Below are 57,671 nucleotides of genomic sequence, written 5' to 3'. Positions count from 1 at the left end.
TTCATACATTGGTTATGTATCAATTGATACTACTATAACACTTGCCGACAATCAAAATTTAAAACTAAACTTCGCCCTTGTTTCAAATACTTCCAGCTTAAATGGCGTAACCATATCCGCAAAGGGCAATAAAGAATCGGACAGGTATGCCAAAAGGGCTGAGCAACGGGCCGATAACCTGGTTAACATAGTTTCGGCCAATTCTATTGCCATATCACCCGATATTACTGTTGCCAACGTGCTGGCACGTGTTTCCGGTGTTTCTATCGAGCGGGGAAATACAGGTGACGGGCAGTATGCCATTATCAGGGGGATGGATAAGCGTTATAATACAACGTTGATAAACGGGGTGAAAATTCCGAGCCCGGATAACAAGAACCGGTATGTACCATTAGATATATTCCCCGCAGATTTGGTTGAACGGATTGAGATTTCAAAATCATTAACTCCCGATATGGAAGGCGATGCCTCCGGAGGTGTTATCAACATGGTGATGAAAACAGCGCCGGATGAATTCAGGTTAGAGGGAAATGTTGGCGCGGGTTATAGCCAGTTATTTTCAAAACGACCATTTGACAGTTTCAACACATCGTCAATAAATAAACAGTCGCCAGCCGAAATTTTGGGAAATGGTGTTTATGCGCCGATTTCTTCTTTTCCTTACAATAACCTGGTAACAAGTACAAAAAAGACCCCTATCAACAGCAATTTTAGCCTAACGATAGGCGATAGGTTTTTAAATAAAAAACTCGGTGTAATATTTTCAGGTACTTATCAAAATACCTATGCGGGCAACAATACATCGGTATTGGTTCAAAATGCAACATTAGGGCCGGCGGCGGGCCCCAATGCCACGATGACACAGGTTTTCCCCGATTACCAAACCCGTAAATACTCCTCGTTAACCAATAGGCTTGGCTTGATCTCGACAATCGACTATAAATTTAATGCAGATAATACGGTAAGCCTTTTTGGTACTTACCTGCAACTAAATGAAGACCGGGTACGGTTAACCAACGATATTCTTTTGGGCAACTATTCTTATAACGGTTATATAGGCGGTTTTCAAAACAACAACCAAACCCAAACCAGGCAGGATTTGCAGAGCATTTACAGCCTGATATTGTACGGTAATAATAAACTCGCTTCGTATTTTACTACAGATTGGTCTTTAGTTTATTCGCAGGCTAAACAACAATTGCCAGATTATGCAGCGTTCAATACCTCGCAGCAAATTAGCCCTAATGCTTCAGGTACAGCCACCTCACTCTCATACGGGCCTGTCTCGGTAGAAAAAGAAACACGTGAATGGACCCGCAATACAGACAGGGATATATCGGGTTATTTGAATTTGCATTATAGCACCAAAATAAACAATCATACTACACAAATTGGATTTGGTGGTATGGCAAGGCACAAAAACAGGGATAACTACGATAATCAATATAAGCTGAGCCCGGTTCCGGATGCCGATTCAACTTACCAGAAATATGTTTCTATCCCCGCTTCGCAATTTAAATTTATACCCAATACCGATGCTTTAGGTACAGCGTTTAGTAACCCCGGCGTTTATACTTTTCAGGAAAATATTCAGGCCGGATATGTACAGGCAAAGTATTTTATAAATGACCGTTTTGATGTTCTATTTGGGTTACGGGCCGAGCATACATCACAATCATATGATTCATCATTACCGGCAACTATAGCAGGTAAATCGGCATCTATAACTTATACCGATTATTTACCAAGCGTGAACGCTAAGTATGCGTTAAGTAATAACCAGGCTTTAAGGTTATCTTATTTTAAATCGGTTTTACGCCCCGCATATTCAGACCTGGTCCCATACCAGGATAATACCGGCTTTGCTACAGATAATTTCCCGATACAAGGTAACCCGCATTTGCAACACTCGGTTATCGATAATTTCGATTTCAGGTACGAGGTTTTCCCGAACGGTTTAGACCAGTTTATGGTGGGCGCATTTTATAAAACAATTACCAATCCTATTGAATACGCCCTGGTGCAAACAGACTTTTCGGCCAACCTTACGTTAAGCCCATATAATTTTGGAACAGCCCATAATTATGGCCTGGAGGCTGTTTTTCGTAAATTCTTCGGCAATGTTGGCGTGTCAGGTAACTATACTTATACCCATTCGGTTATCAATTCTACCAAGAAATTTACTTACGTAGATCCAGCTGATAACAGTTTCCATAATATAGAGGTAAACCAATCGCGTCCGTTACAGGGACAGTCGGCACATGTAGGTAATTTTTCATTACTGTATAAAGATGGTAAGCACAAATTAGATGCGCAGCTTGCCGCGGTTTACACGGGCGAAAGAATAAATACCCTGTCATTATATAAAGATCTTGACAACTGGGAAAGGCCAACTATCAACCTCGATTTTTCTGCCCAGAAGGAGTTTAGTGAGCATTACATTGTATATGTAAAAGTTAACAACCTGTTAAACACGCCTTATAAATTAATAATAAAACAATCAAACAAAGCTTATAGCGGCAATAATAAGCTGCCAATACAAGATAGCCCTAATTATGCTACTGTAGAAAACGACAAGTTTTACGCCAGGTTCCTGGTTGGTTTCCGGTTTAAATTTTAACAATAAATTACTATAACCCATTTAATCATGAAAAATTTAAGAAATGCATTGGTTTGCCTATCAGCATTGGTACTGGCAGCGTGCAGTAAAAGTAAAGATAACGCCGTTATATCGGTTCCGCTGTTGCAAGTAGGGCAAGCGGTTAGCAATACCGCGCCGCTATCCGGCTCAATCAAAGGCACAATGCTTGCCGGTAAAACGTACACCATATCTGGCGATGTTACCATTAATGCAACAGATACCCTTTTAATTCAAAAAGGGGTTACTGTAAAAGTAACTAACTCGGCTACTTTTATTGTAAAAGGCACATTGGTTAGTTTAGGCACCAAAGACGCTCCGGTTACTATAACTGATCCGCGCAGAACCAAAACTACAGGTAACTCAACGGCCGCAACAGATTCTGCCTATGCAGGCGGATGGGGCGGTATTTACGCCGATGTTACCTGCAAATTGTTAGTTATTAAATGGACACATCTTGATTTTGCAGGCGCAGGCTTAAAATCACCTCCGTTCACCGGCCCGTCAACCGGCGATCAGTATGCTATATACTGGCAAAATCCAGACGGAAATTTTATTTTAGAAGATTCATGGATTTATGGTACGCCTGATGATGCTGTCCGTTTTTATGGTGGCCATGTCAATATGATGAGGAATACTTTGGAGAAATGTGGCGGGCTTGGCGGCGATGGTTTTAATGCCAAAGGCGGTACGCAGGGCAACATGGCGTATAACCTGATTATTGGTGGTGCTACCAATGGAACAAAATCGGCAAATGATGGGGCAAAAGGATCTATCCAATGCCAGATAGCCATGTACAATAATACCTATGTTAATGGCGGTTTCAGAAACCACGGTGTATACGGCGCACGCTCCGGATCTGTTGAAGTTGAAAATAACTCAAGAGCGTTAGCTTACAATAACCTGATTGTTGATTGTAATTTTGGTGTGCGTATTGCCGGTGGTAACAATGTTACTGCTAAAGTTTATTTAGCCGATACTTTAAGCCATGCAGATGGCCCTATCACTAAAACTGCTTATGGTTATAATTTCTATTATGCCGATAACGTTGCTATTGCCAATCAGTTTGTACCAACAAATATTGCGCAAGCTGTTGTAACACATCCACAAGCTACCGATATACCTAATATGAAAGCATTTTTAGGTGCCGCTTACACCTTTGGTTTTAAATATGACGGTACAACATTGGTAGGCCAAAACAACCCAATGTTTGTAAACTATCCGCTTCCAAACCTGAATTTTGTAAACCAGGCATCTGTTGATGCATTTAACTTCCGCCTTCAGGCAGGTTCACCTGCTGTTGGCAAGGGCTACACCGGCTTTAGTGCTATTGCTAATGTTCCGGTTGACCCTAACTTTGGTTCAAGCGGCATAACCCCTCCGGGTAAAGATATCGGCTGCTACCAAACTGATGGTACCGGCAACCAGCATTAATAATAGTAGTAAGTAGTAAGTAGTAAGACTTCGGCGTCAGAGAGATAACATATCGCAAAGTCGCTAACTTTTAAGTTTAGCTGCTTTTGCGCTTATCTTAATCCTTGACTCTTGATTCTTAATTCTTAACTTCAATAATCATCAACAGCATGACAACCCCATTTAATGTAAATAAAACAACTAAATACATTAAATGTGGGTTGTTTTGTTTTTTGATAATTATTGCAACGGCCTGTAAAAAAACAGGTAGTAGTGTTGTGCCGGTAAAAGATACGGTGGCAACAACGCCACCGGTCACTCCGGTTGTATTCCCGTCTCCAACATACGATCCCGCATCGTTAGATACTACCAGGCTATTTAACGCGGTGCCGGTAACCAATCATCTTTTCCGGACAGATCTTGTAGAGATATCGGGCGTTGCCGCAAGCAGGTTAACCCCTGGATTGCTTTATATTCATAACGATAGCGGCAACCCAAACCAGGTTTACCTTACCGACGGAACCGGTGCCGATAAAGGAACGCTCACCTTAACCCGGGAAAGCAACCGCGATTGGGAAGATATAGCCGTAGGCCCCGGCCCGGTTGCAGGTAAAAGTTATGTATATGTTGCCGATATAGGCGATAACGATGCGAAATATAAAACAATAATGATCTACCGTTTCCCTGAACCCGATTTAACCGGAAAAACTTTACCGGTTACTTTGGATATAAATGATGTAGATAAAATTGAACTGCGTTATCCGGACGGCTCCCGTAACGCAGAGACACTGATGATTGACCCTAAAACAAAAGATATTTATATTGCCAGTAAAGAGAATAATCTTTCAAAAATTTATGTGGCCAGGTACCCCCAAAGTACCGTCGCGATAATAACGTTAACTCCTGTTGTTAAGTTGCTGTTTAACAAAGCAACCGGCGGAGATATATCTGCCGATGGTACCGAAATTTTACTGAGGAGCAAGGAGTCTATATGGTACTGGAAGTTGCCCGCGGGCCTTTCCATAACTGCCGGGCTGCTCACTAAACCGCAATATGCCCCTTACTTCAATAACGAGCCACAAGGCGAAGGTGTATGTTTTGCTGCAGACGGCTCCGGGTATTATACCAACACCGAAGTAAGGGACTATCCCGGTTCTTTAGCTACTATTTCTTTTTATAAAAGAAAATAATCCCCAATTACAAGCTCATCTTCATCATTGATTAAAACTGAAAAAATGAAGTTTTTTAAAATTTTATTTATGGCAACTATTGCTATAAACGCTTGTTGCTTAAATGCCTTTGGTCAAAAAAGCATTTCTAACGATTTGAAAATAGTCTTCATCCGCCATGCCGAGAAACCGCTTAAAGGCGATAACCTTACCTGCGAGGGTTTAAACCGGTCGTTAAAACTACCGGCTGTAATAACTGCAAAGTTTGGTATCCCGGCGTTTGTGTTTGTGCCCTCACTTGGTTTGGGCGAGGCTACCAAACATGCCCGCATGTTCCAAACTATTGTACCGCTTGCGGCCAAATACAATTTAACCATCAACAGCAGCCGTACCGAGAACGATTCGTTAGGCATGGCGGCAGATCTTAAAAGTCGTAACGGTGTTGTACTTGTTGCCTGGGAACACGGAGGTATTGCACCAATAGCAAGGGCGCTTGGTGTAAAAGAAAGTGGTTTAAAATGGCCGGATGACGATTACGACAGCATTTGGATAGTAACCTTTGATAATGGAGTTGCTGTTTTAAACAAAGATAAAGAAGGCATCGTTGCCTCAAAAGGATGCGATTTTTAACATGACGTTACTGAATGCAAGCCTGTTTCAAAATTAAGTATTACAGGTTAAATAGATGATAGTTTTCGATGAGTGAGAGGCGGGGGGGCAAAGGCCCAAACAGTTCGGTATCCCGTTAAAACAATGCATTGAGCTATTTATCCAGCTTAAACTTTATGATAACACTATTTCGGCCACGGTAATATTTCCCGGTAATAACCTCCGGTAATTTATCATGTGAATCCTGGATGTTGGCGAGTACAAAATATTCGATTTTTTGGATATATCTTGATTGGAACATCAGGTGGTTGCTTGCATCGGCGTGACCGCTGTTTGCATAATAGGTTACGCTGCCCATTTGTATCTGGCTTGAGCCGCTGAAGCCAATAGCCAGTTTAAGTTTAATTTGCCGGCCGTGTAAATTTGCCGTGTAAGTTGCGGTACGCGGCTGGGCAAACCCTAAAAAAGGTAATAAACTTAACGCCAGTATGAGTAAAGCTTTAGGCTGCATAAAATTGGTTTATAAACAATAGTACGGGCAAGGTTATGTGGAGGTTACAAAATAAATTCAAAAGTCAAAATTCAAAATGGACTGTCTGGTTGAATAATAAATAAAATACATCGTCGAATAATAAAGTTTTTCACCACTCACCACTTTCTACCTTTCGCCTTTAACCTTTCCCCTTTCACACCACCTAAATAAACATCCATTCAAACAAAAAACGACTCCGGTGTTTTAATTAATAAAAAGTATTATGTCATTTGATCAATACCACGAACCAGTAAATGAATTGTCGGCCGAAACTCGCACATTTGCAAGGATGATTGTTTCGCTTACCGAGGAGGCCGAGGCCATAAACTGGTACGAGCAACGGATAGCTGTAGAAACAGATAACGACGCCAAAGCCATTATGCAAAATGCCCAGCATGAGGAGTTTAAACATTTTGGTATGGATTTGGAATTTTTGCTGCGTAAAAAGCCCGTTTGGCGCACCACTTTAAAGGCCATCCTGTTTCAACAAGGTGATATTGTTGAATTGGGTAGCAAAGGCGAGGAGGCGGCTGAGGACTAAACTATTTTACCATGAGTAACCAACGAATAAAACTGGTACAGGGCGATATTACCAAAATTAAGGCCGATGCCATTGTAAATGCTGCCAACACATCGTTACTGGGCGGCGGGGGAGTTGACGGCGCCATCCACAGGGCGGGCGGCAAAGCCATACTGGAAGAGTGCATCCAGATTCGTAACCGACAGGGCGGCTGCAAAACCGGCGAGGCGGTAATTACTACAGGTGGTAATCTTCCGGCTAAATACGTGATCCACACGGTTGGACCGGTTTATAATAATGGCGGCAAAGGCGAGGATGGATTACTGGCTTCCGCCTATTTAAACAGCCTTAAACTGGCTGCTGAAAACCACGTGGAAACCATTGCTTTCCCTAATATCAGTACGGGTATTTACCATTTCCCTAAAAAGAAAGCGGCAACCATCGCCATAAAAACAGTACAGGATTTTCTGGCAGAGAACGACGGTATTAAAGAGGTAGTTTTTGTTTGCTTTGATGACGAAAACTGTGGTATTTACAAAGGTTTGTTGTAGCAATGTGGAATATTGTTTTAAGGTGATAAGGGATTACGCTTAAATATTTATTATGTTAGCTACATGCACCCGGTTTTAAAACAATACTTTTCTGGTAAGATTGATCTTTCTGCCGGGCACGAGGCATTGATTGACCGTTGCTTTAAGCTGAAACATGCTAAGCGGAACGAAATATTGGTACCAAAAGGCAGTGTAGCTAAAAATATTTACTTTGTGATCAAAGGCTGTCTCCGGGTTTTCCTGGTTGACGACAGCGGGAATGAGTCTACCAGGTTTTTGATATTTGAAAACAATATGGGCACCGCTTTCCCAAGTTTTATCAACGGCACGCCGTCCCTGGCTGCAATTCAAAGCCTGGAGGCATCAGAATTGCTGGTGCTAAGCCGGCACGACAGGGATCTCCTGCTAAAAGAGGTTCCCGGCTGGGAAACCATGTACCGCATAGGGCTTGAGCAGGATTATATCGCGTCTATCCAACGGATAGAGAGCCTGATCACCATGGATTCAAAAGCCCGATACCAGGTGCTGATGGATACCCGTCCGGATATCATCAGGCGTTTGCCCAACAAAATAGTGGCCGATTACCTGGGCATCTCGCAGGAAACGCTTAGCCGGCTGAAGGCCCACCGGCCCACTAAAGCCTAAGCTCCCGCGAGCTTCCAGCTCGTGGGTCGCATAGTTTCAGCTTTCAGCTGAACTTAAGCCAAAGGCTTAAACCAGATTACCCCACGAGTTCCACTAACGCTACCCTCACATGAGTTTGGCACACTTAACCAAACCAATGACTAATGACCACTGACCAATTTGATTTATTGACAATTGTCAATCTTTTTGACAACGATAAGCACTTGATTTGTACTATTAAACCATCAAAATTATGTACAGGCAAATTGTAATCTCCTTTATATTTTTACTATCAGGTAATATCGTTTTAGCGCAAACCAATATTGGCCAGCGCACTTTTCAGTTTAAAGATCAAAAGCGTAACCGCCCGGTAACAACCGAGGTTTGGTACCCCACTACTGATTCGGTAAAACAGGCTGATAAATACTTTTCGCCATTTACCCGTGTGCAAACCGTGCGCAACGGAAAACTGCCTGCGGTTAAGTTGCCGGTTATTATGCTGTCGCACGGCACCGGTGGCGGCAGGTTAACACTAGAATGGCTGGCAGCCGCGTTGGCGCAAAACGGCTTTATTGTGGCCGCTGTAGATCATTGGGGCAATACTTATGATAACAAGATAAAGCTGGAGTTTTTAAAGGCCTGGGAGCGCCCGCAGGACATTAGTTTTGCATTAACCTCGCTATTGAACGACCGGGATTTTAAGGCAATAATAGATCCCGACAGGATAGGGGCGGCCGGCTTTTCATTTGGAGGGTTTACGGTAATAGCCCTCGCAGGCGGCGAATTTGATTTTGATGTGCTGCGCAATTACTATAAAACCGCAGGCCGTAAAGAAATCGAAATTCCCGAATATCCCGGCCTTGTAAAATCGCTGGATGATAGCACGCTGTTAACCGAATCAAAACATTATCCTCCGCTGAAAGATAAGCGTATCAAAGCATTTTTCTCTATTTCGCCGGCCCTGGGCCCTGGTTTTGTAAAAAGGCAGCAGGTGAAAAACATCAGCAGTCCTGTTTATATCGTGGGTTCGCAAAGCGACACTATAGCGCCCGTAAAAACTAACGCCATCCATTACCACCAATTGATAAAAGGATCGCAGCTGTACATTAACCCCGGCAAAACCGGGCATTATGTAATGTTGTCAGAAGCCATCGAACCTGTAAAAAAGGAAGCACCTGTGCTATTCGCCGATGATCACACTGTTAACAGGCATGCCGTGCACCTGAAGATGGATAGTTTGGCTATAGCGTTTTTTAGGAAGACATTAAGCCCCCCGGCCCCCTGAAGGCGGAGTAAAACTTATAGGTGATTTGTGGAGCTTATATACACTCCCTCAATTGTTATTAAATGGAAGAATTATGAACCATTTAAATATCGAACCCCGAATGTCCAATAACGAATAATGAAAGAAAACTTCGGTGTTGGAGATTCAAAATTCATTATTCGATATTATCGGTACTTCTGGTTTGCTTAACTAATGCTATTGAACACTCCCCCTTCAGGGGGCCGGGGGGCATTGTAACAGCTTGGTGATATATTCCCGGCATTACTATATTCTCCTATATTTGAAATACAAACCGCAATTCATCTACATGAGAAAAAAGTATTACCTGCCGCGCATTTGCGTGGTAACGGCAATGGCTGCCGGGCTTACCTTATCAGCATCAGCACAACAAAAAAATATTTATCATAAAGGCTGGATAGACTTTAATAAAAATGGTAAAATGGATGTGTTTGAAGACCCATCTCAAACCATTGATAAGCGCGTTGCCGATTTACTAAGCCAGATGACCGTTGACGAAAAAACATGCCAGATGGCCACGCTATATGGTTATAAACGGGTACTCAAAGAGGAAATGCCTGTCGCCAACTGGAAAAACGAGATCTGGAAGGATGGCATAGCCAATATAGATGAAGAACTAAATAACCTTACATCGCATACAGATGATGCGCCTACGCAATATTCGTTCCCCTTTAGCAAACATGCTTCGGCAATTAATACCGTGCAAAAATGGTTTGTTGAAGAAACCCGAATGGGTATCCCGGTTGATTTTACCAACGAAGGGATCCATGGCCTGAATCATGACCGCGCCACGCCTTTACCGGCGCCTATCAGCATTGGCAGTACTTTTGATAAACAACTGGTACGCCAGGCAGGCCAAACCGTAGGCCGCGAAGCCAAAGCTTTGGGCTATACCAACGTATATGCCCCCATACTTGACCCCGCCCGCGACCAGCGCTGGGGCCGCGTGGTTGAGTGTTATGGTGAAGACCCCTTTCATATTGCCGAAATGGGCAAACAAATGGTTGTGGGTATACAGGAGGAAGGTGTTGCCTCAACCCTTAAACACTTCGCGGTATACAGTGTACCCAAAGGTGGCCGCGATGGTGCAGCGCGTACCGATCCGCATGTGGCACCAAGGGAAATGCACCAGGTTTATTTATACCCTTTTCGCCGGGTTATCCAGGAAGCGCACCCTATGGGGGTAATGAGTAGTTACAATGATTGGGATGGCGTGCCTGTAACCGGTAGTTACTACTTTTTAACACAATTACTGCGCCAGCAATTTGGCTTTAATGGTTATGTAGTGAGCGATAGCGAAGCGGTTGAATACCTTTATTCTAAGCACCATGTAGCGGCCGATTATAAAGAAGCTGTGAGGCAGGCGGTTGAGGCGGGCCTTAATGTGCGCACCAATTTTACCATGCCGCAAACCTTTATTTTGCCGCTGCGCGAGCTGATTAAAGAAAACAAGATTTCGATGAAGGTAATAGACTCGCGGGTGGGGGATGTGTTGCGTGTAAAATTCCGCCTTGGTTTGTTTGATAGCCCGTATGTTAAAGACCCGAAGGCTGCCGATAAAGTTGTACATACCACCGATGACGCCGCCATGTCGCTCAAAATGAACCGCGAATCGATGGTGTTGTTGAAAAATGAAGGCGGCTTGCTGCCTTTGGATAAAAAGAGATATCCCCGGATATTAGTTACCGGCCCATTGGCTAAAGAAACCAATTATGCCATCAGCCGTTACGGCCCCTCGCATAACCCGGTTACCAGTGTTTACGATGGGCTGGTCAATTATATGGGCAACGATGGTGTAATTGTATATGCCAAAGGTTGCGACATGATAGATGCCACCTGGCCCGAGAGCGAGATTATTGAAACGCCGCTTACTCATCAGGAACAAATAGAAATTGATAACGCCGTAAACCAGGCCAAAAATGTGGATGTAGTTATAGCCGTTGTAGGCGAAGATGTAGATAGGGTAGGCGAAAGCCTATCGCGCACCGGCTTAAACCTTCCCGGCAGGCAATTGAAGCTGATACAGGCCTTACAGGCTACCGGCAAGCCCGTGGTTATGGTAATGATAAATGGGCAGCCGCTTACCATCAACTGGGAAAATAAATATGTGCCGGCTATTTTAGAGGCCTGGTTCCCGAGTGTGCAAAGCGGGCAGGTAATAACCGAAACGTTGTTTGGTGATAATAACCCGGGTGGTAAGCTGCCCATCACTTTCCCAAAAACCACAGGGCAAATTGAATTCAACTTTCCGTTTAAGCCCAATGCCCAGGCAGGGCAGGGCGGTCCCAACAGCTGGGGTAAAACCAGTGTAAACGGCGCTTTGTATCCATTTGGTTATGGCTTAAGTTATACCACATTTGAATACAGCAACCTGGTAGTATCGCCTGAGCAGGAGAATTCCCAGGGCGATGTACAGGTAAGCGTGGATGTAACCAACACAGGCGCCCGCGCCGGCGACGATGTGGTACAACTATACCTGAAAGACGAAGTAAGCAGTGTAACCACCTACGAGTATGATTTGCGCGGTTTTGAACGTGTAAATCTTAAACCCGGCGAAAAAAGAACGGTACAGTTTACCCTGCACCCCGATGACCTGGCCCTGCTGGATAAAAATATGAACTGGACAGTTGAACCAGGCAAATTTATGGTGATGATAGGCAGTTCATCGGAAGATATTAAGCTGAAAAAAGAATTTGAGGTAAAGTAAACGACTTTAAATAACCAATTAGTGAAAGACTTGCGAACAATAAATTTCGATTTCGCTGATTTGACATTAGTTCTTTCCGACTCCCGGGTCTTACTAAAATCTCATTTTAGTGCAAGGTGTGGCGCGTTTAAATGCGGGCGGCTGACTGATGAGAAGGGATGGGATGAGGCAGTTTTTAGCATTAAAGTGTGTGTACCGGTACGGGGTGAAACACCCTGGTACGGGGTGTACACAACCGGTGGTTAATATTTTTAACCTAAACGGGGTTTTTAACCGAAAAAACAGTCTTATGCTCGACCGGTAATCCGCGCTTAAAAATAAAATGAAAGGTTTGCGAAGTTTAATAATCGCAAACCTTTTTTGTAATATTGATATATGATTGAAGATTTATACCTGGGCGACTCATGGATCTCACTCGAGTTTTCGACGGACGGAGGTTTGCCTGTTTTTGTAAAATTTAGGCCTTACCTGCAAAATTTTATTGATACCGGTTTTTATAACCACCGGATGGATGTGATTTGGTCATATAATTCGCCCAATGAAACTTTGCTGCCGCACGAAATAGATCTTGACCTGATGGAGCAGGTTGAGGAAGCGCTTGCAGATATTTTGGAAGAGGATAATCAAACTATCCTGGCGTTTTCATTTACCGGCGAAAATGAACGATGGTGGGCATGGTATACTACTGATGTTGATATAGCAGGCGAACGCCTGAACGTGGCATTGGCAGGCTTTGATGAATTACCAATCAGTATTACCGCCAATACCGACCCGGACTGGGACGAGTATAACGGTGTGCTGGAAGATTTTGCCGAATAGCTTTTAATAACCTCACATGAAAATACCTACTATTACCGGTATTATAGACAGGCGCATATTGATTAACTTTGCAGTCGATCCTGATATTGCCAAATTAATAGTTCCGGCCCCGTTTAGTCCTAAAATTGTTAATGGTAAAGCCATTGTGGGTATTTGCCTTATCCGGTTAAAAGATGTAAGGCCTAAAGGAATGCCCGCTTTTGTTGGGGTGGGTTCCGAAAACGGCGCGCACCGCATTGCTGTTGAATGGCAGGAAGATGGTGAAATTAAAGAAGGTGTTTACATTCCCCGGAGGGATACTTCATCCCGTTTCAACACTATTGTTGGTGGCAGGATATTTCCGGGCAGGCATTATCACGCTAAATTTGATGTTGATGAGCATAATAGTAACTATCATGTAGCTTTTGAAAGTTCGGATGGTACCACTATTAGCGTAGATGCTAAAATTGCTGATACTTTTAACAAAGATTCTGTTTTTAAGGATTTAGATGCCGCATCCGACTTTTTTAAGGCCGGGGCTATGGGCTATTCGCCAAATGGCGATAAATATGAAGGCTTGTTGCTGCATACAGAAAAGTGGAAGGTAGAAGCCCTTGAGGTAAGCAAAGTATCATCAAGCTTTTTTGAGGATGAAGCTATTTTTCCAAAAGGGACTATTGTGTTTGATAATGCGCTGTTGATGACTAATATACAGCACGATTGGTATTCAAAGCCCGATAAGGCGGTTGTAAATAACTGACCATGCCTGTAATCATTTTCCGTAAGATAAAATTTGATGCGCTGGTTATTATTATATCATTGCTGGTAAGCGGCACCTATATTTTAGATAGGGTAGTGCTGTTTTTTTTAAGGGCCTATTTGCGTAACCACTCTGATTCCCATTTCGCGACAAAAAACAAGGTGCAGGCAGATGTAACCGGAATTGCTTACTGGGCAATGTTTATAGAAAGCTACTACCTTTTTGTGTTCCATTTATTGGTACTAACAGCTGTATTGCTGGTTTTTTACCACAAACAGTTAAAATTGTATAAACGCGAACTGCTTTGGGCTTACCTCATCATTGTAGTTTGCAATATTGGGTATTTTGCCGTTGCAAGATTATTTGTTAAACATTAAACAGCGCATCATGAGCACATCAAACCAACAAATTATACCTATGCTGGCCTACGAGGATGGCATAGCGGCAATGGAATGGCTTTGCAAGGTTTTTGGTTTTACCGAGGTAACCCGCATGACTGATGAGCAAGGCCGGCTGAGTCATGGCGAAATAGCCATGGGCGAAAGCCTGGTAATGATGGCCGAGCCCACGCCAGATTACCAAAGCCCAAAGCATCATGCGCAAAATTGTGCTATAGCTGCCAAAGCTTACGAGGTGCCCTACGTTATTAACGGAGTTTTGGTTTATGTGGATGACATAACCCTGCATTATGAACACGCTAAAAGCAACGGCGCTACCATATTATCTGTACCGGAAGAAGGTTACCCCGGCACCCGTTACCGCGCTGCCGATCTGGAAGGGCAGCGCTGGATGTTTATGCAGAAGTAAATTTTAAAATGAACGAAATTTATAACCTGGAATATTGGCAATTAGATAGGGTCGTTTCAAACTCGGTACGTTTTGCGACAGTTAAAATCAATTTAGTTTATCCTTAAAGTAAATTAGCAACCCCACAATGTAGATATGCTGGATGTGGAAGCTGAATACCAAAAACAATTTGCTATATAAATAGAGTATATCGGTCAATTAGTCCAATTAAGCTCTATTATGTAATTTACTTTGTAATTAAAAGTACTTTTAATATTATTGCATAAATATTCAATTGTTATGGCAGCAGCGGGGCACTTTATTTTCGAGTTATTTAAAATAGCTATCCTGAGTTTTATTTACAGCGTTTTGCTGGGGATATTGCACTTGATTTTTTTGACTGCAAAAGGAATTAACCCCGTGTTTGGTAAACAAACATTTAACCGGCTGTTTAACATTGTTTATGCATCGCTGTTTGTGTTTTCATTTACCTATTATGGCAATCACGGCCTTGGCGATGCGGATAATATTCCGCTTGGATACGGCGAGACCATGCAGGCGGGCGATTTGCTGCCCTATTTTTGCCCGAAGGGAAAAAATCAGGTGGCTGTGAAAAATTACTTGGTGAGGGGTGACAAATTGTGCGCCACCACCTATTATGGCGTAATGGTGTACAACCTTAACACCAAACAGCTAAAAGATTTTAACAGCGATGAGCAATACAATGCATATGCAGAAAACCATGATTTACCGCCAACCGGCCAAATGCTCGGATTTGAGCAACAATACAACGAGTACTGGAGCGGATGGCGTTTTTGGTTATTACCTTAAGCCAGGTATAAGGGTCACGATTTAATCAATCAATTAGTCAATAAATTCGTAATGCGTTTTAAACAACATTTTAAAAAAACACGATTGATTTTTTGGGCTGTTGTGCTTGCTACCATCTCAGGTTGTTTCCAGATTTTTGGGCCCGGCCCGGCCACATTTGTCAAAAAATCAATTAATCCCTCGAAAACTACACAGGCCATCTTGTTTTGGAAAGGCGGCAATGCCACATCAGGTAATTCATTACAGGTATCTGTTAAAGATGCCGGCGATGATTTGGATAAAGAAGAAATGGGCAATATTTTTACTGTTGATAATGATCATGGTAAGGCCTGGCTTAACCCCAATGCTATCAGGTTGATTTGGACATCTGACAGACAGCTCAACATCGAATACGACGTAAACCTGCGAACTTTTATACAGGTTAAACGTTTTAATGATGACACCATTGTTTACCGGACATTTAAACCGGTGATTCCTACAAATCACATGGATTAATTTATTTATTATCAATTCATTACTTTTACCCAATTAATCAAGCCGTTAAAAACCGTAATAAATACAGTTGTTATATTGTACTTTATTTATAATTTTATAAACTTTAATTACTTAGGCATAGCCTTTTAAAAACTTTAACTCTTATATTGTTGAATGGAACTCGAAAATAAAGGTGTGAAGGGCAGTCAGCTTAAAAATATGATCATCAAAAGGCTTTATTTTAATAAAGCGATGTCATGTGCGGGACTGAGCGACTTGTTTGATAAAAGCATTCCGTCAATAGCCAAGGCCATCAATGAACTGATGCATGAAGGCTTCGTGGTTGAGCATGGGTACGCCCCTTCAAGCGGTGGCCGCCGCCCGCTCATGTATTCTGTTAAGGCCAATGCCATGTATATACTGGCCGTGGCACTCGATCAGCTTACTGCACGCATCCAGTTGTTCGATTTGCAAAATAGCCCCGTGGCCGATATGCTTACTTTTGAGCTCAAACTGCTCAACAACCCCAATGCGCTAACTATACTTACCAACCAGATTAATAGCTATATCAAAACATCGGGTGTAGCCAAGGGCAAAATTGCGGGCATCGGTATCGGTATGCCTGGCTTTATCAATGTAACCCAAGGCATTAATTATACTTACCTTGACGCCAACGGCAGCCTTACCGCTTACCTTACCGAACATACCGGTATTACCACCTATATTGATAACGATTCGAGCCTGATAGCGCTTGCCGAGCAAAAGTTTGGTATAGCAAAGGCGCAAACCGAAGTAATGGTAATTAACCTGGGCTGGGGTATTGGTTTAGGGATGATCGTGAACGGGAAATTGTTCCGCGGCCACACTGGTTTTGCGGGGGAGTTAAGCCATATCCCGCTATCGGAAGATGGCTCATTATGCGAGTGCGGTAAACGCGGTTGCCTGGAGGCCGAAGCATCAATGCTGGTGGTGGCCCGTAAAGCCATCGAGGGTATTCAGCAAGGCCGCATAACCAGTTTAAAACACAATACCAACGATCACTCCAAACTTATGGGCGATGCCCTGCTGGATGCTGCCAATAATGGCGACCAGTTTGCTATAGAATTGCTATCAGATGCCGGTTACAAAATAGGGAAGGCCCTGGCTATCCTTATCCATATCATGAACCCGGCTATTATCGTACTAAGCGGCCGCGGAGCAAAAGTTGCCAAAATATTGATGGCGCCCATACAACAGGCCCTGCACAAATACTGTATCCCCCGTTTATCTGCCGGTACCGAATTACTGGTATCCGAACTCGGCTTTGATGCCGAACTGATTGGCGCCGCAGTATTGGTGATGGAAAATTTTGATAAATCCGTGAAGGCAAAAGTGGCGAAGGCTGTTGCCTGATGTGCAGATTTCAGATTTCAAATGTGCAGATGTTAGATTTGTATATCGGAAAATACTAAATGTTCTTGCGATTCGGAAATTAAGCGTTAGGGGTAGCAGCGGATACAGGCCTGCGCCTAAGGCCATGTGCACGTATGAGCGGATGACCCGGGCCGCAGGCAACGCCCAACATCTAAAATCATCGCTTTTTCATCTGCACATCTGAAATCTGCACATCTACAAGAACACCCTCCCCGAATATTCCATTGCTTCCCGGAATTTGTCCATATTAAGCCCTGTGGGCTCTTTTTTGCTTTCAAGGTATCCTATTAGGTTTTCGGTAGCAATGTTGCCTGTAAGGTCATCTGCGGCCATGGGGCAGCCGCCGTAGCCTTTAATGGCAGTGTCAAACCTTTTGCAGCCGCTTTGGTAAGCAGCTTCTATTTTGGGTTGCCAGGTATCAGGTGTGCTGTGCAGGTGGATGCCGAATTCGGCATTTGGAAATGCCAGGCAGAGTTCGGGATAAATGCTCCTGATCTGGTCAGCTTCCGAAATGCCGATAGTATCGGCCAGGGCTATGTTATTAATTCCTTCTTTTACCAGTTTTTTTGTCCATTCATGAATAATGCCGGTGTTCCATTCGTCGCCGTAGGGGTTACCAAACCCCATAGATAGGTAAACAAGCAGTTTTTTATTACTGGCTACGGATAATTCCTGCATCCGTTTTACATTGTCGAAAGCCTGGGATAGGGTAGTATTGGTATTGCGTAGCTGAAATGTTTCTGAAATTGAAAACGGATAGCCCAGGTAAGTTATTTCCGGGTGCTTTGTAGCTTCCTCGGCACCACGGTAATTGGCAATAATGGCCAATAGTTTTGACTGTGTATTGCTTAAATCTAATTTACTTAACACCTCGGCAGTGTCCTGTAATTGCGGAATGGCTTTTGCCGACACAAAACTTCCGAAATCAATAGTATCAAAGCCCACCTGCAAGAGCAGGTTGATATAAGCTGCCTTTACATCGGTAGGGATAAAATGCACTATCCCCTGCATAGCATCGCGGGGGCACTCAGTTATTTTTATAGTCATTGATTGGTGAGTTGTGAATGGTGAGCAGTGAGTAGTTAATTGATTGTTAAATTTGCCCTTTTATATGCAAGCTTAAAACTTTTATTAATAATTATCAACTCGCCCATTCACCACTCACAATTCACCACTCACTAATCTACCGTCTCCGGCAAATGCTGTTCGTTGGTTAGTCCTTCACGTTCAAACTTGCGGATAATGAGCCTGGTGCCGCCGTTGTAGTTAATATAGCTGGATACCCAGTTGATGAAAACAATTACCTTGTTACGGCCACCCAAAAGCGATATCAGGTGCACAAACATCCAAACCAGCCATGCAAAAAATCCCTGGAACCTGATCTTACCTAAATCGGCGACGGCCTTGTTGCGGCCAATGGTAGCTAACGATCCTTTGTCGAAATATTTAAACGGAGTGGTAGGCTCATGGTTAATGAGCTGCATAATGGTTTTGCCCACATGCGCCCCCATTTGTATAGCTACCTGTGCCACACCGGGATGTCCTTTAGGGGTTTCGTCGGTTATCATGGCTGCCACATCGCCAATGGCGAAGATGTTTTCGGTACCCACCATGCGGCAAATGTTGTCAACCTTTATCCTGTTACCACGTTCAATATTGCCTTTTTCGATGCCTTCGGGTACCACGCCCATAACCCCGGCGCTCCAGATCACGTTTTTGGTGCGGATGGTTTTGCCACCCTCAAATTTTATCTCCTTACCGTCATAGCTTTCTACCTTTACACCTAACAATACTTCTACGCCCATTTTGGTAAGGAAATCTTTGGCCGCATTTGACGCTTGATCCGAGAATGGCCCCAGCACCTTTGGCAAAAAATCTACCAGGTAAACCTTCATATCCTCTTTTTTAAGTTCGGGATAATCTTTGGTCAGCACATGGTTTCGCAGTTCGGCTAATGAGCCCGAAAGCTCAACGCCGGTAGGGCCGGCACCTACCAACACAAACGTGAGCAGTGCTTCGCGCTCATCTTTAGATGTTTTAAGCAGGGCTTCTTCAATGTTCTGGAGTACAGAGTATCGTAAGTTTAATGCCTCCGGGATTGACTTCATCGGCATCGAAAACTTTTCGATATCGTGATTGCCAAAAAAGTTGGTGGTTGATCCGGTGGCAATCACGAGGTAATCATAAGCTATCGGGCCAATGGTGGTATCAATGGTATTGTTTTCGGCATTTACCTTTAATACCTCGGCTATTCTGAAACGGAAATTTTTTTGGCCCGAAAAGTTTTTACGCAGGGAGAAGGCGATCGATTCGGATTCCAGGCCTCCCATGGCTACCTGGTATAACAATGGTTGAAAAGTGTGGTAATTATGCTTATCAAGCATCAGCACGTCAACAGGCTTATCTGCCAGTTTTTTGGCTACCTGCAAGCCGCCAAAGCCACCACCAACTATTACTACTAAAGGGAATTTTGAACTATCTGATGTGTTCATGTGAGGGGTTATTTGTGTTCCTGTTTTAAAGTGCAAGCTTTGCACTTCTGTCTGTTTTGGCAGACGCGAAGGGGCGTCTGTCTATTTTATAGCCAACAGCACAATACCCATGCCGATGGCAATGTTTGTTATTGTTTTATGATGCAATTATACTTCATTGTAACCAATCTGCAACCCCATCCGTCGGCCTTTTTTGGTTGGGGTAGGGCTAAAAAAAAGGCCCCAAATGTTCTTTGGAGCCTTTTAAATAATGTCAGATTATTTTATTTCAGGTCTTTTTTTCCAAAGTCAACTATCACCGGTGTTGCCACGCAGATAGACGAGTATGTACCGAAAATAACCCCGATTAATAATGCGAACGAGAAGCCTTTGATAACATCGCCACCAAATATAAACAACACAATCAGTACGAAGATTACCGTTAATGCGGTAATAATGGTACGGCTTAATGTACTGTTGATAGCGCGGTTAATAACATCTTCCGTTTGTTCATCTTTTGTTTTATGGTCAAGGAACTCGCGGATCCTGTCAAACACCACTACGGTATCGTTAATAGAGTAACCGATTACCGTTAAGATAGCGGCGATGAACGCCTGGTCGATATCCAGCGAGAATGGTAATATGCCATTGAATAACGAGAAGAAGGATAATACCAGCAATGCATCATGCGCTGTTGCAACCATCGCGCCCAAGCTAAACTGCCATTTACGGAAACGGATAAAGATGTATGCCGAGATCACGAGGATGGCTATCAATACTGTGTAAACAGCCGATGTTTTTAATTCCTCGGCAATGGTAGCACTCACTTTTGATTGCCCCTGGATATCGCTATCGCTTATTTTAGTTTCTGGTTTGGTTGCCAGTGCTTCAATCAACGTTTTTCTTACCTGTACATCAACCGCAGGGGTATTTTGCTGGATAAGGTAATTTGTAGTGATGCTGATTTTATCGGCATTTACAGTTTTAACCTCGGTACCGCGACCTAATAAAGATGGATCAACAACGCTGTGAATTTGTTCGGTTGTTATGTTTTTATTAGGGAATGTAATTATAAAGTTACGGCCGCCCTCAAAATCAACACCGTAGCTAAAGCCACGCACAAATATCGAAATAATACCGGCAATTATAAACGTACCTGAGAAAATGTAAAACTTGAAGCGATTTTTAACAAACGCGTAGTTAGCATTTTTGAAGGTATGTGAACTCCATGGGTTGCTGAATTTAATATCCCAGCCTTTTTCAAGCATCCACTCAAATATAACCCTTGAGATTAACAGCGAACAGAACAATGAAGTGATAATACCAATCATCAAGGTAGTTGCAAAACCCTGGATAGGGCCCGAACCGAAGATGAACAGGATTAAACCAGTAAGGAACGTACTGATCTGTGAATCAAGAATAGACGGCAGCGCGTGTTTGAAACCATCGGCTATAGCTATTTTTAATGATTTACCCAAAGCAAGCTCTTCACGTACACGCTCGTACACCAACACGTTGGCATCTACCGCTATACCTAAGGTAAGTACGATACCCGCTACACCAGGTACGGTTAACACCGCACCCAAGCTGGTTAAAACACCCATCAGGAAAAATATGTTGATGATAACCGCAACCACCGCAACGGTACCTGCACGGTTATAGTAAGCAATCATGAAAACAAGTACTACTACCAAACCCAGTACGCATGATAGCAAACTGGCGGCGATAGCTTGTTTACCTAACGATGGACCTACAACATCTTCGGATACGATGTGTGCAGGAGCAGGTAAACGACCGGCCTTTAACACGTTGGCCAAATCCCTCGTATCTTCCTGTGTAAAGCTACCTTCAATGGATGATACACCACCCGAAATTTCGTTTTGAACGTTAGGGGCCGAGTATACGTTATCATCCAGTACAATGGCAATAGCTCGCTTGTTAGTTGCAGCTGCCGCCTCGGCAGTAACGGCACGCCATTTTTGGGCACCTTCCGAGTTCATGATCATTACAACCTCAGGGCTGCCTTTTTGGTTAACATCGGCCCTTGCATCGGTAATTACAGCACCAGAAAGTACCGGACCGTTTTCGGCGCCGCTTAATTTAATGGCGTATAATGCAAAAGCTTTTTGTTTAGCATCCTTCATCGGCTTTACATCCCAAAGGAATTTCATATTGCGTGGGATAGCTGATTGGGCAAGTTTGCTATGCAGATAGCTATTAACCTTGGCGGTATCTTTTAACAAAGCATAACCAACAACAGGACCGATACCTAATTGCTGCTGACCGTTTTGACCCGGATATAGGTTTAACGACATTACAGACAATAACGGATGTTGCGCAGCTAATTGCGATTTGCCGGCCAAAGCATTTGCCGAAGTATCTTTTTCAGCACTTTTTTGAACCTTGCTTAACAACGATCCTGCTTTTTTAGCAGTATCGGTTTTAGCGGCGGCGGTTGCTGTAGCTGGTGTTTTTGTGGAATCGGCTTTAGCGGCAGTTTTGTTTTTGGCACCAAGCAGGTTATCAACGGCTATAATGGTTTGGTAAGCTTCGCTGTTATCAAATGTTTGATAAAATTCCAGCTTTGCAGTTCCTGATAACAGTTTACGAACGCGATCGGGTTCTTTAACACCAGGCAGCTCAATCAGGATGCGGTTTGAACTTGCCTCTAACTGAATGTTAGGCTGGGTTACGCCAAACTGGTTGATACGGGTATTTAAAACCGTGAACGATTGTTTTACGGCGGTGCTGGCCAAATCCCTCAGATAAGCTTCAACTTCGCTGTTGGTGGCGTTGAACTTTAAGTGGTCCTGGTTATCTTTTGTTGAAAAGATAGCGGCCAGTTTACCATCCGGATTCAATTTCTCATACTCGCTTACAAACAGCGCGATATAATCTTTCTGGCTGGTTTTAGCGTCAGCCTGCAGTTTATCGGCGTTTGCCAAAGCCTGGTTGAATGTTGCATCGGGGTTGTCGTTCGAAATTTTGCGTACCAGCTCATCAAGCTGTATCTGCATCGTAACGTTCATACCACCTTTAAGGTCCAAACCTAATGCAAGTTCCCTTTGCAGTACAAAAGCGTAAGTGTGTTTGAATATCGGATATACCGGTTGTGTAGACATTGAGTCCAGGTAAGCCTTCTCTTTTTCAGCATTCCCCTTTGCGTATGCCTTGGCATCACTCTCAACTTTTTGGGCCACCCATGTAAAAGACAGCTGGTAGATACACACAACTGCCAGCAGAATGGCGAAAAATTTAATAACCCCTTTACCTTGCATCGAATTTGTAATATGTAATTAATTAGTTTATAAGCTATTTTTAATAAGACGGCAAATCTAATAAAATTTCGCAAGCAGAAAATTTTAAATTAAAACAAATTGATGACAAAAAATGTTAGCGACGTTCCAGTGTGATAAACGAATAGCTATACTTGTTTTTGTCATCAGGCTCAAAATTTTCACGTTGCGTTTCCTGCCAGTCCTCGGTGTTTAACTCAGGGAAAAAGGTATCTCCTTCAAATTCCTGGTCAATTATGGTGAGATATATGCGGCCTGTTAGCGGGATGGCCTGCCTGTAAATTTCGGCACCACCTACAATAAATACTTCATCCTCCCCGGCACAAAGCGCTAATGCCGCTTCAATTGATTTTACAACTTCGCACCCTTCAATGCTGATATCCTGGCGGGTAATTACAATGTTGCGCCGCCTGGGCAATGGTTTACCTACCGAATCAAATGTTTTGCGGCCCATGATAACGGTATGCCCGGTGGTAACCTCTTTAAAATGCTTCAGGTCGTTTGGTAAATACCAAAGTAATTTATTGTCTTTGCCTATTGCACGGTTTTTGGCGATAGCCACTATGATAGATGTAATCATTAGTTCATTTGTTCACCGGTTCATCAGATGAACCAGATAATTATAAGATCGTCATTGCGAGGTACGAAGCAATCCTCGATACGTTAAGTCCCACATAGTTCGGGATTGCTTCGTACCTCGCAATGACGGTAGTTTAGGAAATTTATTTATATTTCGTTGCACGCGTCATAAGGTCAGCAAATTCTGAGAATTATTTAAATTTTGAAAATCCTGATTCAGACATTATCATTTGGCTAAGCGCTCCAATAAACCTTTATCCTCGCTCATGATCTTTTTTAAATTATTATTGAGGGTTGATTGATCAAACGGATGTGTTTGAAATTGCTTCACAAAATTTAAAACATCGGCTAATGCCGTTTCTGGCATATCATTCAATGCTTTTTGTATTTCTTCTTTTATCTGAACCGCAGTCATAGTCAAATCTACAAATTTTTAATTTCTCAATCCATCCAAACAATCCCACGCCTCAAAAATTCTCACCAATGACCAATGACCAATGACCAATGACCAATGACTATACCGCCACCACACCCTTAATATGCGGATGCGGGTCATAATTTTCCAACGTGAAGTCTTCAAATTTAAAGCTGAAAATATCCTTCACGTCCGGGTTAATTTTCATAGTTGGCAGCGGGCGGGGTTCGCGGCTCAATTGCAGGTTAACCTGTTCCAGGTGATTGTTGTACAGGTGGGCATCGCCAAGAGTGTGGATAAAATCGCCATAATCCAGGTCGCATACCTGTGCTACCATCATGGTGAGCAGGGCGTATGATGCGATGTTGAAAGGCACACCTAAAAATATATCGGCACTGCGCTGGTATAACTGGCAGGATAATTTTCCTTTAGTTTCGCCTTTCGCTTTATCAGCGGGCTCCACATAAAACTGGAACAGGCTATGGCAAGGTGGCAAAGCCATCTGGTTTACTTCTGCTACGTTCCATGCAGAAACAATCATGCGGCGCGAATCCGGATTGTTTTTAATTTGGTTAACTACCTGGGCTATTTGGTCAATATGGCCGCCATCAGGTGTTGGCCAGCTTCGCCATTGCACACCGTATACAGGGCCAAGGTTGCCGTCGGCATCGGCCCATTCGTCCCAAATGCGTACGCCGTTTTCTTTGAGGTAACGGATATTGCTGTCGCCGCTTAAAAACCATATCAACTCATGGATGATTGATTTAAGGTGCAGCTTTTTAGTGGTCACCATCGGGAAACCATCTTTAAGGTTGAAACGCATCTGGTAGCCAAACACACTTACTGTACCGGTACCAGTCCTGTCGTGCTTTTGCGCGCCGGTTTCCAATACATGCTTCATCAAATCGAGATACTGTTTCATTTTTTAGTTCATTAGTTCAGTGGTTCATTAGTTCATTGGTTTTGTCTGGTGGTTTGCTGTGGCGTTCGTTTGGTATAATCGGGTTAAAAAAATGGCTATTTAAAAATCAACCATGCAAATTAAACGCTGTGCTACCAATGAACTAATGAACCAGTAAACCAATGAACCAACCACAAAGAAAAATAATCTGTGTTAACTATCCTAAATATGTGTAAAAATACACGTTTGTTAATCATTCCAAATCAATAGGAAGATAATAACTTTGCTGCGTGACAATTATGTCCTTTTTAATTTTACGACGAGGCGGGGTAGGCTGGGGATTTATCAAAAGTTTATAACAACTCACATAGTCAACCCAATCAACCACTCACTAAAAATATGATCCTTTTTCCCAACGCAAAAATAAACATAGGCCTTAATATTACCGAACGCCGCCCGGATGGTTATCATAACCTGGAAACTATTTTTTATCCTATTGCCATAAAAGATGCGCTGGAAGTGGTTGTAAGTGATGAGCTTACTTTTTCCTCATCGGGGCTTGATATTCCGGGCAGGGTCGAGGATAATCTTTGCTTAAAAGGCTATCACATGCTTAAAAAAGACTTTGATTTACCGCCGGTTAGCATTCATCTGCATAAAAACATTCCGATAGGGGCCGGGTTGGGCGGAGGATCGGCTGACGCGGCTTTTTTTATCAGGCTGATGAATGAGCAGTTTAACCTTTGCCTTTCGGTAGATGAAATGACTGACTATGCCCGGCGCCTGGGGGCCGATTGCGCCTTTTTTATCGAAAATAAACCCGTGTTTGCGTTTGAGCGGGGAGACGAATTTGAAACAATAAAACTCGACTTATCGGCTTACAAAATTGTACTGGTAATGCCCGATATTCATATTTCTACTTCAGAGGCCTTCAGCGGTATTAAACCAACGCCTGTTAAAGATTCCCTGCTGGAACTGATTAGCGAACCCATAACCGAATGGAAAAAAAATATCAAAAACGATTTTGAAACCTCCATTTTTAAAAATCATATCGAGATTCGCGGCGTTAAAGCTGCCCTTTATGAGGCCGGTGCAATTTATGCCAGCATGAGTGGCAGCGGGGCCTCTGTATTCGGAATATTTGACCACACACCCGATCTGGGGTTTTTAGAGGCGGATAATGAAGTGTTTTATTTATGATTTAAATAGATAGGAATCAAGGGTTTTTTTCTGACTCTTGATTCCTATCTATACCTTTTAAAGTACTATCCGCCTGCCTTCTTTTATCGATCTTTTGGCTGCATCCAATATCTGCATCACTATCATATTATATCTTAATGACGACCGGTCGTTATGCGATTTAATGGGGTTTTTAAGGGCGGCCGTAAAATAGGGCACAGGCGCATCGGCGGGTGCGGGCAAAGCCGGCGCCTTAAAGCTGCGCACACTGTTGTTAACTCTTACTTCAACGCTATCTTTATCAAAGGTGTGGATATAGCCTTTGGCGCCAAATATCTCCATGTCTTTGATGCCGTATGGCCAGTTCCATGATGCTTCTATCATGCCGGTGGCGTTAGGGTATTCAACAATAATGGTGGCATCGTCTTCAACCTTAGGGTATACCGATGGTTTGTAATGCCTGGCCACCGCAGTAACTGCTATTGGCCTTTGCCCCTGCATCAGCCAGGTCATCATATTGGCGCCGTAGCAGCCAAAATCGTTTAGCGCACCGGCGCCGTTAAGTATGGGATCTGTTAGCCAGGCCAAAAAATCTTCGCTGCAACCAATCTCGCGCGGACCCTGGTGGCCATCATGAAACACCATTTTACGGATCATTCCCACACTATCTGCCCGTACAGTATTATAGGCATCTTGTACCGATGGGTACCAGGTAGTTTCATAATTGGTAAGCAGGTTGATGTAGTATTTAAGAGCCAGGAACTCCATACGCCGGGCTTGTTCAAGCGTGGCGGCCAAAGGTTTCTCAACCATTACCGAAATGTGCAGCGGTGCGCAGGTTTCTACCACATCTATATGTTTGCCAACCGCATTGTAACCTAAAACTATTACTGGTTTGCGGGCGAGGCACATGGTTTTTAAATCTTCAAAAAACAACGAATCGGGTACGCCATACATTTTGCCATATTTGGCCCACAGTTTTTTATCGGGTTCGGCAATGCCAACAATATTAACGTTGCCGTTGCGGTATTCGTTTAGGATCAGGTGTATATGGTCGTGGTTTAGGCCGGCTATGCCCACTTTTGGCCCGGTGGCTATTTTTTTCACCGGGACGGTGTCCTTTTTTATTAATGTGGTATCCTTTCCAAGCTTTTTTGCTGTATCTGGAGGCAAGGCTTCGGGCTTATTGGGCACCATAGGTGTAGTAGGAGTGGGAATGGTTGTTTGCGCCAGGGTAATACCTGCGCAATTAACAAAAAGCAGGGTTAAAAATAATTTAGCCCCGTGTTTAAAATATGTTTTCATAGTAGTAGATAGAAAATTGTTCACAAACTTATTAAAGCCCCCTCTAAATCTCCCCCGGAAGGGGAGACTTTAGCTTCACCTCCAATCAAACTCCGAAGGTGAAGATCTGAAATTAAAATAACGATGGGTTGCCCCCAAGTTTTATTTTGCCCAAGTGTTTATAAGCGCTCTCGGTGCACTCGCGGCCGCGGGCTGTGCGCATTAAAAAGCCTTCCTGTATTAAAAATGGTTCGTAAACTTCTTCAATGGTACCCTCATCTTCACCAACGGCAGTCGCTATGGTTTTTAACCCAACGGGGCCGCCTTTAAATTTATCAATAATGGTGCTCAATATTTTGTTGTCCATTTCATCCAGGCCATGCTCATCAACATTAAGGGCGTTAAGGGCATATTTGGCTATGGAGGTATCAATATTACCGTCGCCTTTTATCTGCGCAAAATCGCGCGTGCGGCGCAACAGCGCATTGGCTATACGGGGCGTACCGCGACTGCGGCGGGCAATTTCATAAGCCCCCTCATCGGTAATAGGCGTTTTAAGTATGGATGATGACCGCAGTACAATAGTGGTAAGCAGTTTGGCATCATAATACTCCAGCCGGGCATTAATACCAAACCGGGCCCGTAAAGGCGCGGTAAGCAGGCCCGAGCGGGTGGTGGCACCAACCAGGGTGAATGGGTTGAGCGAGATTTGTACCGAGCGCGCGTTAGGGCCGCTCTCCAGCATAATATCTATTTTAAAGTCCTCCATTGCCGAGTATAAATACTCTTCAACTAGGGGGCTTAAACGGTGTATCTCGTCAATAAAAAGAATATCGCCTGTTTCCAGGTTGGTAAGCAGGCCCGCCAGATCGCCGGGTTTATCCAATACGGGGCCCGATGTTATCTTGATGCCTACACTCATTTCATTGGCGATGATGTGCGATAGCGTGGTTTTGCCCAGTCCCGGAGGGCCGTGCAGCAACACGTGATCAAGCGCCTCGCCACGCTGGCGGGCTGCCTGTACAAATATTTTTAAGTTAGCTAATATTTTATGCTGACCGGTAAAATCCTCAAACTGTTGCGGGCGTAAAACTTTTTCGATATCACGCTCGGTATTGCTGAGGCGTTCCGGTGCCGGATCAAGGTGCTCGTTCATTACCAACGAAATTAGTTTTTTTATTTCGGATTTCGGAATTGGGATTTCGGATTTGTCATTCGGGGAATTTAAAATTGCGGAGTTGAAATCCAAAAATCTTCAAATAAATAAATCCGAAATCAAACATCCCCAAGAAATATCGGATTTCGGAATTGGGATTTCGGATTTGGAACGGCAGGTGGAATAGAAATCTAAAATTAAAATAAATCCGAAATCGAACATCCCAAATCCGAAATCAAGATCATCCCTCCGGGTATTTCCTGAAAATGCTGTTGAGTTTCATTTTTATTACGCCAAAAATAGCTTCGCCAAATATGCCCGACGACATTTTGGATGTGCCGAGGGTTCGGTTGATGAATATAATGGGTACTTCTACCAGTTTAAAGCCATGTTTAACCGTGGTGTATTTCATCTCGATCTGGAAAGCGTAGCCCACAAACTTTATTTTATCAAGCTCGATAGTTTCCAGTACTTTGCGTTTATAACACATGAATCCGGCTGTTGAATCGGCAACATCTATTCCGGTAATAAAACGCACGTATACAGATGCAAAATAACTCATGAGTACACGGCTCATGGGCCAGTTTACCACGTTTACCCCTGTGCTGTAGCGCGAGCCGATAGCAGCATCGGCACCGTCAATACAGGCTTGTCGCAGCTTCAGCAAATCGTCGGGATTGTGCGAAAAATCAGCATCCATTTCAAAAATATAGTCGTAATGGCGCTCAATAGCCCATTTAAAACCGTGGATATAGGCGGTGCCTAAGCCCTGTTTTCCCGCCCGCTCTACTATAAAAAGCTGCTCGGGATATACGTTCATTAAATTTTTTACAATGGTGGAGGTACCATCCGGCGATCCGTCATCGATGATAAGCAAATGAAAATCATGCGGAAGGGAAAATATTTTGCGGATCATCCGCTCAATATTTTCCTTCTCGTTATAGGTGGGTATAATAACTATACTGTCTGGCACAAACTAATTCTGATGTTGAATGAATAAAACACAAAACAACGAATTTTATTATACAATCGGGTTATCAGGATGAATTGGAGTTACTTTATCGTCGTGAATATCCAGTCCTTTTGCCAGTACCTCATCTACCAAATAAGCTTTTTCCTTTAATCGTGGGCTTACAAAAAGGAATATCACAAAAAAGCCAAGGCAGATGCCTGTGAAAAGCCAAAAGAAAGATGCACCGGTAAAACGGGCAAAATAACCATGGTTGGCAATGCTGTTATTAACAATGGTATTGAAGAATGAACCTACCGAATAAGTAAAATACCAGATAGCGGTCATGGTGCTCTTCATAGATACAGGCGATTGGGTGTACGCGTACTCCAGCCCAACTAATGAAACCAATACTTCGCCTGCTGATAATATCGCGTAAGCAAAAATCTGCCACCAAACGGAAGGATGTAAGCCTTTATCAACCTTTTCCTGTAGTAAGGCGATGATTAAAAAGCTACCTGCGGTAACCAACAAACCAAAGCCTATTTTACGAAGCGGGGTTAGCTTTAAGCCCAGTTTTGTGGCCAGCGGATACAAAAAGAAATTAAAAAGGGGAATCATCGCCAACAGGAAAACTGCGTTTACTGTTTGTATTTGAGATGGAAGAATTTTCCATCCGAAAACCCCTAAGTTTAAATCGAGGTGAACAGATTGTAACACCCATTCGGCACTGTTCATATCCCATAACGACCAAAAAACCGGTATAAAAGCAAATACAGCCATGATACGCCAAACGGCTTTAATGCCATCAACTTTATCATATCCGTATTTGGCTTCTGCTTGTTCCCAGGCAGTTCCGGGTGCTTTTGGGCTCAATTTACACAAAAGTGTATAAAAGCTTACCGATACAAAATTATCTTTATTAATGCCTTTTGCGGGTAGCTTTACATAACTTTTACTACCCGAGAAGAATATCAGGGTAGCCAGAGCCATTAATATCCCCGGTACGCCAAACGCCCAGGCAGCGCCAAATTTATCATAAATTAAAGGGATCAGGAACAAACTAACCATGGATCCTGCATTGATGCTGAAGTAAAACCAACTGTAAATGGTACTCATCAAGTGCTGGTTGCTATGGTCAAACTGGTCGCCAACATTGGCAGATACACACGATTTGATGGCGCCTGCAGAAAATGCTATAATAATTAAGCCGGTTTGGAAGCCGGCCAGGTTGGTATCAAACATTGATAAAAGGAAGTGCCCGATGGTATAAATAAGCGAACCGATAAGGATAACGCGGTACTTACCAAAAAACCAGTCGGCAAGGATAGCACCAAGCAGAGGGGTAGCATAAACCAGGGTAGAAAACATGTGGTTGATACTGTTGGAGTGGGCATTGGCTTCAACCGAATTTTCATGGCTGAAAAACTGGTGAACTAAAAAAACAGCCAGGATACTCCGCATTCCGTAAAAACTGAAACGCTCTGCAAATTCATTGCCTATAATAAATGGTACTGCCCTTGGAATTTTACCTATCGATCGTGATTGTGCTGCTGTTTTTTCCTGCATTTATTTGTCAACTTAAAGTTTTGCTAAAGTAGTATAAATCTTTTAAATCAAAATTTTATACCGAAAGTGTTACAAGCTATCTGTGGATTGTTTTGATTATTAGCCGGTAAGGTGGCTATAATTCTAAAATTAATGTGATGTTGGAACAAGTTTTTTATCGCGTAGCGCTTGTTTTTTGGGGTCGATATACTGAGGGTCGACGGTATTGCTGGTATTATCAGGCACGTTGCGCATATCCAGCTGTTCAACATACACCCAACGGCCATTCTTTAATTTATACCCATCGTAAGTTAGGTCGGGTCCAAAGGTTTCGGGTTTGTTTTTTTCTTTGGCATCAGGCGGGGCGAGGTGGTCAAACACAATAAGGTTTTGTTCGGGTACATACCTTAGCAGCATAGAGGCCTGGCGGGCATACTCAAATACTACACGTTTGCGGGTTTTGCCGTTGCCATCAAATACCGGCATGCCAAATACCGGCCCGGCATCATTAAATGAAAGCACGTCAATTACTTTCTTGGTCGATTTTACCGTGTTGCCCTTCCAGCCTAACAAAATGTAGTAGGTTTTGGCGGCGTAAACAGGTACAATTTTATAATACTGCGCGCCCAGCCATTTGCGGTTATTTACCACGGAATCCTCGGGGTTTTTTAAAAAGGGAGAGTAATCTTCTAAAGGGTACATTTTTAAAAAACCGCCGGTATTCATTTGTATGGTGCCGTAAAAACGGTAGCTGCCATCCTCGTTCATAATAGGCCATGTAAAAATACGGAACCGGTTATCGGGCGAGTTGATGATGCTGATGGTTTTAACAGAATCAAAATGATACAGGAACGAGTTGGGTGTTTTTAAGGCGCTCACCATCGTTTTAATAAATTTATAGTTGGCGTTTTTGCGTGCCAGGTCGTTTTCGTCGTTAATGAAGGTTTTACCTAAGTTTTTTAGGGTGTCTTCGTAAAGTTTTAACTGTTTAATATGCGCGTTCTCGTCAGAGTGCTGGGCATAGGTATGAATACAAAGCAGGATGGATGCGAGGGATGTAAGAAGCTTTTTAATCACGGTATTAATTATGATTTTGATTTAAATATAGCTATATAATTCTAAAATTCGTTGTCGCGGGTATAACATGTTCATAATGCGGGGGCTGTTAATCCGGAGCTTGCTGAACGATGTTCGTATGCAAATTGCCCATCATCCTTAAGCAGGAAGTATCTATCAGCTAAGCATGACCGATAGAAAGTTCGCGAATCCGCCGTGCCTACCTGTGACATCCAATTTCCTGTCATCCTGAGGTACGAAGGATCTATCAGCTATGCATGACCGCTAAAAAGTTGGCGAATAGCTTCGTTCCTCAACATGACAGCCTTTTATTTTTGAATGTCATCTCCCCTTCAATATTTCGCAAAATTTCATCACCTGCTATTACACTGGTATTTAAATCTACTAACGTAAATTTTCGATAACCATTGCGCTGGCGCCGCCGCCGCCGTTACAAATTCCGGCCGCACCAAATTTGCCCTGGTTTTGTTGTAATACGTTAATTAAGGTAACAATGATTCGCGCACCCGATGCACCCAGCGGGTGGCCTAATGAAACCGCACCGCCATTTACGTTAACTTTTGCGGGGTCGAGCTTCAACAATTGATTGTTAGCGATGGCTACAACAGAGAAGGCCTCGTTTATCTCGAAAAAATCGATTTGATCTGATGACAAACCAGCTTTGTGTAATGCTAATGGGATGGCCTTTGATGGGGCGGTGGTAAACCATTCCGGCGCCTGCTGTGCATCGGCATAAGATATAATACGGGCAAGCGGTTTAATGCCCAGTTCATTAGCTTTTTCGCGGCTCATTAATACTAAAGCCGCCGCGCCATCATTTAGTGTTGATGCATTGGCAGCCGTTACAGTGCCATCTTTTTTAAATACGGGCTTTAATGAAGGGATTTTGTCAAACTTAACGGCTTTAGGTTCCTCGTCATCTGTAAACAGGGTAACATCGCCTTTTTTATCTTTTAGTTCAACAGGAGTTATTTCATCCTTGAATTTACCCTCGGCCTGGGCTGATTGTGCGCGCTTGTATGACTCAATGGCAAATGCATCCTGATCTTCGCGGCTGATGTTACAATCAACGGCGCAAAGCTCGGCTGCTGAGCCCATGTGGTAATCATTATATACATCCCAAAGGCCATCTTTTACCAGGCCATCAATAATTTGCCCGTTGCCTAAGCGATAGCCGTTGCGGGCTTTATCCAGGTAATAGGGTACGTTGCTCATGCTCTCCATTCCCCCGGCAACCACAATGTCGTTTTGGCCAAGGTCTATGCTTTGTGCAGCAAGCATAATAGCTTTCATGCCCGAGGCGCAAACTTTATTGACCGTAGTGGCAGGTAAATAGGGTAGGCCGGCAAATATAGCTGCCTGGGTAGCCGGCGCCTGGCCTAAATTGGCCGACATTACATTACCCATATAAACTTCTTGTATCTGATCTGGCTTTAACCCGGCCTTTTCAACTGCCGATTTGATAACCAGCGCCCCAAGTTGCGTGGCGCCTATAGTGGCTAAGCTACCACCGAAACTACCTATAGGCGTACGGGTGGCGGCTATTATTACTACTTCTTTCATGTGTCCCTCATTAAAATTGGTTGGGCAAATTTAGTTATTTTGAGGAGAGTTGAAAGCTATGCATGCATAATAATAGTTTAGTAAGAACTCTGCTTTCTTCTGCCTTTAAGAATCAAAAGATGCTGCGCAAGAAAACTAAGTAACGTGATTTTCTCTTCGGTAATATCATCATCAATAACAGTAATAGTGTTTGTCATGGAAAATAGGGCATTTTTTATATGAATCAAAACGCCTGAAATATTTGATTTCCATTGATAAGTATTCGACGATATATCAGCTTTCGAAAAAATAGCTGTAAATCCATCTGTCATAGCTAACGATGGTGGTTGATGCAGGTAGTTATAACCAACAATTATTTCCCCCAAAAACAAATCGGTGTTATCGTAAATCATGATCTGAGCGTTTCCGAATGGTTCAAAATCATAACCTAATCTCCAGTCGCCATAATATGAACCTATTTCTGCTGTTTCCCGCGCCAGGCCGTCGTAAGTTAATTTACCAAAATTATTCTGGTGATCTGTTAAAACATATTCGCCATTAAACAAATCTTGTCTGATTAAATATAAAGTCTTGCGATCTTTTATTTTTTGAAATTCCATTACTCCTTTTTCTTCTTCGCCCCTTTTTTACGTGTAAGCAGTGCCTGTTGCATCAGGTATTCTATTTGCCCGTTGGTGCTTCTGAATTCTTCGGCAGCCCAGGCTTCCAGTTCCTTTAATACATCGGGATTAATGCGTAATACAAATGCCTTTTTCTCAGCCATATCAACTCCCCGCCGCGGCAGCGGCCTGCGCTTGTTTTATCAAAATTAAATTTACCCCCAAAAGTACCAGCAATGGCATATCGGGAATGCTTTTCAGCTTATCCAGGTCTATCGATACTTCAAATGGCTTTTTAAAGCCCCACACAGCTGTTTTTACACTTAAAATGTCGCCATATTGATCGTTTGTTAAGCTAAACGTGCGGGTAAAAATCTTCTTGTAGGCATACACAGCTTCAAAACCATTGTTCATGCTCAGTTTTACCTTACGGGATAATATCTCGGGGGTTATAGCTCCCAATTCTATTTCGTTAACATCCTTTATCAATAAAGTGCGGCTAAAAATTGCCTTGCGTTTTATGATCCACGTTTTTTGTGCCGATTCCAATATCATCGTGGTTTTCCAGATGTTGCCGTAGCTTAGTTTGCCATAGCTGAACTGCCCGTCGCTAAGCTCAAAGGACGGCCTGAAAAAGCCGTTTCTTATAATGATAAGCTGGTTGGTGCGCAGCTGGTCAAAACTTCTGAACTGCTCCATGTTATTAATGATATAACGTGCCTGTGTTTACAACGGGGTTAACGCTCCTGTCGCCGCATAGCACAACCAGCAGGTTGCTAACCATGGCCGCCTTCTTTTCTTCGTCAAGTTCCACTATGTTTTTTTCTGATAGTTTATTCAGCGCCATCTCCACCATCCCTACAGCACCTTCAACAATTAGCCTGCGGGCGGCAATAATGGCCGAAGCCTGTTGTACCTGTAACATAGAGTGTGCAATCTCCGGCGCGTAGGCCAGGTGTGATATTCTTGCTTCCAAAACTTCAATGCCGGCGCGATCGAGCCTTTCATTTAATTCTTTTTCCAGCAAAAGGCTTACCTGCTCGGCACCTCCGCGTAAGGTAATGGTGGCGGTTTCGTCCTCCAGGTTATCATAAGGGAACGAATTGGCCAGGTGCCTTACGGCAGCTTCGCTTTGTATGTTTACATACTGGATATAATTTTCGACCGCGAATACGGCGCTGGCAGTGTCCTTTATCTGCCACACAATAACAGCAGCAATTTCAATAGGGTTGCCAATGCTGTCGTTTACTTTTAATTGCTGCCCGTTAAGGTTAAATGCCCTTAACGAAACTTTTCTTTTTACGGTAAAAGGGTTTACCCAAAAAAAGCCGTCTTTTTTTACGGTACCCACATATTTACCAAAAAGGGTAAGCACTTTTGATTCGTTGGGGTTTACAATAACCAGCCCGGGCAGTATAAAAATAAAACCCAGTATACCTAATATGGAACCTATTGGCTCTTCGCCAATAAATAAGCAAACGGCAGCTACGGCCAATACAACAAGCAGTAAGACAAAAGCCGCAAAGCCAGATGGTGGGTTGATGGTTTTTTCGGAGTCCATGGTGATTTATTTTGATTTTAAAATGATATCACAAAGATATCAGAATTAAAATCAAAAAATCAAAAAAAAACTGGCAAATAATTAACAGTCCGAGGATTAACGACGGAATGTCAATTTAACAAAGCTGTATCGAGCTCGGTTAACGATGAAAATTAATGTAACAACAGATAAGTGAAGTATCTTGATTATAGCTTCCTGGCTCTTTTTTTAATTGCCTGTTTTAAACAATCGTCCCCAAAGCCTGCCAAAGAAACCTTTTTCGCCCATAGGGATGTAGCTTGAATTCATGGGGTGCTCAATTACGGCACCAAATTTCAACGAAAAACCCAGAAATATATCCATACCCGAGTAGGTGCCAATATGATCTATTTGTGTTTGGTTGCCCAGCGCGGCAAAAGCAAGCCTGCCCGTGTTAATAAGCCTCTCGGAGCCTCCGTAAACTTCAAAATTGGGGGTTTTATACATCAGTTGGGCGCCTACGTTAAATAACTTCATATCATCGTAACTGGCAGTAATTGTGGCGGTATAGTTTTGATACTGCACGTGGTTAACCAATGCAGCGGTAAACCCAGTAAACCAAAACTCTTTGGAGCCTATAAGGGTTGGCGTGTATTTAAAATTATTATCGTAATCTATCCAATATGTTTTTGATGCGCTCAATTCGCCCCTTGCATTTGTTTTTGTAGTGAACGAACCGATTTTAGACATAGCCTCAGTGCTTCTGAACAGCTTAATTACGGCATTGTAGATGCTATCTTCCCGGCCACCTGACCTTAACCCGGTTATGGTTGTAGTATTATCAAAATCAGAAGCAAGCGAACGGCTGCTCCAGTGTATAAAGCCTAAATCTTTAATATTTGCCTGTATGGTTATTTTATCGTCAGTTATGTAAGATGTTCCAATGGTTATAGAAGCGCCCGGGCTTCGGAACGTAGGCAGGTAATCGTGTGCCGAAGGCTGGCCCGGTATGTAGCTCGAATAATAACGGCCGCGCATGCTGACGGTAGCCTGGTTATTAACCGTATCAAACACAGCATGTGAACCTGTAACATCGAGCTTTGAATATTTTATGCCCAGCAAAGCACTCAACTTAAAACCAAAGGCAAACTGCTTATTAATCCGTTCGCGGTACGAATAACTGATCTGGTTATAGGTTTGATATTGAAAATGATTGTTAAAGATATCATCGTAAGGATTGCCTTTAAAATTACGTACATCGTCAAACAAAGCAATTGTTTCATCAGATATAAGGCCACGGCTTTCTGCTTTTAATTGATACGAAAGGCCCATTTCTACATCGCCATTAAGACTTGTGAAAGATTTAAGCATAATCGCATAAGCATTAACGTTGGCATTAACATGGTTGTATTTGCTTTTGCCAATTTCTAATTGTGCTGATTGATAAGTGTTTGGCGATGCAAATAGGCGTCTTTTTAGCGACTGTTGTATGTCGCCGGTAACATAAGCATTGGCATTAAAGTTGGGTATGAAAAAATTAAATGCATATTGCCTGCTTGAGTCGGGTATAAATGATCTTACCGATGGGTTTTCGAACGAATCATAAAGCGTACCAGTGTTATACTGAGAAAATTGCTGGGCCGAGGCCGAGAAAGAAATGAGCAAAAAGAAAAAAACGATGTAAATTTTATTCATATTATATCTCGCGAGCCTTAGTCCGTTTTGATTTTTTAAAGATAAAATTCAAAACTGGTTATCTGTAAAAAAGGGTAAAATAATCAAGCTTTTTAACGCATTTTGGCATAAATTGGTTGTGAACCCGCCAAATTAATTTTTTTTAGTAAACGCTGCGGTGTCAATTTTGTTTATTTTCATGCAAAAATTGGTGTAAAAGTTCCTGTCAGACGCTGTAAATTGATAAGCGGCCCCGTAAAAATCTTTCCAGCCGGGGTGGTTGTTTTCAAAGGCGTCATAAAATGGGTTTTTAAGGTCGCGCTTTAATATCGGCTGTGCGTTTTTAAAGTTGATAAAAAAAGCAACATTGCTTCGCTCGGCCAGCAAATTGTCAAACTCGTTATACTGCCCGGTTTTGCTGATGAATTTACGGTTGATATAGGTATCGGTATAGCTGCTTAGTTCTGATGACGACGCAGCCAGCACCAGGTAGTTATCTATGACCATGAAATAAGGTTTTCTGAAAATGCTAAAAGCATCGCCCAGTAAAAAAAAAGGTATTTTTTCGTAATTAAACTGCCCTATACCATCGCTTACCATGGTGCTGATATTGGTCATCAAAGGCAATAGCTTTGATCCATCTTTAACCGAAATAATGGCAAACTTTTCCTGGTACCGGGTTGTCACCACCGCAAATTCATTACTTAATAAGGGCTCAAATTCGTTTTTTAACAACAGGCCGGTTTCCTGTTTAATTTTACCGAAAAGCTTATCCTTTTCGGCGTTTACACCTGCCTTAAAGTGCCATTGGGACAAATCGGCTTCAAATTTTTGCGGGTCGGATACGGCAAAGCAAATGCTATAGGCCGTAGTTGCGGGGAACATATCTTTCAAGCGATTGTCAACAGGCTGCTGCTTGGTAAACAGGTTTAGATAGCTATAGGTGTGATTGTTTAAACTGGTTATCCCGTTAAACATTAAAGCATCGTTTTTATAATTTATGCTCAGGGCGGCAACGGCCGGCAATAAACGGAAGCTTTTGAAAATATCGGTATTATTGTTTTTAAAAACCTCATCAAACAGGGGCGACAACTGGCCGTAATTGATGTATAAGTTGGCCAGCGAGTTGGCGTTTTGCTGATCGGGCAGAGGGACAAATATGGTTTTGCTTTTGTCGCTTTTGTATAATGCGCTTAAATCTATCAACGCTTTTGAAAAACTGCCTACAAAAATATTATCTTCTTTTTTAATGATATAAAAATGCTTGTTGATACTTTTTATCAAAATATCGTATTCGGGCCCGATAGCATTGTGGTTAATAGTAATTGAAAGCGCACCTTTTGATTGCCCCGTTATCTGGTTAAATGAGTTTGGATCAAAACCAACAGATGCCGTTGTGGTTACCAATAATCCTATATCACCGGTATCTGACGGATGAACAGAGATAAATACATTTTGGCCCGAAAAAAACTGATCAGACAGCGGGGACAACATAAGCAACCTGCGCATGGTATCCAAATCGCTTAATTTTTGTTTGCCAACAGTTGCGGCTAACAGGTGGTTGCCATTAAAAATATCATAAAAGCCTTTTTCGTTGTTAAATTCAAACACAGCAACCGCGTTATCTGGAATGCTTTGCATTACCTGGTTATTGCGCACCCCTGGCGGGTTTAAATTTTTAAAATATACAACCGTTATAAATACAGTGGCAGCCAGTAAAATTATGGTGGTTACTATCAGTCGTCTCATAGCAGTTTGCTTTACAAAGATAGAATTTTACCCTGCGGCATTAAAGTAATACTTTCAATTGGTTAACTTAGCTTTTTATATCTGCATGAACAAAAAAATAATCGTCACCGCTTCGCTTTTAGGAATGCTCGCTGTAATAACCGGTGCTTTTGGGGCGCATGGGCTTAAAGCAGTTTTGCAACCCAGCCAGTTAGAGGTTTGGCACACCGCCGTACAATATAATTTTTACCACGTATTTGCCCTGCTTTTTCTATCTACCTTTAAAGAACCAAAAGGGAAGCTGATTAAAGCCGCTTATTACCTGTTTACCTTCGGGATAATATTTTTTTCAGGGTCATTATACCTGTTAAGCTGCCGCGGCATTATAGGTTGGAACTGGCTGATATACATGGGCCCGGTAACACCATTGGGCGGCTTGCTGTTTATTTTAGGCTGGCTGATGATGGCGATAGCTGCCTTGGGCGATAGGGAAATTAAATAAGAATCAAGAGTTAAGAATCAAGAGTCAAGACGGAAAATTGGTAACCATTTTTGAATTCTAACTCTCGATCAATTTTAACATGCAAAATTTAAAAGTTCACCATCAGGGATTTAGACGGGAAATAGACCAGCGTTGTCTTAATTCTTGACTCTTAATTCTTGACTCTGCTAAAAACAAATGTTAGAGTTTACCGAATTTGAGCACACCGATCGTAAGACGCTTTTTGTAGAAGTGATTTTGCCGCTGTCTATCTCAAAAAATTACACTTACCGCGTACCTTTTGAAATGAACGATGCTATTGCCATTGGCAAAAGGGTAGTAGTGCAGTTTGGTAAAAGCAAGCTTTATACTGCGGTTGTTAAAGACATCAGCGAACTGGCGCCTGAAAAATACGAGGCCAAGTATATTATTGACATATTGGATAACCTGCCGGTGGTTACGCCCCACCAATTGCATTTTTGGCAATGGGTGGCCGATTATTATATGTGCAACGTAGGCGAGGTAATGAATGCTGCACTGCCCGCGGCCTTGAAACTGGCCAGCGAAACCAAAATAGAACTTAGTAAGGAATTTGATATAGACCGGAGCGCGCTGCACGACAAGGAGTTTTTGATTGTGGAGGCGCTGGATATTCAGCCCGAGTTAACTATAAGCGATATTGCTAAACTGTTAGGTCAAAAAACGGTTATGCCTATTTTGAAGCTGATGTTTGAGAAAAACCTCATCCACATCAGCGAAGAAGTAAGTGAGCGTTACAAGCCCCGTAAACGTACTTTTATCGCCCTAAACCCGGTTTATAACAATCCCGATAACCTGCGCGAGCTATTTCCGATACTGGAAAAACGCGCGCCTAAACAAGCTGATGCCTTGCTGGCATACATCAAACTATCGCGTACCCAAAAGGCTGTCACCAAAAATGAACTGATTGAGGAGAGTGGGGCGGGAGAATCGAGTATAAAATCACTTATAGAAAAAGAAATATTATTCGCTGTAGAGAAGAACGTAAGCCGGCTTCATTTTGAGGAAGATTTGGATGCTATTACCAATTTTGACTTGAGCGACCAGCAAACGGAAGTGCTGGAAAGCATTGGGCGGCAATTCCTTGAAAAAGATGTTACGTTGCTTCACGGAGTAACTTCGTCTGGTAAAACGCAGCTTTATATCAGGCTGATAGAGGAGATGATGCGCAACGACAGGCAGGTGCTTTACCTGTTGCCCGAGATTGCGCTTACCACCCACATCATAGAACGGTTGCGCATCTATTTTGGCGCCGACATTGGTGTGTACCACTCCCGTTTTAATGATAATGAGCGGGTAGAGGTTTGGCAAAAAGTACTCAACAACGATTATAAGGTGATATTGGGTGCCCGGTCATCCCTGTTTTTACCATTTAATGACCTTGGGTTGATTATTGTTGACGAAGAGCACGAAACATCGTACAAACAGTTTGATCCTGCTCCCCGTTACAACGCCCGTGATGCTGCCATATTTTTAGCCAACATGCATCATGGCAAAGTTTTGTTAGGTTCGGCTACGCCATCATTTGAAAGTTATCATAATGCTAAAACCGGAAAATATGGTTTTGCAGAACTTACCGAGCGTTTTGGAGGGGTAGAGTTGCCCGATGTGGAAGTTGTGAGTATCGCTACGGAAACGAAGCAAAAGACAATTCAATCGCATTTTACCAGCGTGTTGATGGCCGGTATAACCGAAGCATTGGCTAATAAAGAGCAGGTTATCCTGTTTCAGAACCGGCGTGGCTATGCCCCGGTGCTCATGTGCAAAATTTGCGCCTTTACGCCCAAATGTATCAATTGCGATGTAAGCCTTACTTATCATAAAAGCAGCGGCAAGCTGCATTGCCATTACTGCGGTTATAAGGAAGATTCGCCATCTATTTGCCCGGCCTGCGGATCCACACACCTGGAATACAAGGGTTTTGGTACCGAGAAAATTGAGGACGAGTTAAGCCTGCTGTTGCCCGATGCACGTATTGCCCGTATGGACCTGGATACCACACGTGCGCGTAACTCGCTGCAAACCATATTGAACGACCTGGAGGAAAAAAAGATAGATATACTGGTAGGTACCCAAATGGTAGCCAAGGGGCTCGATTTTAGCGACGTTACCTTAATCGGGATCATTAATGCCGATAGTTTGCTCAAGTTTCCGGACTACCGCGCCAATGAGCGCAGTTTCCAGATGCTTGCCCAGGTAAGCGGCAGGGCAGGCCGCAGGGGCAAGCAGGGAAAGGTGGTGATACAAACTTATGATCCGTTCCATCGCGTTATTAAACAGGTAATTGCTAATGATTACAGCGATTTGTACTACACAGAAATGGCCGAGCGTAAAAGCTTCAAATACCCGCCGTTCTACCGTATTATTAATTTAGACATCAAGCATAAAAATCCCGAAATACTGTATAACCAGTCGGTTTACCTGGCCAATGAGTTGCGTAAGCACTTTGGTGAAAGAGTAATTGGCCCCGAGTCGCCGTTGATTAGCCGCATTCGTAATTTTTATATCAAATCCATCATGTTAAAGTTTGAGAAGGATGGGATTTCGATTGTAAAGGCAAAGGCGATACTAAAGGATGTGATTGTACAGTTTCAGACCACTAAGCTGAGTAAAGGGAGTATTGTACAGCCGGATGTGGATCCGTACTAAATAATATTTCCCTTTTGTCATTCTGAGCGGTAAAATCCGCGGATTCTGAAGAGAAGATAACACTCAAAAATAAAAGACTGTCATCCTGAGGTACGAAGGATCTATTCACGAACTTTTCTATCAGTCATGCACGACTGATAGATCCCTCGTACCTCAGGATGACAAACGGGAAATTTACTGGTTAACACATAAGTGTTTACGATTTGCTGTTCAATTCCCCTCCCAAAATCACCAAAATCCTGCTAACTTTACTGTGTAATGGCTCAAAAGTACATCGATAATTATCGCGAAAAAGGTGCCCGTAAACGGCTGGTTGATTTGTTGGAGAAAAAGGGCATCCAGGATCAGGAAGTGTTAAAAGCAATTGGCACCGTACCCCGCCACTACTTTTTTGCTGAAACTTTCTGGAACCAGGCCTACAAAGATATCGCCTTCCCGATAGGCGAGGGGCAAACCATTTCGCAGCCGTACACAGTAGCCTATCAAACAGAGCTGCTCCACATCCGTAAGGGCGATAAGGTACTGGAAATTGGAACAGGATCGGGTTATCAAACCTGTGTTTTGTTAGAGATGGGCGCTACCGTTTACACCATCGAACGGCAGGAAAAACTCTTCGAAAAAACAAAATATGTATTACCCGAAAAGATGGGTTATAAAGCGCATTTTTTTTGCGGCGATGGCTCTATTGGTATATCCCAGCACGCTCCATATGATAAAATTATTGTAACTGCCGGCGCGCCAACCGTCCCCGAAATTTTACTTAAACAATTAAAAATAGGCGGCATTTTGGTAATCCCTGTTGGCGATGAAGATACCCAAAAAATGGTAACCATCCTGAAAGTGGCTGAGCACGATTATGAAAAAATTGTGCTGGATACTTTTAGGTTTGTACCGCTGGTAGGGGATAAGGCCTGGTAATAAAGATTTCGGAATTGGGATGTTCGATTTCGGATTTTTAAATTGAGATTTGATTTAAATTTAGAATAATACATTCTCTAAATCCGAAATCGAACATCCGAAATCCCAAATCAAGTTACCTTTTCATCGCCCTGTCCATTTCAATTTTGGTATCACGCTCTTTCATGGTATCCCGCTTATCAAATGTCTTTTTACCTTGAGCTAAACCGATTTCCAGTTTGGCAAAACCGCGTTCGCTGATGAACAGCGCAAGAGGGATAATGGTTAATCCTTTTTCTTCGCCGCGGGTAAGCAGTTTTTTAAGCTCTTTTTTGTTGAGCAGCAGCACACGGTCGCGTTTTGCTTCGTGGTTGTAGAATGAGCCATACGAGTATTCGGATATGTGCAGATTACGCACATATAGCTGCCCGTTAATGAAGGTACAAAATGCATCATTAATATTGGCCTTGCCTTCGCGGATGGATTTAATTTCGGTACCCAGCAATTTTATGCCGGCCGTGTATTTATCCAGTACGTGGTATTCAAAGTAAGCTTTTTTGTTTTTGATGTATATTTTATCCTCGGCCATTGTATTCAGATGTAAAGCTTGCAAACTTACAAAAAAATAACCCGCTCTCTACCTTGCTTAAATAGCGAAAGCTTTTGCTGTATTTTATTAAATCCTATCCTGAAGGAGATGATTATTCGCAATTTTATTTTTTATAGGCGCTCATGAAAGCTCTGCTATTTAGGTGGGGCTACGCCTTTTGTGGCTTCACAATCAATACCGGCACATTAACCTTATGCCGTACCGAGTTTACGGTCGTTCCAAATATGAGGTCTTTTAAAGCTTTGTGCCCGTGCGAACCCATCACAATAAAATCTATCCCGTTTTTGTTTACTATCCCGGCAATTGCATCCGCGGGGTTACCAAAGCCAATTTCGCCTTCGGCCTTGTAGCCTAATTTTTTCATGGCCTGCACGTATTTATCCAGGTTGTCAAAATCGCTTTGGGTTTCGCTGTCCATTACCTGGCCGCCGTAATAACGGGCCCCGGCGGTTTCTACCACGTGTATAAGGGTATAGGTAGCGTGTTTGCCACCCTGCATAATGGCATGGCGCATACAATCATTGTCGTTTTTCGAAAAATCGATGGTGATGGCCAGGTGTTTATATATAACAGCGTCCAGCTCGTTAATGGAATTTGCAATACCATGCGGCACGTAGATAGGTTTATCGGTATGTTTATAAAGCATCGGTCTTAAAAATACATAAACCAGTAACAATGCTATCCCGATAACTATTGGTATAACAAAAATATAAATGTATAAATCAGCTTGTGGGTTGCCTTTCAGCCAATCGCCAATTTGGTCATAAACCAGTTTGGCATTAAGGCCAACTATAAGTATTGCGCTTGCCCAGGCTAATATTTTTACTTTAAGGCTGATGGCGAAATTTCCCATCCGCTTTTTATCGGATGTAAAATGGATTAACGGAATAACCGCGAAACCAAGCTGAAGGCTTAATACCACCTGGCTTAAAATAATCAGGCTGCCCAAAGCATCTTCTCCGAAGTATATGATGGTGAATACTGCCGGTACTATAGCTAATACCCGCGTAAGCAATCGCCGAAGCCATGGTTCAATACGCAGGTTAATATGGCCCTCCATAATGATTTGGCCGGCAAGGGTACCAGTAATGGTTGAACTTTGCCCCGATGCAATAAGGGCGATAGCAAACAATACGGGTGCTATACGGCCAAATATGTGTTCCAGCAGTTTGTAGGCATCCTGTATTTCGGCAACTTGAAAATAACCGTTTTTAAAAAAAGCGGTAGCCGCCAGGATCAATATGGCTGCGTTTACAAAAAAAGCAAGGTTTAGCGCGATAACGGTATCAAACAGGTTGAATTTTATGGCCGATTTAAAGCCCTCTTCGGTACGGGTAATTTTTCGGGTTTGTACCAGCGACGAGTGCAGGTAAAGGTTATGCGGCATTACCGTAGCACCTATAATGCCAATAGCGATGTATAACATCTGTTGGCTCACTGCATCATTTTTAAACAGGTTGCTGGGGATAAACCCCTTTGCAACATCCAGTACCTGCGGCCCAACAATAAACATCTCTACCAGGAACGAAACGCCGATGATGAAGATCATTGATATAATAAAACCTTCCAGCTTACGCATGCCTTTGTTCATCAAATAAAGCATCAGCACAGTATCAGTTATAGTAAGCGATACACCCCAGATGAGTGGTAAATGAAATAAGAGCTTTAAGCCGATAGCCATACCGATGATCTCGGCCAAATCGCAGGCTATAATGGCAACCTGGGCCAATATATACAGGCAAAAATTTACAAAACGAGGGTAGGCATTCTTAGAGGCCTGTGCCAGGTCCAGCCCACGCACTATGCCCAGCCGGGCGGCCAGCGATTGTAGCAATAATGCAATGAGATTTGAAGCAAACAAAACCCAGATGAGTTTATAACCAAAGGCGCTGCCTCCGGCAATATCGGTTGCCCAGTTGCCGGGATCCATGTAGCCCACGCTAACCAGGTAGGCCGGGCCTAAAAAGGCCATAATTTTACGCCACCCGGTTAAACTCTCGGGGTTAACCGAACTGTGTACGTTACCTAAAGAATGATTATCATTTGTATTGTTTTTGCTCATAGGGCTATCAGTAAATTATTGGCAACCTCGCGGCTGATGTGTACTTCTTTATCTGTATCGAGCTTTAATGCCACCGAATGATCATATTCGATGATATCGGTAATGGTTATTTTTTTGCCAATGGTAAGCTGCTGCTTTTCCAGGTATTGTAAGAATGGCGATGTATGATCACGTACTCCCGAAATAACCCCGCAATCGTTAATTGTTAATGCCGAAACCGGCTTAAGCTCGGCCGATTTAAATTTGCCGTTACAATCTGGTATCGGGTCGCCATGCGGGTCGTGCTTTGGATGGCCCATAAATTCGTCGAGCCGGTCAATTAATTCTTCCGAAGAGATGTGTTCCATTTCTTCGGCCATATCATGTACCTGGTCCCATTTAAAGTTCAACTTCTCAACCAAAAAATACTCCCACAGCCTATGCTTACGAATAATGCCAATGGCTATCCTCTCGCCTGCAGCCGTAAGACTTACGCCCTGGTAACGGGTATAGTTAATCAGGGCTTTATCTGCCAGCTTTTTCAGCATATCTGTTACCGATGAAGCCTTGGTATTTAATGATGCTGCAATTTGATTGGTGCTGGCCATTCCGGCGCCTGTTGCCAGGTGGTAAATGCATTTTAAATAGTTTTCCTCGGCTAACGTGTTCATTTATACAAATCTAATAAAAAATTTAGACTAATCTAAAATATGAAGAGTAGAGAAATATATTTTTGTTTTACTCGTTTTAATTAAAATTTAATTTCGTGAAATGCGGAATATATTATATTTGCAACACTATGGGCGCTGAATTAGATAAAATAGACTTACAGATACTAAAGATATTACAGGAAAATGGAAGGATAACCAACCTTCAATTGTCCAACGAAATTGGCCTTTCGCCGGCACCAACGCTTGAGCGTGTGCGTAAGCTGGAAAATGCCGAATACATTAAAAGTTATCATGCGTTGGTTGATGAAGAAAAACTGGGCCTGGGTATTAAAACTTTTATCCAGATTTCGTTGGATTTTCATCAAAAAAACACCATCCAAACTTTTTTAGATGAGATAAAAAACATCAAAGAAGTAACCGAGTGCCATCACGTAACCGGCCAGTGCGATTTTTTACTGAAGTGCTACGTGCGCGACATTAAATCATACGAGCAATTAATCATGGAAAAAATAAGCCGCATTACGGTTGTAAAAACTTTCCAAACCATGATGATCATGTCGACCAGTAAAAAGGAGCCGATAGTACCGCTGGAATATTAGGGAATAGAATCAAGAATTGAGAGTCAAGAATCAAGATAAGCTCATCTTGCATGCTGAATTTTTTAAAGCGTAAAAGATTTTTCTTTTACGCTTTTTTTTTCCCGTTGTCTTAGTGGTTTATCGCCAGCAATCCATCAATATTTTTTTTGCAGCTGTCTTGATTCTTGGCTCTTGATTCTTGACTCTTTTCTAATGAACCTGCCAATCAATCTCTTTCTTACCTTCTTTCCTCAATATCTCATTTGTTTTTGAGAATGGCTTGCTGCCAAAAAAGCCCCTGTCGGCCGAGAAGGGGGATGGGTGGGCGCTTTTGATGATGAAGTGCTTTTTGTCATCAATAAGTGCTGCCTTTGATTGGGCGAAGGCTCCCCAGAGTATAAATACGATACCTTGTTTTTTATCGGATATGGTTTTGATAACCTCGTCGGTAAATTCTTCCCAGCCCTGTTTTTGGTGCGAGCCTGGTGTGCTTGCCCTAACGGTTAACGTGGCGTTCAATAGCAATACGCCTTGCTTGGCCCATTCTTCCAGGTTGCCGTGTGTTGGGATGGTAAAGCCCGGGATATCGGTTTTTAATTCCTTGTAAATATTGGATAACGACCGCGGGATAGCAATCCCTTTTTGTACCGAAAATGATAGCCCGTGTGCCTGGTGTGCGCCGTGGTAAGGATCCTGGCCCAGGATAACCACTTTAACATCATCAAAATGAGTGGTATTAAAAGCGTTAAAAATGTCGGCGTTTTTGGGGTAAACTATTTGTCCCGATTCTTTTTCCTTTAGCAGAAATTGTTTCAGTTTTACCATGTAAGGTTTGTCAAATTCGGGTTGTAAAACTGCCTGCCATGATGGGTCTAATGAATTAGCCATAAATATTTTTATAGATGTTGATTTAGCGTACAAATAAACAGATATTTGCGCTTAATATATAGTAAAGCAAATTATGTCAAATATTGTTCGGTTAGTAGTAGCGTGTGTATTCTTTGGCGCAGCCGTTGCGCTTTGTGCTTTTGGCTTTTGGGGCTGGGGGATTTTAGTATTGTTATTTGGTGGTATTGTGTTGTTAAGTTTCTTTTTTAATGAAAACATGATCCTGGCGCAATATTTTTTGCGCAAAGAGAATTCTGAAAAAGCTGAGACCTGGTTATTGAAAATTACCGACTATGAAAAGCAATTGCATAAAAATCAGCATGGTTATTATAACTTGCTGATCGGTTTGATCGAATCGCGCAAGGCGCCGATGAAATCTGAAAAGTATTTTAAGAAATCATTGCAACTGGGCATGAAAATGTCGCACAATATTGCATTGGCTAAATTGAGCCTGGCAGGTATCTCGATGGCAAAACGCAACAAACGCGAAGCGCAGATGTATTTATCTGAAGCATCAAAAGACGATAAGAATAAATTACTTACCGAACAGATAAAAATGATGAAAGGCCAGTTGGCCCAAATGGATAAACAGGTAGTAAGAGGCGGATATCGCCAGTTTTAATCCGGATTATAAATAGATGCAATAAAATCAAAGGAAAAAAGATAAAAAATAAAAGGGACCCAAAACTGGGTCCCTTTTATTTTTCGTCAATAGCGCTAAAATAGTCGGCTGTGGCGGAGTGGTTTTGATAAGGGTGGATTATGCGGTCGCTATAAGAAAACTCGCTTTCGTCGCTTGGGTTGGCCACTTCAACCATCTTTAATAAACTCCTGATGAACGACAGGTTGAAATTGCTCCTGTTTAGCTTTATCAGGTATTCGTTTTCGGTGATCTCCAGAATTGAATTGGTCATGATGTTTGTATATTATGTTTATTACAATTATAGCCATTATTATTAAGTTTCAGATTGTATTTGCTTTAAGCTTTCATTAACAAATTGTTATGGTAACTGGCCAGCGAAATTTTATATGGCTGAGTTTAGGGGGGTGATATATTTATAAAGACTTTTTATCTTTAAATATAAATGACCAAATCGGAACTTATTGAGCGAATAACCGGCATTATAGGCAAACCCAAGGTGCTTGAACTAAGCCGTATATTGAAGGCTCAGCAATTTGCATTGCATGATTTGATTGATATTACCTTTCACTCCGATAAATCTGTCGCCTTCAGGGCCGTGTGGATCCTGGAAAACGTTTTTTTAACCGACCCGGAAAGTTATCTGCCCGATCTGGAATACATGATATCGCGCATTAAGGAAGTAAAACACCCAGGCTGCATGCGGCATTACGCCAAAATAATTATGCACATAACTGACGCAAAGGCACCGGAGTCGCTACAATTAAAGCTACAGGAAATCAACTTTGAACCGGTGGTTGAGCAACTGTTTGACTGGATGATAAACCCCAGGACAAAAGTTGCTGTAAAAATATTTGCAGCTTACGCCTTATTCAATTTAAAGGATTTATTCCCCTGGGTTAAAGAAGAACTTACCGCCCAAATGGAATTTTTAATGCGTAACGGCAGCGCAGCCATACAGGCAGGCGGGAAAAAAATATTGAAGAGCTTGTAGATGTGCAGATTTCAGATGTGCAAATTTCAGATGATTGAGCTGCGGATGTGCAGGTATGCCACAGATTCCAGATGATGAGCTTTAGGATGTACAAATATGCAGATGATTATCAAAAGGCTTCATTTGCACATTTGAAATCTGCACATCTGAAATCTGCACATCCGCATATCTAATTACGCATGCGGCCTGTCCTCTCCGTGCAAATTATGGCTCACCTGGCCGTGGCGTAGTTTAGCGTGTATGGCAGATGAACTATCATCGGCATAGGTACCATAGGCATTCACTAATACGCCTTTAAGGTTATATTTTGGTGATGACACCGCATATACTATTGACATATCATCGGGATTGCTGGCGCCTTCAAAACGGTAAAACTCGTCAATTATAAAATCGTCGGCACCCATGTGAATCGCCTGGGATTTATCATCTATTGTGTCGCCTTCGAGGCTAAGGTTAGCTGTATATCCGCGTTTGAAAAGATCATTGGTGGCATCAAGTAAGCTTTCGTAATTTTTCATGGTGGTGATGTTTTGTTTAAGTAACAGCGTTTGATAATGCGCGTATTTGTGTAACCAATGAACTATTGATGTTGTTTTGATTTAATGAATAATAAGAGTCCTTTGAGCACTATACAAAACAAAATGTCTCATTACATTTAAGTAACAAGACATTTTGTTTATTTAAGGTACTCCCTTTTTGAAGAGGTTTAGGTGAGGCTAATTACTGCGCCTTAGCCAGCCACAGCGAAGCGTTTAAATGCAAAGCAGGGTGCGAAGTATACCCCGATGGCGCATCGCCCGACCAGCCGTTAAATAAGCTGTCGTTAGTATCGCCTGTGCCGTCATCGGCAGGTGAGCTATCACCAATAAATACAATCCTGCCGCTGCCGTACGTTGCTAAAAGCGCCATTGCATTGGCAGTACCGCCATTAGTAGCACTGTTGCGCCAGAATAAGCCCTGTACGCTTGAATTATTTGCAGGGTACAAGGTAGCGGTTGAACCGTTATAGAAAGCCAGTTTTGAAGCCGTACCGGCCGCGCCGTTTAATACTATCTGCGCATTGGTATTGGTGCCTGTATAAACGTTGGTTGAAGGCCCTTCGCTGATATCAACATAATTGATATTGAAACCAAAAGGATTGTTGTTATTGATGCCGTTGTTGGTCATCAAATCGTTCCAGACACGAGGCGAATCGTAACCATCGCCATCCCTGTCAGACGGGTTGTAGCCATTGGCATCGGTACCGGCAGTTGTAGCCGCGGTGTGGTCGGCTATCATAAATAAGCCGCCACCGTTGGCAACAAAGTTCATTAAAGCGGTTTTTTCTGCAGCAGTGAATAAACGGTTAGGCTCAACAACCACAAATACATCATAATTGCTCAAATCCTGCGCGTTTGCTGTACCATAGGTAATGGTCGATCCGCTTGGCAATGATTCTACCAACTCGCCGCGTTTCACCAGTTCAACAGCCCATGACGAAATAGCGCCTTTCCAATAGGTTTCCGCAGTACTTGATGTTATGCCTGTATAAGATGGGGTAGGGATACTTTGGGCTTTTGTTTCTACAGTGGTACCACCGGTGTAAATTGGTACACTTTCAGTGCCATCGGCGTCAATCTGCCAATCGGCGCTGCCTGCATTTTCCAAATGACTTGCATCAAACAGGAATTTTTTGCCTGTAAGTACAGTGCCGCCACCACCGGTGCCTCCATTATCGTTTATGGTAATGTCATCAATATCTATACGGTTTGTACCACCGCTTAGTTTGCGGATTTCTATACGCGCCGTGCCGGTTACACCGGTGATGGTAAAAGTTGATAAGGTTAAGGTTGAAGTACTGGTAATGGTTGATCCGGCCTGTGTATAGCTGCTGCCGCCGTTTACTGAGTAAAATAAGCCCCAGGTGCTGGCGCCATCACTGCCGTAAGTGCCGCTTTTAATGGTAACCGTGCTGATGCCTGTGGTAACATCAAACAACATGGTAATTTTACCTGTATTGCGGATGCGTGCTGCCCATGAGCCCGCCTTTAAATCACCCGATAAGTTGCCAATTAAGGCATCATACAAATTCCATGAGTTGCCCGATAGTGTAACGTTGTCGCCGCTGCTTGAGCCTGTAGGCGATACATCATAAGCCGTTTTAGGACTGGTTGCTCCTACTTCGAAGCCCTGGGTAAGTGATACCGCCTGGATTTTAAGCTTTGTTACCGATGCTGTTTGGTTGTCAGCAGCATTTTGAACCAGCTGGTTTGCGTTTTTTTGACAGCCTGAAGCCAATGCTCCGGCCAAAGCTAAGGCAGCAAAAAGCAGCCTCGGATTTGTAAATTTTAGCATAGTGTGTTTTTTAGGTGATTAATGTATAAGTATATGTTTATTAACTGTGTGTCAAACTTGGTGATTATTATGTAATTAACTATTGCTAATATATTAACTTATTGTTAAATGTGGTTAATTATGTGAGTGGTTGCTTAAGTTGGGTTAGGTTGATTGGGTGAGTGGTTGATTAAGTTGGACGAGTGTCGTGTCAACGATAAATTGACGGATAGTCTTTAGCCCAAAGTCTTAAGTTCTAAGCAAAAAAAGAAAAAATTCAACTTTAGACTTACGACTTAGTACTGTTGACTTAACACCAGGTTGTTTATCTTGAATTTCGCCAGATATTACAACCTGCCTGTTTTTAGTTGGCCCGACACGCATTTAAGTTATCATTTACTATATTTATCCATGTTTAACCACGAAATCTCAATCAGCATAAAAAATAAGGCCAGGCATGGTTTGCTGGCATTTACTTTGTTGTTGAGTTTTTTTGCAATTTCGGGTTATATAAACAATAACCGACCGACAACAGGGCAGGTAAATAGCGAGACTCCGGCTGTTAGAGATGTTGCAGGTCGGCGGGGCATAAGCTACAAAAGGGCTTCCCTGGCTTTTTGTAGCAGAACAGCGGTTCATTTAGCTGTAAAAGACAACCCGGCCGCCCGGATTTCTGTTCATAATAAACTCATTGCCGGTAGATATGTGCATTTAATGCATCTTTTTTTAAAGCATAAAAGCATTAGCAATTTTCAATTTATCCCGTTTTTATATCCCGTCGATCAGGAATATCCCGCTATCGCTTAGTGCCTTCCCGTTTATCCATTTAATGGAATAAGTAAAAATTTCTTACCCGCCTAACATGCCTCGGCGTTTGTTGAGCACATTGCTATATGCATGAAAAAGCTAAAAAAGCTACTCAGGCTTGTTTGCCTGGGCCTGTTTTTATTATTGGCTGTAACCGGTATTTCAATTGCCGGTGCAGCCCCCGTACTTGCCAAAAACGAAGAACGTTTTAATGATAACAAAACCCTGATTGAAATGGTTGACGAGAAAAAGGAGGATGAGGAGAAGTTGTGAGTTGTGAGTTGTGAGTTGTGAGTTGTGAGTTGTGAGTAAAATAGTCATCAAGTTAATCAAAATCCTGAAATTTGATGAGTCTGTTTAGCAATTCTGATTCAGATAAATTGGCGAACAAGGCAGGCAATTCTGAAAATTCTTGAATTCTGTAAATTCTGATTCTGACAAAATTGCGTTAGAGATTGGCGTGGATACCGGCCAACGAGCGTAATGCCTGTAGGCGTATGAACAAAAAGCCCGGGCCGCAAGCAACGGCAGGATTAGTATCAAGTGGTGAGTATCAAGTATCAAGATTTTTTAGTCGGTATCAGTTAGCGAATACCAACTAAAAAAATAGCCACCCGAAAACCGGAGGGCTATTTTTAATATAATGGATTGGATCAACTCAATCAACCACTCACTCAATCAACTACTTCACCAACTTTAGGCGTATTTAAAAATACAAAGTTGTTGTCAAACATATCCACCTTAATGGTGCTGTCTTTATCTACTTTGCCGGCCAGGATCTGTTTGGATAGTTCGTTCAGGATCTTTTTCTGGATGACACGTTTTAACGGACGGGCACCAAATTGCGGATCGTAACCTAACTGGGCCAGCCAGTCCAATGCTTCTTCGCTTGCTTCCATCGTGATGCCCATTTCGGCCAGGGTGTGTTGTACCTGGGCAAACTGTAGTTTTACAATGTCCTGTATCTCGTTGCGGCTTAGCGGTGTAAACATAATGATCTCATCTATCCTGTTCAAAAACTCGGGGCGGATGGTTGCCCTTAACAGGTTAAACAGCTCATTTTTGGTTTTGGCTATCAGCTCATCGCGGTTACTATCTTCCAAAGCCTGGAAGTTTTCCTGGATGATGTTTGAGCCAATATTGCTGGTCATGATGATGATGGTATTTTTAAAGTTTACCACCCGGCCTTTATTATCTGTTAAGCGGCCATCGTCCAATACCTGCAGCAAAATGTTAAATACATCCGGGTGCGCTTTTTCAATCTCATCTAATAGTACCACGCTATATGGTTTGCGGCGCACGGCTTCGGTTAACTGGCCGCCTTCATCATAACCTACATAGCCCGGAGGCGCTCCTATAAGCCTTGAAACAGCATGGCGTTCCTGGTATTCGCTCATATCTATGCGCACCAGGGCGCCTTCGTCATTAAACAGGTATTCGGCCAGGGCTTTGGCCAGTTCGGTTTTACCCACACCTGTTGTGCCTAAAAATATGAATGACCCTATTGGTTTGCGCTTATCCTGTAAACCGGCGCGGCTGCGGCGTATAGCATCACTTATCGCCTCTATTGCTTCCTCCTGCCCGGCAACACGCTTGTGCAGCTCGCCTTCCAGGTTTAACAGTTTTTCTCTTTCGCTTTGTATCATTTTACTCACCGGGATGCCTGTCCAGCGGGCTACCACGCCGGCAATATCATCGGCGGTAACTTCCTCTTTAAGCATGCGGCTATCGCTTTGGTTTTCCAAAAGGGCGGCTTTCAGTTTTTCAACCTCGGCCTGGGCCTGTACAATGGTACCGTAGCGTAATTCGGCTACTTTACCGTAATCGCCGGCACGTTCGGCCTGTTCGGCTTCCAGTTTATAATTTTCAATCAGTTCAACCTTGGTATTTATGCCGTCGACCAAATCTTTTTCTCCCTGCCATTTGGCGCGGAGCGAATCGCGCTCGGCCGACAGGTTGGCAATTTCCTCGCTCAGGTCGGTTACCTTACGGTCGTCACGTTCGCGTTTAATAGCCTCTCGCTCAATTTCCAGCTGCATAATGCGGCGTTCCAGCTCGTCAACCACTTCGGGTACCGAATCCATTTCCAGGCGCAGTTTTGACGCGGCTTCATCCATCAAATCGATAGCTTTATCAGGTAAAAACCTATCGGCTATGTACCGCTGCGACATTTCTACCGCGGCAATAATGGCTTCGTCTTTAATCCGCACCTTATGATGAGTTTCGTAACGTTCTTTTAAACCACGTAATATCGATATGGCATCTGCGGCATCCGGTTCTTCAACCATTACCTTCTGAAAACGGCGTTCAAGCGCTTTATCTTTTTCTAAATATTTTTGGTACTCGTTAAGTGTTGTTGCACCTATTGATCTCAGTTCGCCACGGGCCAGGGCCGGTTTTAAAATATTGGCAGCATCCATAGCGCCTTCGCCACCACCTGCGCCAACCAGCGTATGTATCTCATCTATAAATAAAATGATCTCGCCATCGCTTTGCGTAACTTCTTTTATAACGGCTTTTAAGCGTTCTTCAAACTCACCCTTATATTTGGCGCCTGCAATTAATGCGCCCATATCTAACGAGTAAACTGTTTTTGTTTTCAGGCTTTCGGGTACATCGCCTTTGATTATCCTGAAAGCAATACCTTCGGCAATGGCAGTTTTACCAACACCCGGCTCGCCAACCAATATCGGGTTGTTTTTGGTACGGCGGGATAGGATTTGGATAACACGCCTAATCTCGTCGTCGCGGCCAATAACAGGGTCAAGCTTGCCGCTTTCGGCATACTCGTTCAAGTTACGGGCATATTTATTTAGGGCATTGTAGGTTGCTTCGGCATTTTGGTCGGTTACCTTGCTGTCGCCGCGTAAAGCTATAATGGCTTTTTTAAGGTCTTTTTCGTTTACACCAAAATCTTTAAGCGCGCCGCTTACTTTGCCACCGGCTGCCAGCAAACCCAACAGGATATGCTCAACCGATACAAACTCATCTTTAAATTCTTTTAAGTATCCTTGCGCTTTTTGCAGGGCCGAGTTACTATCTGATGATAAGTAAACGTTGCTGCCGCTAACCTTCGGGAACGATGTTATCTGGGTATCCAGTACCTCGTTCAGGCGGTTAAGGTTAACATTAAGCTTTTTTAGTAAATAGGAAATAACATTTTCATCAACCAGCAGTAAACCTTTTAACAGGTGCGCCGGCTCAATTGCCTGCTGCTGATTACCGGTAGCAATTTCAGAGGCTTTTTGTACAGCCTCCTGTGCTTTTATTGTAAAGTTGTTAAAATTCATAGTGATTTAGTGTTATGAGTTGTATTAGTCAAATCCCTTGCCAGTTGGCCAAACATGATAAAAAGTCACGTAAAAAAAAGATTAAGCGTCATTTTGTCGCGGCCTATAATAATTGTAACATTTTTAATACTTTTATCCGTTTGGTAAATATCAACTCATGTTGAATACGCGCTTTTTTTTCAATAGCCTGCCTGTTAAGTACAGATCATTGTACAAAGATTTTTACACGTACCAGAATTTGATTGCTGTACGGGCAGCCAGTATCATATTTTTATTGTTGAATATCATTATAAGGGTGCTGTATGTTGTTTTCCCGGCAAGCCTTACCAAAGCGCAAAACTTTCCCGAATTTAACACAAGCAACTGGGTGTTCCTGATAATAACCCCGTTTTTCCTGATAGCTGCCAACCTGCTGATACTGGAATATAAAAGGCAAAAAAAAAGCACCCAGCTTATGGCGTTTACGGTATTTTTATTTTCGTTGTACATTATTACCTGTGGCATGTATTCCAGCTTTATAGCCACGTCCGATCCAAGCAATTCGCTTACACTTTACCTGATAGCTTTATGCCTCATAAGCGCGACCGTAGTATTTGAGTATTACGAATCGATTATCCTTATTATAGGCGTAGAGTTGTTTTTTACTGCTTTGTTGCTTTATAGCCAAACATCGCCCACGCAAATGGTTTATAATCAGTTAATTTCAGTGGTGTTGTTGTCTGCTTTTTATTTAACCTCCCGGTACTTTTTTACTTACAAAGCCAATAGTTACCAGCAGGTTTTACAAATAAGTGAAAAAAATGAACTGATAGAAGGGGCCAATGTATTTAAAAACCAGGTGCTGGGTATGGTAGCTCATGATTTGCGCAACCCTATTGCCTCGGTTGAATCGATAGCGATGATGATGGAACTTGATGAGGTGACCGAGGATACGCAGGATAATTTAAATATGATTAAGGAGTCGTGCGCCAAAGCCCGGTCGATCATTGACGACCTGCTGGATGCCGCCCGCAATGAAAACGGGAGACCTATTGAAACCGAAAGAACAGAATTAAATCAGTTGCTTAAAACCGCCGTAGATTCCTGGCGGACCCAGGGCAGACTGAACGTTGATGTTATTTTTATCAGCAGTGTAAACCCCGCTTATGCACTGATTAATAAAGAAAGGTTTTCCCGCGTGATTGACAACCTGGTGAGTAATGCCGTGAAATTTTCAAAGGATAACAGCCGTGTTGACGTGCGGTTAAGCCAGGTTAATAAGGATGTGATTATTGAGGTTCAGGATTATGGCATGGGGATTCCTGAGGCTATGCTGCCCGAAATATTCAACCGCTTTACCAAGGCCGGCCGCACCGGCGTGCGTGGCGAAAAATCAACAGGTTTGGGGCTCAGTATTGTACGCCAGATAGTTGAAAGCCATAAGGGTACTATCCACGTGGAAAGTACAGAAGGCAAAGGCTCTGTTTTTGTAGTGAAATTGCCGGTTAGTTAGTTCATTTCGCTTCGCTGTCATTGGGCATTGTCGCTGCGCTTGTCCTTGGTCATTTCGCTGCGCTGTCATTAGTCATTGGTAGTCGTAAAATTTCGCGAAACTCTGAAGGGGGAATGACATCGTAAAAAAGGGCTGTCATGGTGAGCTTGTCGAACCATAGCGGGTAAAGGCCTCTCCGCGCGACCCTTCGACAGGCTCAGGGTGACAGGCCTACG

At 42.9% G+C, this 57,671-nt stretch carries 53 protein-coding genes (1 of these 53 only partly in view); 26 read left to right on the top strand and 27 right to left on the bottom strand.

The genetic code is table 11. The annotated features are described in order from the left end of the window. The 4 genes from PQ469_RS15695 to PQ469_RS15680 all read left to right on the top strand — a co-directional run. Positions 1 to 2,620: the 3' portion of a TonB-dependent receptor gene (locus PQ469_RS15695; protein WP_274208524.1), read on the top strand. Its footprint begins 212 nt before the window's first position; 2,620 of the gene's 2,832 nt are visible here — the last part of the coding sequence; its start codon lies beyond the left edge, outside the window; the stop codon is at positions 2,618 to 2,620. Positions 2,621 to 2,647: 27 nt separating this feature from the next. Then, positions 2,648 to 4,072, top strand: a complete 1,425-nt coding sequence (locus tag PQ469_RS15690; RefSeq protein ID WP_090649803.1) for a hypothetical protein — start codon at positions 2,648 to 2,650, stop codon at positions 4,070 to 4,072. A gap of 149 nt (positions 4,073 to 4,221) precedes the next feature. Continuing rightward, on the top strand, positions 4,222 to 5,241 hold the full coding sequence (locus tag PQ469_RS15685; protein WP_274208523.1) for a hypothetical protein: 1,020 nt from the start codon (positions 4,222 to 4,224) through the stop codon (positions 5,239 to 5,241). 45 nt (positions 5,242 to 5,286) lie between these two features. Beyond that, entirely contained in the window at positions 5,287 to 5,850 is a 564-nt protein-coding gene (locus PQ469_RS15680; protein WP_274208522.1) for a histidine phosphatase family protein, read from the top strand. Positions 5,851 to 5,983: 133 nt separating this feature from the next. Here PQ469_RS15680 and PQ469_RS15675 read toward each other — a convergent pair whose 3' ends face one another. Then, entirely contained in the window at positions 5,984 to 6,340 is a 357-nt protein-coding gene (locus tag PQ469_RS15675; protein WP_274208521.1) for a hypothetical protein, read from the bottom strand. 244 nt (positions 6,341 to 6,584) lie between these two features. Between PQ469_RS15675 and PQ469_RS15670 the strand changes: the two genes are divergently transcribed. The 12 genes from PQ469_RS15670 (at position 6,585) to PQ469_RS15615 (ending at position 17,107) form a co-directional block, all read left to right on the top strand. Then, positions 6,585 to 6,902 (top strand): ferritin family protein, encoded by a 318-nt coding sequence (locus PQ469_RS15670; RefSeq protein WP_090649817.1) that lies wholly within the window; start codon positions 6,585 to 6,587, stop codon positions 6,900 to 6,902. A gap of 11 nt (positions 6,903 to 6,913) precedes the next feature. Next, a complete protein-coding gene (locus PQ469_RS15665; RefSeq protein ID WP_090649823.1) occupies positions 6,914 to 7,432 on the top strand; it encodes an O-acetyl-ADP-ribose deacetylase in 519 nt (172 codons plus the stop codon). A gap of 63 nt (positions 7,433 to 7,495) precedes the next feature. Next, a complete protein-coding gene (locus tag PQ469_RS15660; protein WP_274208520.1) occupies positions 7,496 to 8,077 on the top strand; it encodes a Crp/Fnr family transcriptional regulator in 582 nt (193 codons plus the stop codon). 232 nt (positions 8,078 to 8,309) lie between these two features. Further along, the gene (locus tag PQ469_RS15655; protein WP_274208519.1) at positions 8,310 to 9,341 is read left to right on the top strand and encodes an alpha/beta hydrolase family protein; all 1,032 of its coding nucleotides are present in this window, start codon (positions 8,310 to 8,312) and stop codon (positions 9,339 to 9,341) included. Between the two features lie 307 nt (positions 9,342 to 9,648). Continuing rightward, a complete protein-coding gene (locus PQ469_RS15650; protein WP_274208518.1) occupies positions 9,649 to 12,066 on the top strand; it encodes a glycoside hydrolase family 3 N-terminal domain-containing protein in 2,418 nt (805 codons plus the stop codon). Between the two features lie 375 nt (positions 12,067 to 12,441). Then, complete coding sequence (locus PQ469_RS15645) at positions 12,442 to 12,885, top strand: DUF695 domain-containing protein (RefSeq protein WP_274208517.1); 444 nt, start codon at positions 12,442 to 12,444, stop codon at positions 12,883 to 12,885. Positions 12,886 to 12,901: 16 nt separating this feature from the next. After that, positions 12,902 to 13,624 carry a DUF2071 domain-containing protein gene (locus tag PQ469_RS15640; RefSeq protein ID WP_274208516.1) on the top strand — a complete coding sequence of 241 codons (723 nt, stop codon included), beginning with the start codon at positions 12,902 to 12,904 and terminating at the stop codon, positions 13,622 to 13,624. 2 nt (positions 13,625 to 13,626) lie between these two features. Then, positions 13,627 to 14,001: a hypothetical protein gene (locus PQ469_RS15635; RefSeq protein WP_274208515.1), complete on the top strand. Its 375-nt coding sequence runs from the start codon at positions 13,627 to 13,629 to the stop codon at positions 13,999 to 14,001. Between the two features lie 10 nt (positions 14,002 to 14,011). Continuing rightward, complete coding sequence (locus PQ469_RS15630; protein ID WP_274208514.1) at positions 14,012 to 14,431, top strand: VOC family protein; 420 nt, start codon at positions 14,012 to 14,014, stop codon at positions 14,429 to 14,431. Positions 14,432 to 14,710: 279 nt separating this feature from the next. Beyond that, on the top strand, positions 14,711 to 15,241 hold the full coding sequence (locus PQ469_RS15625) for a hypothetical protein (RefSeq protein WP_274208513.1): 531 nt from the start codon (positions 14,711 to 14,713) through the stop codon (positions 15,239 to 15,241). A gap of 51 nt (positions 15,242 to 15,292) precedes the next feature. Beyond that, entirely contained in the window at positions 15,293 to 15,736 is a 444-nt protein-coding gene (locus PQ469_RS15620) for a hypothetical protein (RefSeq protein ID WP_274208512.1), read from the top strand. Between the two features lie 153 nt (positions 15,737 to 15,889). Next, positions 15,890 to 17,107 (top strand): ROK family protein, encoded by a 1,218-nt coding sequence (locus PQ469_RS15615; RefSeq protein ID WP_274208511.1) that lies wholly within the window; start codon positions 15,890 to 15,892, stop codon positions 17,105 to 17,107. Between the two features lie 216 nt (positions 17,108 to 17,323). Here PQ469_RS15615 and PQ469_RS15610 read toward each other — a convergent pair whose 3' ends face one another. The 6 genes from PQ469_RS15610 to PQ469_RS15585 form a co-directional block, all read right to left on the bottom strand. Then, complete coding sequence (locus tag PQ469_RS15610; protein WP_274208510.1) at positions 17,324 to 18,175, bottom strand: hydroxymethylglutaryl-CoA lyase; 852 nt, start codon at positions 18,173 to 18,175, stop codon at positions 17,324 to 17,326. 131 nt (positions 18,176 to 18,306) lie between these two features. Then, positions 18,307 to 19,620 (bottom strand): NAD(P)/FAD-dependent oxidoreductase, encoded by a 1,314-nt coding sequence (locus PQ469_RS15605; protein WP_274208509.1) that lies wholly within the window; start codon positions 19,618 to 19,620, stop codon positions 18,307 to 18,309. A 263-nt stretch (positions 19,621 to 19,883) separates the two neighbouring features. After that, positions 19,884 to 22,877, bottom strand: a complete 2,994-nt coding sequence (gene secDF / locus PQ469_RS15600) for a protein translocase subunit SecDF (protein WP_274208508.1) — start codon at positions 22,875 to 22,877, stop codon at positions 19,884 to 19,886. A 115-nt stretch (positions 22,878 to 22,992) separates the two neighbouring features. Beyond that, positions 22,993 to 23,475 carry a dihydrofolate reductase gene (locus PQ469_RS15595; RefSeq protein WP_274208507.1) on the bottom strand — a complete coding sequence of 161 codons (483 nt, stop codon included), beginning with the start codon at positions 23,473 to 23,475 and terminating at the stop codon, positions 22,993 to 22,995. Between the two features lie 225 nt (positions 23,476 to 23,700). Then, positions 23,701 to 23,889, bottom strand: a complete 189-nt coding sequence (locus PQ469_RS15590; protein WP_274208506.1) for a hypothetical protein — start codon at positions 23,887 to 23,889, stop codon at positions 23,701 to 23,703. A 100-nt stretch (positions 23,890 to 23,989) separates the two neighbouring features. Then, entirely contained in the window at positions 23,990 to 24,811 is an 822-nt protein-coding gene (locus tag PQ469_RS15585) for a thymidylate synthase (protein ID WP_274208505.1), read from the bottom strand. A gap of 378 nt (positions 24,812 to 25,189) precedes the next feature. On the opposite strand from PQ469_RS15585, the gene ispE reads away from it, so the two are divergent. Beyond that, on the top strand, positions 25,190 to 25,990 hold the full coding sequence (gene ispE, locus PQ469_RS15580) for a 4-(cytidine 5'-diphospho)-2-C-methyl-D-erythritol kinase (protein ID WP_274208504.1): 801 nt from the start codon (positions 25,190 to 25,192) through the stop codon (positions 25,988 to 25,990). Positions 25,991 to 26,047: 57 nt separating this feature from the next. Here ispE and PQ469_RS15575 read toward each other — a convergent pair whose 3' ends face one another. From PQ469_RS15575 to PQ469_RS15520, 12 genes are all read right to left on the bottom strand, one after another. Further along, entirely contained in the window at positions 26,048 to 27,274 is a 1,227-nt protein-coding gene (locus tag PQ469_RS15575) for a Gfo/Idh/MocA family protein (RefSeq protein ID WP_274208503.1), read from the bottom strand. A gap of 112 nt (positions 27,275 to 27,386) precedes the next feature. Continuing rightward, positions 27,387 to 28,409 (bottom strand): Holliday junction branch migration DNA helicase RuvB, encoded by a 1,023-nt coding sequence (ruvB, locus tag PQ469_RS15570; RefSeq protein WP_090650437.1) that lies wholly within the window; start codon positions 28,407 to 28,409, stop codon positions 27,387 to 27,389. A 241-nt stretch (positions 28,410 to 28,650) separates the two neighbouring features. Next, positions 28,651 to 29,382, bottom strand: coding sequence for a polyprenol monophosphomannose synthase (locus PQ469_RS15565; RefSeq protein WP_274208502.1), 732 nt, complete (start codon positions 29,380 to 29,382; stop codon positions 28,651 to 28,653). Positions 29,383 to 29,430: 48 nt separating this feature from the next. Then, positions 29,431 to 30,927, bottom strand: a complete 1,497-nt coding sequence (locus PQ469_RS15560; protein ID WP_274208501.1) for a POT-type proton-dependent oligopeptide transporter — start codon at positions 30,925 to 30,927, stop codon at positions 29,431 to 29,433. Between the two features lie 129 nt (positions 30,928 to 31,056). Next, a complete protein-coding gene (locus PQ469_RS15555) occupies positions 31,057 to 31,983 on the bottom strand; it encodes a hypothetical protein (protein ID WP_090649880.1) in 927 nt (308 codons plus the stop codon). Between the two features lie 384 nt (positions 31,984 to 32,367). After that, positions 32,368 to 33,546: an acetyl-CoA C-acyltransferase gene (locus PQ469_RS15550; protein ID WP_274208499.1), complete on the bottom strand. Its 1,179-nt coding sequence runs from the start codon at positions 33,544 to 33,546 to the stop codon at positions 32,368 to 32,370. 77 nt (positions 33,547 to 33,623) lie between these two features. Next, the gene (locus PQ469_RS15545) at positions 33,624 to 34,145 is read right to left on the bottom strand and encodes a hypothetical protein (protein WP_274208498.1); all 522 of its coding nucleotides are present in this window, start codon (positions 34,143 to 34,145) and stop codon (positions 33,624 to 33,626) included. After that, positions 34,145 to 34,309, bottom strand: a complete 165-nt coding sequence (locus PQ469_RS15540; RefSeq protein ID WP_274208497.1) for a type II toxin-antitoxin system antitoxin — start codon at positions 34,307 to 34,309, stop codon at positions 34,145 to 34,147. The genes PQ469_RS15545 and PQ469_RS15540 overlap by 1 nt, the downstream gene beginning before the upstream one ends. Before the next feature lies 1 nt (position 34,310). Then, positions 34,311 to 34,844: a hypothetical protein gene (locus tag PQ469_RS15535; RefSeq protein WP_274208496.1), complete on the bottom strand. Its 534-nt coding sequence runs from the start codon at positions 34,842 to 34,844 to the stop codon at positions 34,311 to 34,313. A 4-nt stretch (positions 34,845 to 34,848) separates the two neighbouring features. Further along, the gene (locus PQ469_RS15530; protein ID WP_274213804.1) at positions 34,849 to 35,706 is read right to left on the bottom strand and encodes an SPFH domain-containing protein; all 858 of its coding nucleotides are present in this window, start codon (positions 35,704 to 35,706) and stop codon (positions 34,849 to 34,851) included. A 207-nt stretch (positions 35,707 to 35,913) separates the two neighbouring features. Further along, positions 35,914 to 37,359, bottom strand: a complete 1,446-nt coding sequence (locus PQ469_RS15525; protein ID WP_274213802.1) for a DUF5723 family protein — start codon at positions 37,357 to 37,359, stop codon at positions 35,914 to 35,916. A 132-nt stretch (positions 37,360 to 37,491) separates the two neighbouring features. Further along, the gene (locus PQ469_RS15520) at positions 37,492 to 39,087 is read right to left on the bottom strand and encodes a hypothetical protein (RefSeq protein WP_274213800.1); all 1,596 of its coding nucleotides are present in this window, start codon (positions 39,085 to 39,087) and stop codon (positions 37,492 to 37,494) included. A gap of 85 nt (positions 39,088 to 39,172) precedes the next feature. On the opposite strand from PQ469_RS15520, the gene PQ469_RS15515 reads away from it, so the two are divergent. From PQ469_RS15515 to PQ469_RS15505, 3 genes are all read left to right on the top strand, one after another. Continuing rightward, a complete protein-coding gene (locus tag PQ469_RS15515; protein ID WP_274213799.1) occupies positions 39,173 to 39,568 on the top strand; it encodes a DUF423 domain-containing protein in 396 nt (131 codons plus the stop codon). A 177-nt stretch (positions 39,569 to 39,745) separates the two neighbouring features. Then, entirely contained in the window at positions 39,746 to 42,235 is a 2,490-nt protein-coding gene (gene priA, locus PQ469_RS15510; protein ID WP_274213798.1) for a replication restart helicase PriA, read from the top strand. Between the two features lie 258 nt (positions 42,236 to 42,493). Continuing rightward, complete coding sequence (locus PQ469_RS15505; RefSeq protein ID WP_274213796.1) at positions 42,494 to 43,153, top strand: protein-L-isoaspartate(D-aspartate) O-methyltransferase; 660 nt, start codon at positions 42,494 to 42,496, stop codon at positions 43,151 to 43,153. A 115-nt stretch (positions 43,154 to 43,268) separates the two neighbouring features. Here the strand turns inward: PQ469_RS15505 and smpB are convergent, their stop codons facing one another. The 3 genes from smpB to PQ469_RS15490 all read right to left on the bottom strand — a co-directional run bounded on the left by smpB (position 43,269) and on the right by PQ469_RS15490 (position 46,454). Further along, entirely contained in the window at positions 43,269 to 43,721 is a 453-nt protein-coding gene (gene smpB, locus PQ469_RS15500) for an SsrA-binding protein SmpB (protein ID WP_090649909.1), read from the bottom strand. 169 nt (positions 43,722 to 43,890) lie between these two features. Further along, positions 43,891 to 45,804: an Nramp family divalent metal transporter gene (locus tag PQ469_RS15495; protein WP_274213794.1), complete on the bottom strand. Its 1,914-nt coding sequence runs from the start codon at positions 45,802 to 45,804 to the stop codon at positions 43,891 to 43,893. Beyond that, a complete protein-coding gene (locus PQ469_RS15490) occupies positions 45,801 to 46,454 on the bottom strand; it encodes a metal-dependent transcriptional regulator (RefSeq protein ID WP_090649913.1) in 654 nt (217 codons plus the stop codon). The genes PQ469_RS15495 and PQ469_RS15490 overlap by 4 nt, the downstream gene beginning before the upstream one ends. A gap of 128 nt (positions 46,455 to 46,582) precedes the next feature. Here PQ469_RS15490 and PQ469_RS15485 point away from each other — a divergent pair, with 128 nt between their 5' ends. Further along, entirely contained in the window at positions 46,583 to 47,053 is a 471-nt protein-coding gene (locus PQ469_RS15485; protein ID WP_090649916.1) for an Lrp/AsnC family transcriptional regulator, read from the top strand. Positions 47,054 to 47,242: 189 nt separating this feature from the next. On the opposite strand, the gene ung is transcribed toward PQ469_RS15485, so the two are convergent. Further along, entirely contained in the window at positions 47,243 to 47,920 is a 678-nt protein-coding gene (gene ung / locus PQ469_RS15480; RefSeq protein ID WP_274213793.1) for a uracil-DNA glycosylase, read from the bottom strand. A 73-nt stretch (positions 47,921 to 47,993) separates the two neighbouring features. On the opposite strand from ung, the gene PQ469_RS15475 reads away from it, so the two are divergent. Further along, the gene (locus PQ469_RS15475; RefSeq protein ID WP_274213791.1) at positions 47,994 to 48,542 is read left to right on the top strand and encodes a DUF2892 domain-containing protein; all 549 of its coding nucleotides are present in this window, start codon (positions 47,994 to 47,996) and stop codon (positions 48,540 to 48,542) included. 76 nt (positions 48,543 to 48,618) lie between these two features. On the opposite strand, the gene PQ469_RS15470 is transcribed toward PQ469_RS15475, so the two are convergent. Then, positions 48,619 to 48,834 carry a hypothetical protein gene (locus PQ469_RS15470; RefSeq protein WP_090649923.1) on the bottom strand — a complete coding sequence of 72 codons (216 nt, stop codon included), beginning with the start codon at positions 48,832 to 48,834 and terminating at the stop codon, positions 48,619 to 48,621. A 171-nt stretch (positions 48,835 to 49,005) separates the two neighbouring features. Here PQ469_RS15470 and PQ469_RS15465 point away from each other — a divergent pair, with 171 nt between their 5' ends. After that, positions 49,006 to 49,554, top strand: coding sequence for a HEAT-like fold family protein (locus PQ469_RS15465; RefSeq protein WP_274213789.1), 549 nt, complete (start codon positions 49,006 to 49,008; stop codon positions 49,552 to 49,554). A gap of 173 nt (positions 49,555 to 49,727) precedes the next feature. Here the strand turns inward: PQ469_RS15465 and PQ469_RS15460 are convergent, their stop codons facing one another. After that, complete coding sequence (locus PQ469_RS15460; protein WP_274213788.1) at positions 49,728 to 50,072, bottom strand: phosphoribosylpyrophosphate synthetase; 345 nt, start codon at positions 50,070 to 50,072, stop codon at positions 49,728 to 49,730. A 202-nt stretch (positions 50,073 to 50,274) separates the two neighbouring features. After that, a complete protein-coding gene (locus PQ469_RS15455) occupies positions 50,275 to 51,888 on the bottom strand; it encodes a hypothetical protein (protein ID WP_274213787.1) in 1,614 nt (537 codons plus the stop codon). Between the two features lie 390 nt (positions 51,889 to 52,278). Here PQ469_RS15455 and PQ469_RS15450 point away from each other — a divergent pair, with 390 nt between their 5' ends. Both PQ469_RS15450 and PQ469_RS15445 read left to right on the top strand, forming a co-directional pair. Further along, positions 52,279 to 52,674, top strand: a complete 396-nt coding sequence (locus PQ469_RS15450) for a hypothetical protein (RefSeq protein WP_274213786.1) — start codon at positions 52,279 to 52,281, stop codon at positions 52,672 to 52,674. 90 nt (positions 52,675 to 52,764) lie between these two features. Next, positions 52,765 to 52,947, top strand: coding sequence for a hypothetical protein (locus tag PQ469_RS15445; RefSeq protein ID WP_274213785.1), 183 nt, complete (start codon positions 52,765 to 52,767; stop codon positions 52,945 to 52,947). 401 nt (positions 52,948 to 53,348) lie between these two features. Here PQ469_RS15445 and clpB read toward each other — a convergent pair whose 3' ends face one another. Continuing rightward, positions 53,349 to 55,964 carry an ATP-dependent chaperone ClpB gene (gene clpB / locus PQ469_RS15440; protein WP_274213784.1) on the bottom strand — a complete coding sequence of 872 codons (2,616 nt, stop codon included), beginning with the start codon at positions 55,962 to 55,964 and terminating at the stop codon, positions 53,349 to 53,351. Between the two features lie 157 nt (positions 55,965 to 56,121). Here clpB and PQ469_RS15435 point away from each other — a divergent pair, with 157 nt between their 5' ends. Continuing rightward, positions 56,122 to 57,456: a sensor histidine kinase gene (locus tag PQ469_RS15435; RefSeq protein ID WP_274213782.1), complete on the top strand. Its 1,335-nt coding sequence runs from the start codon at positions 56,122 to 56,124 to the stop codon at positions 57,454 to 57,456. Positions 57,457 to 57,671: the final 215 nt, after the last annotated feature.

The sequence above is a fragment of the Mucilaginibacter sp. KACC 22773 genome (assembly GCF_028736215.1).
In the GTDB taxonomy this organism is placed as follows: Bacteria; Bacteroidota; Bacteroidia; order Sphingobacteriales; family Sphingobacteriaceae; genus Mucilaginibacter.
The sequence above is the reverse complement of the archived record's forward strand: the minus strand, read 5'-3'. Positions and strand labels throughout refer to the sequence as shown.

Bases quoted from the DNA above. Each gene is read 5' to 3' on its own strand.
- PQ469_RS15540 (WP_274208497.1), bottom strand. From the start codon at position 34,309: ATGGCTGAGAAAAAGGCATTTGTATTACGCATTAATCCCGATGTATTA.
- PQ469_RS15665 (WP_090649823.1), top strand. From the start codon at position 6,914: ATGAGTAACCAACGAATAAAACTGGTACAGGGCGATATTACCAAAATT.
- PQ469_RS15435 (WP_274213782.1), top strand. From the start codon at position 56,122: ATGTTGAATACGCGCTTTTTTTTCAATAGCCTGCCTGTTAAGTACAGA.
- PQ469_RS15455 (WP_274213787.1), bottom strand. From the start codon at position 51,888: ATGCTAAAATTTACAAATCCGAGGCTGCTTTTTGCTGCCTTAGCTTTG.
- PQ469_RS15485 (WP_090649916.1), top strand. From the start codon at position 46,583: ATGGGCGCTGAATTAGATAAAATAGACTTACAGATACTAAAGATATTA.
- smpB (WP_090649909.1), bottom strand. From the start codon at position 43,721: ATGGCCGAGGATAAAATATACATCAAAAACAAAAAAGCTTACTTTGAA.
- PQ469_RS15450 (WP_274213786.1), top strand. From the start codon at position 52,279: ATGTTTAACCACGAAATCTCAATCAGCATAAAAAATAAGGCCAGGCAT.
- clpB (WP_274213784.1), bottom strand. From the start codon at position 55,964: ATGAATTTTAACAACTTTACAATAAAAGCACAGGAGGCTGTACAAAAA.
- PQ469_RS15560 (WP_274208501.1), bottom strand. From the start codon at position 30,927: ATGCAGGAAAAAACAGCAGCACAATCACGATCGATAGGTAAAATTCCA.
- PQ469_RS15545 (WP_274208498.1), bottom strand. From the start codon at position 34,145: ATGGAATTTCAAAAAATAAAAGATCGCAAGACTTTATATTTAATCAGA.
- PQ469_RS15645 (WP_274208517.1), top strand. From the start codon at position 12,442: ATGATTGAAGATTTATACCTGGGCGACTCATGGATCTCACTCGAGTTT.
- PQ469_RS15650 (WP_274208518.1), top strand. From the start codon at position 9,649: ATGAGAAAAAAGTATTACCTGCCGCGCATTTGCGTGGTAACGGCAATG.
- priA (WP_274213798.1), top strand. From the start codon at position 39,746: ATGTTAGAGTTTACCGAATTTGAGCACACCGATCGTAAGACGCTTTTT.
- PQ469_RS15495 (WP_274213794.1), bottom strand. From the start codon at position 45,804: ATGAGCAAAAACAATACAAATGATAATCATTCTTTAGGTAACGTACAC.
- PQ469_RS15465 (WP_274213789.1), top strand. From the start codon at position 49,006: ATGACCAAATCGGAACTTATTGAGCGAATAACCGGCATTATAGGCAAA.
- PQ469_RS15670 (WP_090649817.1), top strand. From the start codon at position 6,585: ATGTCATTTGATCAATACCACGAACCAGTAAATGAATTGTCGGCCGAA.
- PQ469_RS15475 (WP_274213791.1), top strand. From the start codon at position 47,994: ATGTCAAATATTGTTCGGTTAGTAGTAGCGTGTGTATTCTTTGGCGCA.
- secDF (WP_274208508.1), bottom strand. From the start codon at position 22,877: ATGCAAGGTAAAGGGGTTATTAAATTTTTCGCCATTCTGCTGGCAGTT.
- PQ469_RS15630 (WP_274208514.1), top strand. From the start codon at position 14,012: ATGAGCACATCAAACCAACAAATTATACCTATGCTGGCCTACGAGGAT.
- PQ469_RS15590 (WP_274208506.1), bottom strand. From the start codon at position 23,889: ATGACTGCGGTTCAGATAAAAGAAGAAATACAAAAAGCATTGAATGAT.
- PQ469_RS15505 (WP_274213796.1), top strand. From the start codon at position 42,494: ATGGCTCAAAAGTACATCGATAATTATCGCGAAAAAGGTGCCCGTAAA.
- PQ469_RS15615 (WP_274208511.1), top strand. From the start codon at position 15,890: ATGGAACTCGAAAATAAAGGTGTGAAGGGCAGTCAGCTTAAAAATATG.
- PQ469_RS15585 (WP_274208505.1), bottom strand. From the start codon at position 24,811: ATGAAACAGTATCTCGATTTGATGAAGCATGTATTGGAAACCGGCGCG.
- PQ469_RS15675 (WP_274208521.1), bottom strand. From the start codon at position 6,340: ATGCAGCCTAAAGCTTTACTCATACTGGCGTTAAGTTTATTACCTTTT.
- ung (WP_274213793.1), bottom strand. From the start codon at position 47,920: ATGGCTAATTCATTAGACCCATCATGGCAGGCAGTTTTACAACCCGAA.
- PQ469_RS15610 (WP_274208510.1), bottom strand. From the start codon at position 18,175: ATGACTATAAAAATAACTGAGTGCCCCCGCGATGCTATGCAGGGGATA.
- PQ469_RS15605 (WP_274208509.1), bottom strand. From the start codon at position 19,620: ATGAACACATCAGATAGTTCAAAATTCCCTTTAGTAGTAATAGTTGGT.
- PQ469_RS15535 (WP_274208496.1), bottom strand. From the start codon at position 34,844: ATGGAGCAGTTCAGAAGTTTTGACCAGCTGCGCACCAACCAGCTTATC.
- PQ469_RS15515 (WP_274213799.1), top strand. From the start codon at position 39,173: ATGAACAAAAAAATAATCGTCACCGCTTCGCTTTTAGGAATGCTCGCT.
- PQ469_RS15625 (WP_274208513.1), top strand. From the start codon at position 14,711: ATGGCAGCAGCGGGGCACTTTATTTTCGAGTTATTTAAAATAGCTATC.
- PQ469_RS15595 (WP_274208507.1), bottom strand. From the start codon at position 23,475: ATGATTACATCTATCATAGTGGCTATCGCCAAAAACCGTGCAATAGGC.
- PQ469_RS15445 (WP_274213785.1), top strand. From the start codon at position 52,765: ATGAAAAAGCTAAAAAAGCTACTCAGGCTTGTTTGCCTGGGCCTGTTT.
- PQ469_RS15575 (WP_274208503.1), bottom strand. From the start codon at position 27,274: ATGAAAACATATTTTAAACACGGGGCTAAATTATTTTTAACCCTGCTT.
- PQ469_RS15490 (WP_090649913.1), bottom strand. From the start codon at position 46,454: ATGAACACGTTAGCCGAGGAAAACTATTTAAAATGCATTTACCACCTG.
- PQ469_RS15680 (WP_274208522.1), top strand. From the start codon at position 5,287: ATGAAGTTTTTTAAAATTTTATTTATGGCAACTATTGCTATAAACGCT.
- ruvB (WP_090650437.1), bottom strand. From the start codon at position 28,409: ATGAACGAGCACCTTGATCCGGCACCGGAACGCCTCAGCAATACCGAG.
- PQ469_RS15620 (WP_274208512.1), top strand. From the start codon at position 15,293: ATGCGTTTTAAACAACATTTTAAAAAAACACGATTGATTTTTTGGGCT.
- PQ469_RS15460 (WP_274213788.1), bottom strand. From the start codon at position 50,072: ATGAAAAATTACGAAAGCTTACTTGATGCCACCAATGATCTTTTCAAA.
- PQ469_RS15640 (WP_274208516.1), top strand. From the start codon at position 12,902: ATGAAAATACCTACTATTACCGGTATTATAGACAGGCGCATATTGATT.
- PQ469_RS15655 (WP_274208519.1), top strand. From the start codon at position 8,310: ATGTACAGGCAAATTGTAATCTCCTTTATATTTTTACTATCAGGTAAT.
- PQ469_RS15660 (WP_274208520.1), top strand. From the start codon at position 7,496: ATGCACCCGGTTTTAAAACAATACTTTTCTGGTAAGATTGATCTTTCT.
- PQ469_RS15685 (WP_274208523.1), top strand. From the start codon at position 4,222: ATGACAACCCCATTTAATGTAAATAAAACAACTAAATACATTAAATGT.
- PQ469_RS15525 (WP_274213802.1), bottom strand. From the start codon at position 37,359: ATGAATAAAATTTACATCGTTTTTTTCTTTTTGCTCATTTCTTTCTCG.
- PQ469_RS15550 (WP_274208499.1), bottom strand. From the start codon at position 33,546: ATGAAAGAAGTAGTAATAATAGCCGCCACCCGTACGCCTATAGGTAGT.
- PQ469_RS15690 (WP_090649803.1), top strand. From the start codon at position 2,648: ATGAAAAATTTAAGAAATGCATTGGTTTGCCTATCAGCATTGGTACTG.
- PQ469_RS15520 (WP_274213800.1), bottom strand. From the start codon at position 39,087: ATGAGACGACTGATAGTAACCACCATAATTTTACTGGCTGCCACTGTA.
- ispE (WP_274208504.1), top strand. From the start codon at position 25,190: ATGATCCTTTTTCCCAACGCAAAAATAAACATAGGCCTTAATATTACC.
- PQ469_RS15635 (WP_274208515.1), top strand. From the start codon at position 13,627: ATGCCTGTAATCATTTTCCGTAAGATAAAATTTGATGCGCTGGTTATT.
- PQ469_RS15530 (WP_274213804.1), bottom strand. From the start codon at position 35,706: ATGGACTCCGAAAAAACCATCAACCCACCATCTGGCTTTGCGGCTTTT.
- PQ469_RS15470 (WP_090649923.1), bottom strand. From the start codon at position 48,834: ATGACCAATTCAATTCTGGAGATCACCGAAAACGAATACCTGATAAAG.